The organism is Amycolatopsis sp. lyj-112, assembly GCF_046549055.1.
Taxonomy (GTDB): Bacteria; Actinomycetota; Actinomycetes; order Mycobacteriales; family Pseudonocardiaceae; genus Amycolatopsis.
On record NZ_JAJPWS010000021.1, the window covers coordinates 57672 to 110878 of the forward strand.

Annotated in this window: 47 protein-coding genes and 1 pseudogene; 25 read left to right on the plus strand and 23 right to left on the minus strand. The window is 68.7% G+C overall.

Features of this window, described 5'->3' with window-relative positions:
• The first annotated feature begins 295 nt into the window (after positions 1–295).
• From ACLJRL_RS38730 to ACLJRL_RS38745, 4 genes are all read left to right on the plus strand, one after another.
• Complete coding sequence (locus ACLJRL_RS38730; protein ID WP_410661375.1) at positions 296–727, plus strand: Fur family transcriptional regulator; 432 nt, start codon at positions 296–298, stop codon at positions 725–727.
• A gap of 32 nt (positions 728–759) precedes the next feature.
• The gene (gene katG / locus ACLJRL_RS38735; RefSeq protein WP_410661376.1) at positions 760–2991 is read left to right on the plus strand and encodes a catalase/peroxidase HPI; all 2232 of its coding nucleotides are present in this window, start codon (positions 760–762) and stop codon (positions 2989–2991) included.
• A 144-nt stretch (positions 2992–3135) separates the two neighbouring features.
• The gene (locus ACLJRL_RS38740) at positions 3136–3891 is read left to right on the plus strand and encodes a ZIP family metal transporter (RefSeq protein ID WP_410661377.1); all 756 of its coding nucleotides are present in this window, start codon (positions 3136–3138) and stop codon (positions 3889–3891) included.
• A 154-nt stretch (positions 3892–4045) separates the two neighbouring features.
• A complete protein-coding gene (locus ACLJRL_RS38745) occupies positions 4046–4237 on the plus strand; it encodes a hypothetical protein (RefSeq protein WP_410661378.1) in 192 nt (63 codons plus the stop codon).
• A 28-nt stretch (positions 4238–4265) separates the two neighbouring features.
• Here ACLJRL_RS38745 and ACLJRL_RS38750 read toward each other — a convergent pair whose 3' ends face one another.
• The 6 genes from ACLJRL_RS38750 to ACLJRL_RS38775 all read right to left on the minus strand — a co-directional run bounded on the left by ACLJRL_RS38750 (position 4266) and on the right by ACLJRL_RS38775 (position 11233).
• Positions 4266–5750: an alpha/beta fold hydrolase gene (locus tag ACLJRL_RS38750; protein ID WP_410661379.1), complete on the minus strand. Its 1485-nt coding sequence runs from the start codon at positions 5748–5750 to the stop codon at positions 4266–4268.
• Between the two features lie 101 nt (positions 5751–5851).
• Positions 5852–6349 carry an ester cyclase gene (locus tag ACLJRL_RS38755; RefSeq protein WP_410661380.1) on the minus strand — a complete coding sequence of 166 codons (498 nt, stop codon included), beginning with the start codon at positions 6347–6349 and terminating at the stop codon, positions 5852–5854.
• Between the two features lie 9 nt (positions 6350–6358).
• Positions 6359–7381 carry a TolB family protein gene (locus ACLJRL_RS38760; RefSeq protein ID WP_410661381.1) on the minus strand — a complete coding sequence of 341 codons (1023 nt, stop codon included), beginning with the start codon at positions 7379–7381 and terminating at the stop codon, positions 6359–6361.
• A gap of 77 nt (positions 7382–7458) precedes the next feature.
• The gene (locus ACLJRL_RS38765; RefSeq protein WP_410661382.1) at positions 7459–9033 is read right to left on the minus strand and encodes a discoidin domain-containing protein; all 1575 of its coding nucleotides are present in this window, start codon (positions 9031–9033) and stop codon (positions 7459–7461) included.
• A gap of 149 nt (positions 9034–9182) precedes the next feature.
• Positions 9183–10055 carry a hypothetical protein gene (locus ACLJRL_RS38770; RefSeq protein WP_410661383.1) on the minus strand — a complete coding sequence of 291 codons (873 nt, stop codon included), beginning with the start codon at positions 10053–10055 and terminating at the stop codon, positions 9183–9185.
• A gap of 149 nt (positions 10056–10204) precedes the next feature.
• Complete coding sequence (locus ACLJRL_RS38775; RefSeq protein WP_410661384.1) at positions 10205–11233, minus strand: hypothetical protein; 1029 nt, start codon at positions 11231–11233, stop codon at positions 10205–10207.
• Positions 11234–11424: 191 nt separating this feature from the next.
• Here ACLJRL_RS38775 and ACLJRL_RS38780 point away from each other — a divergent pair, with 191 nt between their 5' ends.
• From ACLJRL_RS38780 to ACLJRL_RS38800, 5 genes are all read left to right on the plus strand, one after another.
• The gene (locus ACLJRL_RS38780) at positions 11425–12825 is read left to right on the plus strand and encodes a fatty acid desaturase (RefSeq protein ID WP_410661385.1); all 1401 of its coding nucleotides are present in this window, start codon (positions 11425–11427) and stop codon (positions 12823–12825) included.
• Positions 12822–13016, plus strand: a complete 195-nt coding sequence (locus tag ACLJRL_RS38785) for a ferredoxin (RefSeq protein ID WP_410661386.1) — start codon at positions 12822–12824, stop codon at positions 13014–13016. The genes ACLJRL_RS38780 and ACLJRL_RS38785 overlap by 4 nt, the downstream gene beginning before the upstream one ends.
• 2 nt (positions 13017–13018) lie before the next feature.
• Positions 13019–14227 carry an NAD(P)/FAD-dependent oxidoreductase gene (locus ACLJRL_RS38790; RefSeq protein WP_410661387.1) on the plus strand — a complete coding sequence of 403 codons (1209 nt, stop codon included), beginning with the start codon at positions 13019–13021 and terminating at the stop codon, positions 14225–14227.
• 1 nt (position 14228) lies between these two features.
• Positions 14229–14864: a TetR family transcriptional regulator gene (locus ACLJRL_RS38795; protein WP_410661388.1), complete on the plus strand. Its 636-nt coding sequence runs from the start codon at positions 14229–14231 to the stop codon at positions 14862–14864.
• A gap of 88 nt (positions 14865–14952) precedes the next feature.
• Positions 14953–15255, plus strand: a complete 303-nt coding sequence (locus ACLJRL_RS38800) for a DUF1905 domain-containing protein (protein WP_410661389.1) — start codon at positions 14953–14955, stop codon at positions 15253–15255.
• A gap of 1 nt (position 15256) precedes the next feature.
• Here ACLJRL_RS38800 and ACLJRL_RS38805 read toward each other — a convergent pair whose 3' ends face one another.
• On the minus strand, positions 15257–16231 hold the full coding sequence (locus tag ACLJRL_RS38805) for an ArsR/SmtB family transcription factor (protein ID WP_410661423.1): 975 nt from the start codon (positions 16229–16231) through the stop codon (positions 15257–15259).
• Between the two features lie 72 nt (positions 16232–16303).
• On the opposite strand from ACLJRL_RS38805, the gene ACLJRL_RS38810 reads away from it, so the two are divergent.
• Positions 16304–17506, plus strand: coding sequence for an MFS transporter (locus tag ACLJRL_RS38810; protein ID WP_410661390.1), 1203 nt, complete (start codon positions 16304–16306; stop codon positions 17504–17506).
• Here the strand turns inward: ACLJRL_RS38810 and ACLJRL_RS38815 are convergent.
• The 6 genes and pseudogenes from ACLJRL_RS38815 to ACLJRL_RS38840 form a co-directional block, all read right to left on the minus strand.
• Entirely contained in the window at positions 17493–17753 is a 261-nt protein-coding gene (locus ACLJRL_RS38815; RefSeq protein WP_410661391.1) for a hypothetical protein, read from the minus strand. The two genes, ACLJRL_RS38810 and ACLJRL_RS38815, sit on opposite strands and share 14 nt — an antisense overlap.
• Before the next feature lie 2 nt (positions 17754–17755).
• Positions 17756–18698 (minus strand): annotated as a pseudogene (locus tag ACLJRL_RS38820) (cytochrome P450); the annotation flags it as partial.
• An 84-nt stretch (positions 18699–18782) separates the two neighbouring features.
• Positions 18783–19964, minus strand: a complete 1182-nt coding sequence (locus ACLJRL_RS38825) for an NAD(P)/FAD-dependent oxidoreductase (protein ID WP_410661392.1) — start codon at positions 19962–19964, stop codon at positions 18783–18785.
• Positions 19961–20161 carry a ferredoxin gene (locus tag ACLJRL_RS38830; RefSeq protein ID WP_410661393.1) on the minus strand — a complete coding sequence of 67 codons (201 nt, stop codon included), beginning with the start codon at positions 20159–20161 and terminating at the stop codon, positions 19961–19963. The genes ACLJRL_RS38825 and ACLJRL_RS38830 overlap by 4 nt, the downstream gene beginning before the upstream one ends.
• The gene (locus tag ACLJRL_RS38835) at positions 20145–20837 is read right to left on the minus strand and encodes a TetR/AcrR family transcriptional regulator (protein WP_410661394.1); all 693 of its coding nucleotides are present in this window, start codon (positions 20835–20837) and stop codon (positions 20145–20147) included. Before ACLJRL_RS38835 ends, ACLJRL_RS38830 begins: the two co-directional genes overlap by 17 nt.
• A 5-nt stretch (positions 20838–20842) precedes the next feature.
• On the minus strand, positions 20843–22063 hold the full coding sequence (locus tag ACLJRL_RS38840) for a cytochrome P450 (protein ID WP_410661395.1): 1221 nt from the start codon (positions 22061–22063) through the stop codon (positions 20843–20845).
• A gap of 120 nt (positions 22064–22183) precedes the next feature.
• On the opposite strand from ACLJRL_RS38840, the gene ACLJRL_RS38845 reads away from it, so the two are divergent.
• Positions 22184–23656 carry an MFS transporter gene (locus ACLJRL_RS38845; protein ID WP_410661396.1) on the plus strand — a complete coding sequence of 491 codons (1473 nt, stop codon included), beginning with the start codon at positions 22184–22186 and terminating at the stop codon, positions 23654–23656.
• Between the two features lie 126 nt (positions 23657–23782).
• Here ACLJRL_RS38845 and ACLJRL_RS38850 read toward each other — a convergent pair whose 3' ends face one another.
• Positions 23783–25822 (minus strand): MMPL family transporter, encoded by a 2040-nt coding sequence (locus ACLJRL_RS38850; protein WP_410661397.1) that lies wholly within the window; start codon positions 25820–25822, stop codon positions 23783–23785.
• A gap of 104 nt (positions 25823–25926) precedes the next feature.
• Between ACLJRL_RS38850 and ACLJRL_RS38855 the strand changes: the two genes are divergently transcribed.
• Both ACLJRL_RS38855 and ACLJRL_RS38860 read left to right on the plus strand, forming a co-directional pair.
• Complete coding sequence (locus tag ACLJRL_RS38855) at positions 25927–26409, plus strand: MarR family winged helix-turn-helix transcriptional regulator (RefSeq protein WP_410661398.1); 483 nt, start codon at positions 25927–25929, stop codon at positions 26407–26409.
• Positions 26410–26459: 50 nt separating this feature from the next.
• On the plus strand, positions 26460–27917 hold the full coding sequence (locus ACLJRL_RS38860) for an SDR family oxidoreductase (RefSeq protein ID WP_410661399.1): 1458 nt from the start codon (positions 26460–26462) through the stop codon (positions 27915–27917).
• Here the strand turns inward: ACLJRL_RS38860 and ACLJRL_RS38865 are convergent.
• Positions 27902–28891: a LacI family DNA-binding transcriptional regulator gene (locus ACLJRL_RS38865; protein WP_410661424.1), complete on the minus strand. Its 990-nt coding sequence runs from the start codon at positions 28889–28891 to the stop codon at positions 27902–27904. The two genes, ACLJRL_RS38860 and ACLJRL_RS38865, sit on opposite strands and share 16 nt — an antisense overlap.
• Positions 28892–29072: 181 nt before the next feature.
• Between ACLJRL_RS38865 and ACLJRL_RS38870 the strand changes: the two genes are divergently transcribed.
• The 6 genes from ACLJRL_RS38870 to ACLJRL_RS38895 are packed head-to-tail and all read left to right on the plus strand — an operon-like array spanning position 29073 to position 37600.
• Complete coding sequence (locus tag ACLJRL_RS38870) at positions 29073–30002, plus strand: carbohydrate ABC transporter permease (RefSeq protein ID WP_410661400.1); 930 nt, start codon at positions 29073–29075, stop codon at positions 30000–30002.
• Positions 30002–30874 (plus strand): carbohydrate ABC transporter permease, encoded by an 873-nt coding sequence (locus tag ACLJRL_RS38875; protein ID WP_410661401.1) that lies wholly within the window; start codon positions 30002–30004, stop codon positions 30872–30874. The genes ACLJRL_RS38870 and ACLJRL_RS38875 overlap by 1 nt, the downstream gene beginning before the upstream one ends.
• Positions 30875–30923: 49 nt before the next feature.
• The gene (locus tag ACLJRL_RS38880) at positions 30924–32258 is read left to right on the plus strand and encodes an ABC transporter substrate-binding protein (protein ID WP_410661402.1); all 1335 of its coding nucleotides are present in this window, start codon (positions 30924–30926) and stop codon (positions 32256–32258) included.
• 3 nt (positions 32259–32261) lie between these two features.
• The gene (locus tag ACLJRL_RS38885) at positions 32262–33806 is read left to right on the plus strand and encodes an alpha-N-arabinofuranosidase (RefSeq protein ID WP_410661403.1); all 1545 of its coding nucleotides are present in this window, start codon (positions 32262–32264) and stop codon (positions 33804–33806) included.
• Positions 33799–35562: a glycoside hydrolase family 35 protein gene (locus tag ACLJRL_RS38890; RefSeq protein ID WP_410661404.1), complete on the plus strand. Its 1764-nt coding sequence runs from the start codon at positions 33799–33801 to the stop codon at positions 35560–35562. Before ACLJRL_RS38885 ends, ACLJRL_RS38890 begins: the two co-directional genes overlap by 8 nt.
• A 40-nt stretch (positions 35563–35602) precedes the next feature.
• Positions 35603–37600, plus strand: a complete 1998-nt coding sequence (locus ACLJRL_RS38895; RefSeq protein WP_410661405.1) for an RICIN domain-containing protein — start codon at positions 35603–35605, stop codon at positions 37598–37600.
• 106 nt (positions 37601–37706) lie between these two features.
• Here ACLJRL_RS38895 and ACLJRL_RS38900 read toward each other — a convergent pair whose 3' ends face one another.
• Positions 37707–39446, minus strand: coding sequence for a glycoside hydrolase family 6 protein (locus ACLJRL_RS38900; RefSeq protein ID WP_410661406.1), 1740 nt, complete (start codon positions 39444–39446; stop codon positions 37707–37709).
• A gap of 196 nt (positions 39447–39642) precedes the next feature.
• Positions 39643–40245, minus strand: a complete 603-nt coding sequence (locus ACLJRL_RS38905) for a hypothetical protein (RefSeq protein WP_410661407.1) — start codon at positions 40243–40245, stop codon at positions 39643–39645.
• A 71-nt stretch (positions 40246–40316) separates the two neighbouring features.
• On the opposite strand from ACLJRL_RS38905, the gene ACLJRL_RS38910 reads away from it, so the two are divergent.
• Genes ACLJRL_RS38910 through ACLJRL_RS38920 form a run of 3 tightly spaced genes read left to right on the plus strand, consistent with a single transcriptional unit; the run spans position 40317 to position 43578 of the window.
• On the plus strand, positions 40317–40994 hold the full coding sequence (locus tag ACLJRL_RS38910) for a response regulator transcription factor (protein ID WP_410661408.1): 678 nt from the start codon (positions 40317–40319) through the stop codon (positions 40992–40994).
• Between the two features lies 1 nt (position 40995).
• Positions 40996–42390 carry an ATP-binding protein gene (locus ACLJRL_RS38915; RefSeq protein ID WP_410661409.1) on the plus strand — a complete coding sequence of 465 codons (1395 nt, stop codon included), beginning with the start codon at positions 40996–40998 and terminating at the stop codon, positions 42388–42390.
• A gap of 57 nt (positions 42391–42447) precedes the next feature.
• The gene (locus ACLJRL_RS38920) at positions 42448–43578 is read left to right on the plus strand and encodes an acyltransferase family protein (RefSeq protein ID WP_410661410.1); all 1131 of its coding nucleotides are present in this window, start codon (positions 42448–42450) and stop codon (positions 43576–43578) included.
• On the opposite strand, the gene ACLJRL_RS38925 is transcribed toward ACLJRL_RS38920, so the two are convergent.
• Positions 43575–45020, minus strand: coding sequence for a DHA2 family efflux MFS transporter permease subunit (locus ACLJRL_RS38925; RefSeq protein ID WP_410661411.1), 1446 nt, complete (start codon positions 45018–45020; stop codon positions 43575–43577). The genes ACLJRL_RS38920 and ACLJRL_RS38925 overlap by 4 nt on opposite strands.
• Positions 45021–45368: 348 nt before the next feature.
• Here ACLJRL_RS38925 and ACLJRL_RS38930 point away from each other — a divergent pair, with 348 nt between their 5' ends.
• Complete coding sequence (locus ACLJRL_RS38930; protein WP_410661425.1) at positions 45369–46106, plus strand: maleylpyruvate isomerase N-terminal domain-containing protein; 738 nt, start codon at positions 45369–45371, stop codon at positions 46104–46106.
• Between the two features lie 395 nt (positions 46107–46501).
• Here the strand turns inward: ACLJRL_RS38930 and ACLJRL_RS38935 are convergent, their stop codons facing one another.
• The 3 genes from ACLJRL_RS38935 to ACLJRL_RS38945 form a co-directional block, all read right to left on the minus strand.
• Complete coding sequence (locus ACLJRL_RS38935; RefSeq protein WP_410661412.1) at positions 46502–48331, minus strand: proprotein convertase P-domain-containing protein; 1830 nt, start codon at positions 48329–48331, stop codon at positions 46502–46504.
• 82 nt (positions 48332–48413) lie between these two features.
• Complete coding sequence (locus ACLJRL_RS38940) at positions 48414–49346, minus strand: helix-turn-helix domain-containing protein (RefSeq protein WP_410661413.1); 933 nt, start codon at positions 49344–49346, stop codon at positions 48414–48416.
• Positions 49347–49425: 79 nt separating this feature from the next.
• A complete protein-coding gene (locus ACLJRL_RS38945) occupies positions 49426–49818 on the minus strand; it encodes a winged helix-turn-helix transcriptional regulator (protein ID WP_410661414.1) in 393 nt (130 codons plus the stop codon).
• Positions 49819–49918: 100 nt separating this feature from the next.
• Between ACLJRL_RS38945 and ACLJRL_RS38950 the strand changes: the two genes are divergently transcribed.
• Positions 49919–50326, plus strand: coding sequence for a RidA family protein (locus tag ACLJRL_RS38950; protein ID WP_410661415.1), 408 nt, complete (start codon positions 49919–49921; stop codon positions 50324–50326).
• Positions 50327–50329: 3 nt separating this feature from the next.
• Here ACLJRL_RS38950 and ACLJRL_RS38955 read toward each other — a convergent pair whose 3' ends face one another.
• Positions 50330–50809 (minus strand): cupin domain-containing protein, encoded by a 480-nt coding sequence (locus ACLJRL_RS38955; protein WP_410661416.1) that lies wholly within the window; start codon positions 50807–50809, stop codon positions 50330–50332.
• Positions 50810–50940: 131 nt separating this feature from the next.
• Entirely contained in the window at positions 50941–52752 is a 1812-nt protein-coding gene (locus ACLJRL_RS38960; protein WP_410661417.1) for a BTAD domain-containing putative transcriptional regulator, read from the minus strand.
• 209 nt (positions 52753–52961) lie between these two features.
• On the opposite strand from ACLJRL_RS38960, the gene ACLJRL_RS38965 reads away from it, so the two are divergent.
• Positions 52962–53168, plus strand: coding sequence for a hypothetical protein (locus ACLJRL_RS38965; protein ID WP_410661418.1), 207 nt, complete (start codon positions 52962–52964; stop codon positions 53166–53168).
• Positions 53169–53207: the final 39 nt, after the last annotated feature.

The following is a 53207-nucleotide window of genomic DNA, read 5'->3' on the forward strand; positions in this document are numbered from 1 at the left end:
CCGTTCAAGTTCTCGGCACGCTCGGAGCAGGGGTCTTCATGGGTCCACACTTCACACGATCTTCACGGAATCACTCATCTAGGGCTGGTGGCCGCCGCGTTGCCGCGGCCGAAACCCCGTGACTGTGTGGATTTTGGGACGTCAGATGTCCCAAAATCCACACAGTCTCTCGTCACGACCCTGTGACCCTGGCCTCTCGCGGCCGGCCGGACCAGGCCTCTCGTCCCCAGTGGCCAGGACACGCCCGGGTGACCCTTGACTTGATTCATTCCAGAAAATGGTCCAGACTGCGGTCGTGCCCACGACTCCGGACTTCGAGCGAATGCTGCGCGGGGCGTCCCTCCGCGTGACGCGTCCTCGGCTGGCCGTGCTGACCGCGGTACGCGACCACCCGCACGCCGACACCGACTCGATCATCGGTGCCGTGCGTACGGTGCTCGGAGAGGTTTCCCACCAAGCCATCTACGACGTGTTGCGGGCACTGACCACCGCGGGCCTCGTCCGGCGAATCCAGCCGGCCGGGTCCGTAGCACGCTATGAGTCCCGGGTCGGGGACAACCACCACCACGTTGTGTGTCGATCATGTGGTGTCATCGCCGACGTCGACTGCGCCGTCGGTCCCGCCCCCTGTTTGAGCGCGTCGGAAGACCACGGTTTCGTGATCGAAGAGGCCGAAGTCATCTACTGGGGCCTGTGCCCCGACTGCGCGACCGAACCCCGTTCCTGAGCACTGCCGAAGTTTCTCCCGGAAGGATTCCCGTGTCTGACAGCCCTGACGCCGTCGTTGGCGAAATGAACGAAGAGAGCGCGGGCGGGTGCCCTGTCTCGGCCGGGCGCCTCAACCACCCCACCGAAGGCGCGGACAACCGTGACTGGTGGCCGAACCAGCTCAACCTGAAGATTCTCCGGAAGCACCCCGCCGTGGCCGACCCCATGGGCGAGGGCTTCGACTACTCCGCCGAGTTCAAGACCGTCGACCTCGACGCGCTCGCCGCGGACGTCGACGCCGTCCTGACGACCTCGCAGGAGTGGTGGCCGGCGGACTTCGGCCACTACGGCGGCCTCATGATCCGCATGGCGTGGCACAGCGCGGGCACCTATCGCATCGAGGACGGCCGCGGTGGCGCGGGCGCCGGCATGCAGCGTTTCGCCCCGCTCAACAGCTGGCCGGACAACGGCAACCTGGACAAGGCCCGCCGCCTGCTGTGGCCGGTCAAGCAGAAGTACGGCCGCAAGATCTCGTGGGCCGACCTGATGATCTTCACCGGCAACCGCGCGCTGGAGACCATGGGCTTCAAGACCTTCGGCTTCGCCGGTGGCCGCGCCGACGTCTGGGAGCCGGACGAGGACGTGTACTGGGGTCCCGAGCGCACCTGGCTCGGCGACGAGCGCTACACCGGTGACCGCGAGCTCGAAGGCCCGCTGGCCGCCGTGCAGATGGGTCTCATCTACGTGAACCCGGAAGGCCCGAACGGCAACCCGGACCCGCTGGCCGCCGCCCGCGACATCCGCGAGACCTTCCGCCGTATGGCGATGAACGACGAGGAGACCGTCGCGCTGATCGCCGGCGGCCACACCTTCGGCAAGACCCACGGTGCGGCCGACCCCGACGAGTACGTCGGTGCCGAGCCCGAAGGCGCCTCGATCGAGGAGCAGTCCCTGGGCTGGAAGAACTCCTTCGGCAGCGGCAAGGGCCGGGACGCGATCACCAGTGGCCTCGAGGTCACCTGGACCGCCACGCCGACCCAGTGGAGCCACGGTTTCTTCCAGAACCTGTTCGGCTTCGAGTGGGAGCTGACCAAGAGCCCGGCGGGTGCCCACCAGTGGCAGCCCAAGGACGGCGCCGGCGCGAACACCGTGCCCGACCCCGAATCCGGTGAGCTCAAGCGCCCGCCGACGATGCTCACCACGGACCTCGCGCTGCGGTTCGACCCGGTGTACGAGCAGATCTCGCGCCGGTTCCTGGACAACCCGGACCAGTTCGCGGACGCCTTCGCCCGCGCCTGGTACAAGCTGACCCACCGCGACATGGGCCCGATCCAGCGTTACCTCGGACCGCTGGTCCCGCAGGAGACGCTGATCTGGCAGGACCCGGTTCCGGCCGTCGACCACGAACTGATCGACGACGCGGACATCGCCTCCCTCAAGGAGAAGCTGCTCGCTTCGGGCCTTTCGGTCTCCCAGCTGGTCTCGACCGCGTGGGCGTCGGCCTCGACGTTCCGCGGCAGTGACAAGCGCGGTGGCGCGAACGGTGCCCGCATCCGCCTCGAGCCGCAGCGCGACTGGGAGGTCAACGACCCGCAGACGCTGGCTCAGGTGCTGCGGACCCTGGAAAATGTCCAGGAGTCGTTCAACAGCGCCCAGACCGGCGGCAAGAAGGTCTCGCTGGCCGACCTGATCGTGCTGGGCGGCGTCGCGGCCGTCGAGCGGGCGGCCAAGGACGGCGGCCACGAGGTCACCGTGCCGTTCACGCCGGGCCGCACTGACGCTTCGCAGGAGCAGACCGACGTCGAGTCGTTCGCCGCGCTGGAGCCGGCCATCGACGGCTTCCGCAACCACCGCGGCAAGGGCCACCGTCTTCCGGCCGAGTACCTGCTCATCGACCGCGCGAACCTGCTGAACCTGAGCGCGCCCGAGCTGACCGTGCTCATCGGCGGTCTGCGTGTCCTGGGCGCCAACACCCAGGGGTCGAAGCTGGGCGTGTTCACCGACAAGCCGGGGTCCCTGACCAACGACTTCTTCGTGAACCTGCTCGACATGGGCGTGAAGTGGACCGCGACGGCCGCCGACGCGGAGACGTTCGAGGGCCGCGACTCGACCGGTGCGGTCAAGTGGACCGGCAGCCGGAACGACCTGGTGTTCGGTTCGAACTCCGAGCTTCGCGCGGTGGCGGAGGTCTACGCCAGCGACGACGCGAAGGAGAAGTTCGTCCGTGACTTCGTCGCCGCGTTCGACAAGGTGATGAACCTCGACCGGTACGACGTCGTCTGACCCGTTCCAGCCTGTTCGACCTGAACGTCCGGGCCTGTCGCTTTTCGCGGCGGGCCCGGACGTTTTCGTCGTGCGGCCGGCGGGCGACCGGGGCCGCTGTCGGACAGACTGAGGGTCGGAAAGACTGAGGAGGCGACAGGACGCGTGTGGGAACTGCTCGCGGCCGGAGGCTGGGGCCTGGTGGGCGGCTCCGCGTTGCTGCTCGGCGCGTCGATCGGCTATCTGGTCCGGATCCGGACCAAGGTCGTGGCCAGTGTGATGGCCTTCGGCAGCGGCGTGCTGATCTCGGCCGTCTCGTTCGAACTGATCGGCGAGGCCCACGAACGGGGCGGTTTCCTCCCGACCGCTCTGGGGGCACTGGGCGGCGCCCTGATCTACACCCTCGCCAACATCGCGCTGGCCCGCCGCGGCGCCCGGCATCGCAAACGTTCGGGCGGTCAGCAGCCTTCCGAAGCGGACCAGGCCGGTTCCGGTACGGCGATCGCCCTCGGCGCGCTCCTGGACGGAATCCCCGAATCCATCGTGATCGGCACCAGCCTGCTCGGCGGGGGAGGCGTCAGTGTCGTGACCGTGGCGGCTGTCTTCATCAGCAACGTCCCCGAAGGCCTGTCCAGCGCCTCGGGAATGAAGCGAGCGGGCCGCGGCCCTCGCTACGTGTTCACGCTGTGGAGTGGGATCGCCGCGCTCAGTGGTCTGGCTGCCCTGCTCGGCTACGGTCTGCTCGGCGACGCCTCGGGCGTGGTCCTCGCCGCGATCACCGCGCTGGCCGGCGGGGCGATCCTCGCCATGATCGCCGACACGATGATCCCGGAGGCGTTCGACGACGCGCATCTGTGGACCGGCCTGATCACCGTCGCCGGCTTCCTCACGGCGTTCGGCCTTTCGCGTCTCGGCGGCTGACCCGAGGGTGAGCCCGAACGGATGAACGCCGGCCGCGCCGATGGCGTAGTCGAAAAGCACGAGCCCGGAATGACGGATAGCACTGGAGGAAGACGCTCCGGTGACGGACTATTTCGCTGCCGAGGAAACACTGAACGTCCCGGGAGTGAGTCGCATGAAGACCGAAATCACCGACACCGTCCGTCTGCTCTTCACCGGCCGCGGAATCGACACCGCCAAGGCCGGCAGCGAGATCGATCTCGTGATCGACCGGTTCGACAACTGGACGAACAGAGCCAGGGGAGACGCGTTCGGATGCTTCACCGGCGCCTGCTGCGTCGGCCCGCCCCTGGCCGAAGCCCGCTGAGTTCACCGAGCCGGCCGGCCTCGGTTCCTCACCCGGCGACTCCCGGCGACGGAATCGGCTTGCCCGCGCAGGAATCGTCGCTCGTCTTGCCGGTGGAGAAGAACTCGACCGCCTTGCTCGCGCAGGGCAGCGACGACAGCGAACCGTGATGATCGTCTTCGATGGTGAGCAGGGCCCCGCCGATCCGTTCGCGCATGGCCAGTGCCCAGCCGATCGGCGTCACCGGCTCGTACACGTGCCCGGCCAGTTGCAGCGGGCTCGTTCCCTTGGTGAATTTCCACGGCTGGACCGGTAGGTCCCAGCCCGCGCACCGGCCGTCCCAGAACCCGGGGGAGGCGACGGCCGGGTACGCGCGGATACGTTCGGTGCGGCGCTTCCAGATGGTCTCGAAGTCACGGGGACCCTCGGAGGCGTTGCACAGGACCGCCGTCTGCTGGAAGGTGTTCTGCCCCTGTGGGGTCACGTCCCAGCCGAAGCCGGCCCGCGATCCCTTGGCAGGCGCGGCGGCGGGTGTTCCGCCGTCTCGCAGGGCCGCGAGCGCCTTGGCGGAGTTCGCCCCTTCGCGCCGCGGTCCGGCGAAGTAGCCCTTCACCGTCTCGCCGTCGACTTTCACGCCGTTCACGGTCCGGGGATGCGCGGTCAGTTCGTCGCGGAGTTTCAGCAGCGCTTCGAGGACCGCGGGCTGGGTGACGCCGAAGTGGTAGACGCCGTCGTAGCGGGCGATCCAGGCGGCGAACTCGTGGGCGGTGACCTCGCCCGCCGCGATCATCGCGTCGTCCATGGCACCCATGTCGAAGGTCGGTGACATGACCGAGTCCAGCAGCATCCGGTCGACGCGGCCGTCGAACAGGGTGCGGTAGGCGGTGCCGAGCGCGGTTCCCCAGGAGACGCCGTAGAAGCCGATCTTCTCCTCGCCGAGTGCCTCCCGGATCCGGTCCATGTCCCTGGCGACGTTGTCCGTGGTCAGGTTGCGGACGAACTCGGGGTCGGCCGCGACGCAGCGCCGGTTGACTTTCGCGTCCCGTTCGAACACGAACCGCGCTTTTTCCTTGTCCGGCAAGGAAGACGGCGGTTCGGCGTCGTCGCCCGGCCGCGGCGGGCAGGCGACGTCGGCGCTGTAGTCGACCCCGCGGGGATCGAACCCGATCAGGTCGTGGTCGACGCCGATCCCGGCGGCCTGGCTGTCCGTGAGCCACCGCGGCTCGTGGATACCGGCCTGCCCAGGGCCGCCGGGGTTCAGCAACACCACGCCCTTCCGCTTGGCCGGGTCGGTCGCCTTCTGCCGCGAGATCGCGATGTCGATCTTGCGCCCGTCGGGGTGCGCGTAGTCGACCGGAACGGTCACCATGGCGCATTCGGTGCGCTGATCGTCCGCGGGGAGCCAGCCCTTGGCGACGTCCTTGCAGAGTTTCCAGTCCAGCGGCGGGGCTGCGGACGCCGAGGCGAGCACCGGGGTTCCCAGTGCGGCCATCGTCGTCACGAGCAGCACGGTCGCCACCCGGTTGCGGGGCATGGGCGTTTCTCCAAGGCTCGTCGGCGGAGGTCCCCGTCAGCCTCTCCGTCAGCCCCGGCCGGTCACATCGGCCGATCGGCCGATGATCACCGGCCGTTGGTTCAGGCTTCGCCCGCCGCGAGCATGCTCAGCAGTTCGGCGTGCCCGGCCTGGGTGATCAGGCTGGCGGCGTCGAAGTAGATGCGCTCGTTGGTGATCCGGTCGTCGTCGAAGAAGAACACCGCGATGATCGGCACGCGGAACGCCTTGCCGGTGGGCGGGCGGCCGTAGAACTCGCCGAGGTTGGTGCCGAGCAGGTCGAACTCGACGATCACCGCGTCGTCGGCGACGTGGTGACGGACGTTGTCGTGGCGCTGGTCGGGGAAGGCCGTACGGGTCATGCGGTAGTAGCCCATGACCTCCTCGTCGCCGTCGAAGATCTGCCCGGTGGCCATGATCTCGTAGTGCGGATGGCCGTTGAAGGTGCCCAGCGTGCGGTCGAACTCCTGGGTCACCTCGGTGTCCATATGCTCTTCGATGATCTTGAGGCGGCGCTCGCGCAGGTCTTCGCTGATCACGGTGACTCCGGTTTTCGTGGTGGTGGGAACGGTCTCGACCATCCTTACCACCTACGAGACCCGGGTGACCGACGGGGACGAGGCTTGGGCGACGAGCAACCGCGGCGCGCCGGAACCGTCGGCGGGCACGGCCCAGATGTCACCCGGGCCGCCGTTCTCGCCGGGCAGGCCGTACGCGATAGTCCGGTCGTCGAGCCACACCACCTGATCGTCCACACTCCGCGTCTCCGCGAGCGGGGTCTCCTTCATCGTCGCCAGATCGAGGACGTGCTCGCGCCACGGCGCCGCGTCGTCGTCCGAGACGCGTTTCTTGAACGCGAGTTTCGTGCCGTCGGGGGACAACGAGGGGCATTCCGCGTTCTCCCGCAGCGTGTGGGCGCGCCATTCCTGGTTGTCGCCCCGCATGAGGTAGGTGCGTCCGCCGGTCGACACCGTGGCGTAGAAGGTCCGGTTGTCGGCCGCGAAGGTGACACCCCAGTAGTTGACGTCCTCGCCGTGGTGGCGTTCTTCGCCGACGAGCAGCGGGATGTCCTCGATATTGCTGGACAGCTGGTCCTCCCGACGGTCCAAAATGGCCGTCCGGGTCGAGAAGCTGCCTGGCTGCGAATACGAGTCGCCGGTGACGAAGGTGGTCCAGCTGGCCATCCGGCCGTCGGCGGAAAGCTTGGCACGGTTGGGGATTCCCGCGATGTCGACGCGGCTCTTCTCGGTGAGCGAGGCATCGACGGACAGGGCGACGGCGCTCGGCAGCGGGCTCGGCACGCCGGCGAGACAGAGCCCGCCGTCGGCGGCCGCGTAGAACCGGTCGCAGCTCAGCGGGCCGACGCGCCGCGGGCCGTCGGGTGCGGCGAGCGGGACGGAGGCGACCTTCCCATGGTCGGGCCCGGCGGAAATGTTGCGGAACACCAGGCGGCCCGGCTCCCGCAGGTCGACGGTCTTGTCGCGGTCGATGGCGACGTCGGCGGCCTGCCGTCCCGGGTTTTTCTCTTGCGCCTGCACGATGTAGACCGCCGAGGCGGCGACCAGGGCAACCGTCCCGGAAAGCACCACGGCGAGTTTCGTCTTGAGTTTCAACGTGTTTCCTTCCGGACCGGACCTTGGGGGCCGTGCCCGGTGCCGCACCCCGAACGCGCGGCACCGGACGACGGCGGTCAGCGGCAGGTGTAGGGCCCTGCCTTGTCGAGCACCTTTCCGTCGGTGCCGATGATCTCCCAGGAGTAGGACTTCCCGTTGAGCGTCAGCTTCATCACCCCGTGCTTGGCGAAGGACTTCTCGACGCCTTCACGCGGCTTGATCTGGGTGTAGAGGCTGTCACCGCCGATACCGACCACGGCCGAGCGGACGCCGTTGGCTTCGTCGACGCGGCCTGCCGAGTTGAGCGGCTTGAGCCGCTCGTAGTGGTGGTCGTGACCGGAGAAGACCACGTCCGCCTTGGCCTTGACCATCTCGTCCCAGAGCGGGGCGATGCTCTTCAGGTCGCCGTACTGGCCGGAGTTGAAGCGAGGGTGGTGCCAGTAGCCGCCGACACAGGACTTGGTGTTCTTCGCCAGGTCCTGCTTCAGCCACGCCACCTGCTCGCTGCTGATCCCGTCGGTCACCGGGTCCGAATCCAGTGCGACGAAGTGGAAGTCGCCGACGTCGAAGCTGTAGTACGGCTTGCCCTGCGGGGTCGCGATCGCCGCACCGAAGTACTGCTTGTACCCGTTGAGCTTGTCGTACCACTCGTGGTTGCCCGGTGTGGGTTTGGTGATGTTCTTGAACTTGCCCCACGTCTTGTCGTAGAAGTTCCGGAACTCGGTGATGGTGCCGTTGTCGTACTGGTTGTCACCGACGGTCAGGATGTACTGCGGGTTGATCCCGGTGACCAGCGCCGCCGTCTTCTGGTGCTCCGACGGGAACTCGGCCTTGGCGATGTCGCCGGCGACGACGACGGTGATGCCACCGGGTCCGCCTCCAGGCTGGGTGGACGCCTTGATCGCCGTGCTCGCCGCGGACAGGTTGCCCGCGGCGTCCCTGGCCCGCACCGCGTAGCTGAACTCGGTGCCTGACGCCAGAGAGGTGTCGGCGAAGCTCGTCGTCGCGGACTTGCCGACGACGTTCCCGTTGCGCAGTATCTCGTACTCGGTCACGCCGACGTTGTCCGTCGCCGCGTTCCAGCCGAGGGTGACGCTGTCCGAAGTGGACGCCGTCGCCTTGAGCCCGGCGGGCGTCGACGGCGGTTCGATGTCGCCGCCGCCGGTGCGGGAGCCGTGGACCTCCAGCTCCCACAACGAGTATCCGTAGGCGGTGCCGCGGGCGGTGCCGTTGATCCGGACGTGCCGGGCGGAGGCGTTCAGCCCGGTGATCTCGTCCGTGCCGCCGTCGCCGCCGGTGACGGATTTGACGTTCTTCCAGGTCTTTCCGTCGTCGGAGGTCTGTACCTGGTAGGTCTTGGCGTAGGCGGCTTCCCAGAGCAGTTTGACCCTGGTGATCGTCGCGGGGCCGCCGAGGTCGACGGCGATCCACTGTGGATCGGCGGCTTCCGCGCTCGCCCAGCGGGTGGCGGTGTCGCCGTCGACGGCGAGGTTGCCGGAGAACGTGGCGTTCTCCACCGACGACGTGGTGGTGGGTTTGTTGGCGGACAAGAGGGTTTCGGCCTGTGACTCGCTGCCCGAGGCGATCAGGGGCTGGGTCAGCAGGGCGATCGCCGCCACGGCGGCGACCCCCAGGGGGATTCTCCGGTGCATACGCACTCCTCGGCGTGCCTGTATCGACGAAGACCGGCGCTGGGCGGCGTCGTTATGGCCGGGCATCGACTGAAGAGCGATCATTAGTTAAGTAGGTTTCTTAACGAACTGAGCGTATCCGGTGGTAAAGAACCCGTCAAACGTGCAGGTCAGGCGATCCTGAGCCGTCCGCCCGCGGCCTCGTCGTCGGTCCCGTAGAGCAGGCGGTCACACGAGTTCGAGAGGCAGGTCATGGCCTCGATCTTGTGGCCGGGGAAGTCGCCGATCTTCGCTGGAACGGGGGAGAGCTTGATCGAACCGTCGGACTGGAGAACTCCGGCCGCGTAGACCGCCGAGTCGAACGGCCCTTCGTCGCCGGGGTCGGACGCGGACGAGATCAGGACCCGGTTGTCGGCGGTGATCTCGACGTCGGAGGCGTGCCGCACGTCCGTGGCGGGGTACGAGACCCGGAACGGGACCGACTTCGTTTTCTTGAAGGACAATTTCGGCACCGAGAACTCCGCCGAGTACAGCGTCGCCGGCCGCGTGTCCTGACCCCGATCGGCCCAGATCGCGAACAATCGGCCATGCACCTTTTTCAGTGCGAAACCCTCATAATTGTCCTCGGAATCGCCCTTCGGGACCTGGAACCCGCCCAGTACCTTCAAGCGCTTGTCGGTCAGCTTGAGATGGAAGCCTTTTCCGTCGCTGGCCAGTGCGATGTATTCGTTCGCCTTACCCGGGACCCCTTCGACGGCTTCCAGATCGACCGGTAGCTCGCCGGGCCAGGAGATCGGGTCGGACGCGGTGACCTCGCCGTCGTCGAGGCGGACCCGCAGTGCGCGATTCTCGCCGGTCTTCTTGTTGTCCCGGACGACGAGTGCGTCGATCCGGTCGTCGCTCCGGCTCAGCACGGCGACACCGCTGGCGCCCGAGGTCATCCCGGTGCCGATCGATTCCCAGCCGTCGTCGGCCAGTGCGGCGGACGGCTGGAGAAGAGTGGCGGCGAGCGCGGGAAGAATGGCGAGGTAGGTGAATTTCATGCCGACAAGCTAACCGATGAACCGAAGGTGAACAATTGTTGAAGGTGGCTCGATTTGATGCCATGGTCGTCGGCGCGCGACAGCGCTTCCGGCGCGGACCACAAAGAGATCCGCGCCGGAAGCGATGAGGTTATGGCGTCAATCCCGGATCATTTCCCGGATGTCCCGCAGGGAAGGGTTCCGGCGCGCAGGGCGTGGCCGCCTTCGCTCCCGTCATCGGCCCAGATCACCTGTTTGCCGCCTGTCGCGCAGGTCGATTCCGGGGCGATGGCGAAACCTTCGTTGTTGTAGTCCGGCATCCCGCCCGGACGGTCGAACGTGGCGGTCACCGCGAACTTGCCCTGCGCGGAGACGGCGAGGGTGGCCGAGGCACCGCCGCAGTTGTCGTCGCAGACCGCCCACAGCTTACCGGTCGAGGCCTCGAATTCGAGCTCCATGAGGGAGTCGAGCCCGCTCGCGAAGCTCGCCACACGGGTGTATTTCCCGCCCGCCTGGTCCAGCGCGTAGGCATAGATCATGCCGTTGCTCTCGAGACCGGCGAAGTAGAGCCCGCTGCCGTGGCCGGGATAGGTGCCGGGGGAGTACGGCGCCTTGGTGCGCTCGTCGACGAACCCCTTCGCCGTGAGAACACTGTCCGGAATCCACGAGATGGCCTCGAGGCCGTCGTTGGCCGAAACCTTCGGCAGATCCGGGGTCAGATCCCATTCCGCCTTGGCGGTCAGGGATTTCGCCGATCCGGACACGTCGTACCGGAGCACCTTGAGCGCGCTCACCTTGTTCTTGTCGCCGTCGCGTTCGGTGGCCGCGAACACGCCGTCCGGGGTGGCGACCACGGCTTCGGCGTCGGGATCGCCCTTGCCGGTGCGGTAGCGCAGCGCTTTGCCGGAGGACCAGCCGTTCGCGGTGTCGGGCTGCCACTTCGTGCCGTTGCGCACGAGGCGGTAGAGCGTGCCCGGGCCGTTCTTCACCGCCCACAGCACGCTGGGGCTTTCGAAGGACAGGCCGCTGAGGTTGCCGCCGAAGACGTTCGAGCCGTCGGCGTCGGCGATCCCGGAACTGCCCGGCCACGTGGTGCTCACCTCGGTGCTCGCGGTGGCCGTCGTCGTGGGGAGAAGTAGCAGGGCCGCGGCGAGGGTGATCGCTGAGGCGGGGCGGATTCGACGGGTGGATCGGGGCATTCGCGCTCCTTCGGGGCGGACGAAGGTGAACCGCGGCGTGGTCACTCGTTAAGTAAGTTTCCTAACAAAGACACGTTATCGCCAATTTCTCACCAGGGGAAGCAATGGTGAGTGTACAAAATGTGACGTCTTGTCAAGTCGGGTGTACATCGACTACAGTTTTGTAAACCCAGCCAATGGAGGAGGGTGCGATGAGCGAGATGACGGGCACGATCCCGGCGGGCTCGACCGAACGGTGGACCGACCGGAAGCGATACCTGTGGCTGATCGGCCTGGTGGTCCCCTCGCTCGCGTTCCTGGCGATCGGGCTGCACGCGGCCAGCGGATGGAGCGTGTGGTTCTGGGTCGGGCCCATCGTGATCCTGGTGATCGTCCCGCTGATCGACCTGCTGGCAGGGCTGGACCGCGGCAATCCGCCGGACGACGTGATCGAACGGCTGGAGCAGGACCGCTACTACCGGTGGATCACCTTCGCGTTCCTGCCGATTCAGTACGCGGGTTTCGTGGCCGCGTTCTGGCTGATCTCCCGCGGCGATCTGTCCGTTGTGGACAAGGTGGGCCTGGCGATCTCGATCGGCTGCATCGGCGGCATCGGCATCAACACCGCGCACGAACTGGGGCACAAGAAGGAAAGCCACGAACGCTGGCTCTCGAAGATCGCGCTGGCGCAAAGCTTCTACGGCCACTTCTACATCGAGCACAACCGCGGCCACCACGTGCGGGTGGCGACCCCGGAAGACCCGGCGAGCAGCCGGATCGGGGAGAGCTTCTACCGGTTCTGGCCGCGTACCGTGTTCGGCTCGCTGAAATCGGCCTGGGGACTGGAGCGCAAGCGCTACGCCCGGCGTGACCGGCACCCGTACCGGATCGGCAACGACGTGCTCAACGCCTGGCTGATGTCGGCGGTGCTGTGGGTGGCGATGATCGCGTGGCTGGGCATCGGAATCCTGCCGTACCTGGTGATCCAGGCGGTGATCGGGTTCTCGCTGCTGGAAGTCGTGAACTACATGGAGCACTACGGGATGCGGCGGCAGAAGGTCGGGCCGACGGCGCGGCGCAGGTACGAGCGGGTGGATCCGAGCCACAGCTGGAACTCCAACAACATCGCCACCAACGTCCTGCTGTATCACCTGCAGCGGCACAGCGACCACCACGCGAACCCGACCCGCCGCTACCAGACGTTGCGTGACTTCGCGGAGTCGCCGGTGCTGCCGACGGGGTACGCCGGGATGATCGTGCTGGCGCTGTTCCCGCCGGTCTGGCGCCGAGTGATGGACCCGCGCGTGCTCGCGCACTTCGATGGCGACATCTCCCGCGCCAACATCCAGCCCGCGAAGAGGGCGAAGATCCTGGCCCGCTACGGCACCCGCGTCACCGCGCGGTCGCGAGTCGCCGCCGACACCCGGGGCGACGCGACCGAGGGCGGGATGTGCCCGGGCTGCGGCTACGTCTACGACGAGAACCTCGGCGACCCGCGTGAGGGTTTCCCGGCGGGCACACCGTGGTCGTCGATCCCGGATTCGTGGTGCTGCCCGGACTGCGGGGTACGGGAGAAGGTCGATTTCGTGGCACCGGGAAGGGTCGAAGCATGATGAAGATCGAGGCGGACCGCGACAAATGCGACGGTCTGGGCATGTGTGAAGCGATGGCGCCCGACTTCTTCGAAGTGGGCGACGACGGCACCGTGGTGGTGCTCGACGAGCGTCCCGAAGAGGCGTACCGGCAGGACCTTTCGGCGGCCGTCGACGCCTGCCCGGTACTGGCGCTGCGGCTGCGGGACTGATCATGACCCTCGTCGTCGTGGGTGCCTCGCTGGCCGGGTTGCGCGCGGTGGAGGCCGCGCGCCGGGACGGGTACGCCGGGCGGATCGTGCTGATCGGCGCGGAGGAACACCCGCCGTACGACCGGTTGCCGCTCTCGAAGTCGTTCCTCGATGAGGAAGGCACCGGCCAGGTCGAACCGTTCCACACCGAAGCCGGGCTCCGCGACAAATTCGGCGTCGAACTGCTGCTCGGCGCGCCGGCGGACGGGCTCGACGCCACCGCGAGGGAGGTGTCGGTGGCGGGCAGGACGGTTCCGTACGACGCGCTGGTGATCGCCACCGGAGCCACCGCGCGGCGCCTGCCCGGAAGCGACGGGATCGCCGGGGTGCACACGCTGCGCACCGCCGAAGACGCCCGGGCCGTGCGCGCGGCACTCGATCGTGGTGCGCGCACGGTCGTCATCGGCGCCGGTTTCATCGGCTCGGAAGTCGCCGCCGCGGCACGCAAACGCGGCCTGCCGGTGACGATCGTGGAAGCGCTGGACGTGCCGCTCGCCAGGTCCGTCGGGGCCGAGGCGGGTGCTGTGTGCGCTTCGCTGCACCGCGATGCGGGGACGGAACTCAGGCTGTCCACCGAGGTCACCGGCCTGGAGGCCGTCGGCGGCGTGGTCACCGGAGTCCGGCTTTCCACCGGAGAGGTACTGCCCGCCGATCTGGTGGTGGCGGGTATCGGCGTCGTCCCGGCCACCGGCTGGCTGGCCGGGAGCGGGGTCCCGCTGCACGAACGCGACGGGGGAGTGGTCTGCGACGCGACCCTCGCGACCGGGGTCCCCGGCGTCTACGCGGCCGGCGACGTCGCGCACGCCGGGAACTCGCTGTTCGACGGCGACCTGATGCGGCTGGAACACTGGACGAACGCCGCGGAGCAGGGTGCCGCGGCCGCCCGGCACGCGCTCGCCCCGGAGTCGGCGCGCGCCCTGGCACCGGTGCCATACTTCTGGTCGGACTGGTACGCCCACCGGATCCAGTTCGTCGGCACCCCGCGCGCGGACGAGGTCGTGGTCGCCGTGCCCGCGTCCGACGGGTTCACCGCGCTGTACCGGCGCGGGGACCGGATCGTCGGCGCGCTGACCGTCGACCGGCCGCGCGAGATCATGAAGTACCGCCGTCACATCGCCGGACGTGCTCCGTGGCCCGAGGCGCTGGCGTTCGCCGCGGGGACCGCGGCCTAGAATGACGATCATGAGTGAAGCACCGTCAGCCGGGGTCACGGGTGGTCCGTACCGGCAACCGATCGTCGCCGCGGCGATCGAGCTGACCGTGCGTTCCGGGTGGTCCACGGTCACCATGAGCAGGCTGGCGGAGATCGTCGGCGTCAGCCGTCAGACCGTCTACAACGAACTCGGCTCGAAGAGCATGCTGGCCGAGGCGATGATCGCGCACGAACTCGCCCGGTTCCTGTCGGTCGTCCGTGAAGCGTTCGAGCGGCACCCCGACGACCTCGTCGAAGCGATCCACGACGCCGTCCGCGGTGTCCTCGAACTGGCCGACGACAATCTCCTGCTGCGCGCCATCGTCTCGGCGACCCACGGCGCGGACACGGAACTGCTGCCGCTGCTTACAGTCCGGGCGGCCAGCCTGCTGACCGAGGCGCGGGTGATGCTGCGCGGACGCGTGCGGTCTTATGGTCCTCCGCTGGACGCCGAGCAGCTCGATGTGGCCATCGACGTCGTGGTCCGGACCGTGCTGAGCCACATCATGCAGCCGTCCGACAGCCCGGTTCGCACGGCCGACGCCTTGGCGTGGATGGCCTCGCGAGTGCTCGGCACCTCGACGACACGCTCACTCCGGCACCCTTCGCAGGATTAGGGGTCGTGGCTTTCGCGGCAACCGCAACGGGACGGGGGACGGGCTCACGACTGCCGAAGTTGTCGGTGTCGTGTGTGATGCTCCGGGGATGATCGTCGTGTTCGATGCCGAGCTCTGGGTGTGGGACGCCCGGCGCGGGGAGACCTGGACCTTTGTCAGCCTTCCCATCGACGTGTCCGAGGAGATCCGAGAAATCACCGCCGGACCGCGCCGCGGTTTCGGTGCGGTGCGTGTCCAGGTGACCATCGGCCTCAGTAAGTGGAGGACGTCGATCTTCCCGGACTCCAAGCGTGGCGCCTATGTGCTGCCCGTGAAGAAGACGGTCCGAAAGGCCGAAGGGCTCGACGAGAGTGATGTCGCGAAGGTGACCGTCGAGCTCATCGAGCTCTGAATCAGAGCAGGCTTTCGCCGAGCGGGGTCGTCAGATAGAGCACGCTGCGGCCGGTGCGCTCACGCTCCACAAGTCCGCTCTCGCGAAGGACTCTGAGGTGCTGGGAGACCGCGCTGGGAGTCACGCGCAGAGCCCGGGCCAGGTCGGTCGTGGTCGCGGGGGACGACAGCGCCTGCAGCAGTTCGGCCCGCACGCGGCCGAGCAGCCGCACTGTGCCGGCCCCGGGTGATCGGGCGCCGGTCGTCCACAGGGCGCCGGTACCCCGTGCCGGATAGCGCACCGTGGTCTGGGTCGAGGTGCTCCTCTTGATCAGGACATAGGGCGAGCCGAGGACGACCGGGATGAGGACCAGACCGCCGGGCCCCCGGTCGACGACACAGTGAGGACGTCGCCATCGGTCGCCTTCGAGCAGCACGCGGTCGGTGCGCCAGCGCAGGTCCGGATGCAGGTCCGCGAACAACTTCTCGGCACCGCCCGCGGCCAGTCGCCGGGCGCGATACCCGACGTCGGCGTCCAGCACCGCCCGGATCCGCGTCCAGTGCGGCGCGACAAGGCGGTCATGCGCCTCACGAAGTTCTTCGCCGATCGCCCGCAGCCCGGACGCCGGATGCTCGGCGAGCCTGGCGGCGGCGTGCGGAAGCTTCTCGCCGAAGACCCGGTGGAGGCTGGCCCGTACCTGGTGCTCGGTGGTTCGCCCCAGCGCGGCGAGGTCGTTTTCGATGGACGCCCCCGAGTCCTGGGGAGCGGGCACGAGGAACTCCGGCCAGCTGAGGTGACCGTTCACGAGCAGCGGCCAGGTCCAGGTGAGGTCGAGGGGCTCACGATCAAGCTCCTCCTGCGCCCAGCGCAGCCAGGGGAGATTGACCGCGTTCTGGTCGAGGCCGGCGATCTGCAGCAGACAGGCCACGGTCTCGGACAGCGGCGAGATCGCGAAACGCGTCGCCGCCAGCTCGGCGACGCCGAGTTCGATGGTCATGGCCACCGCCCGAGTATGTAGCCCAGGCCTAAAGGGTGTCCTGAAAACGCGAGACGTCGCCACGATGCGCCCATGACACGGATCGCGGCGCGCCTGCCCCGGGCCTATCGGCGTTTGTGGTGGGCCACCGGGATCGATTGCCTGGGCAATGGCGTCTTCACGGCGGCGCTGCCCTTGCTGGCCGTGACGCTCAGCCGTGATCCGCGGGAGATCGCGCTGGTCTCCGTCGCGACGTATCTGCCCTGGCTCTTGCTGTCCCTGACGGCGGGATCCGTCGTCGACCGGTGCGACCGGATCACCCTCATGTGGCGGACGCAGGCATCCCAGGCCTTGATCGTCGGCGTGCTCGCGGCGCTCGTCGCTGCGGACGCGATGGGTATACCCGCCCTCGTCATGCTCGCGTTCGCTCTCGGCACCTGCGACGTCTTCTATGACAACGCGGCACAAGCGGTGCTACCGGACCTCGTGCCGAAACACCTTCTGCACCAGGCGAACGGGAGCCAGCAGGTGGCGGCGACCGTCGGCAGGCAATTTCTGGGGCCACCCCTCGGAGGTCTCCTCTTCGCGCTCGCCTGGACTCTCCCGTTCGCCCTCGACGCCGTTTCGTTCGTTGTCGCGGCCGCGCTTCTGGCCAGGATGCCGGGACGAGGGCGCGGCCGGGGAGGAAACGCGAAGGTTCTCGACGGGCTGCGCTGGCTGAGGAAACACCGTCTGCTGCGTACGCTCGCCTTGCTGCTCGGCGTCAACACCTTCAGCGGCCAGCTCGCCTTCGCGACTCTCGTGCTGCTCGTGACCGATGAGCTGCATCTGGACGCCGGCGCTTATGGCGTGGTGCTCGCCGGTGCCGCGCTCGGCAGCGTCGCCGGTGGGCTGGTGACCACTCGGCTGGTCGCCCGGCTCGGTGACCTCTGCGCCTTGCTCGTTTCCCTGGCCGTGAACGCCGTCGTCTTCGTCGGTATCGGCTTCAGCGTGAATGTGCCCATGCTCGGTGCGCTTCTGGCCGTCAGCGGTTTCGTGACCACGGTCTGGAACGTCGTGACCGTCAGCGTCCGGCAGCAGCACGTGCCGTCGTCCTTGCTCGGCCGCGTCAACGGCGTCTACCGGCTGCTCGGCTGGGGTTTGATGCCGCTGGGTGCGTTGGCCGGTGGCCTGCTCGCGCACAGGTTCGGGCTTCGCGTTCCTTATCCGGTCGCCGGAATCCTGCGCGCCGCTGCCCTCCTGGCCGCACTTCCCGTGCTGATCCCGGCGCTTCGCGGCGGAGCTACTCCTCGGTGAGCTCGGCCAGCTGCTCCGCCGCTGTCCGATTCCCTCGCTCGGCCAGTCGCCGCAGCTCGTCGAGCGCACCCAGCTCGGTCGCCGTCTCGATCAGCTGGTCGGCCGCGTCACTGCTGCCGCCGTCGGCCAGCCGCCGGAGTTCGTCCAGATCGCCCCGTTCACCGGCGAGCTCGATCAGCTCGTCGATCGCGTCCCGGTGGCCCTTGGCGGCTCGCTCGCGCAGCGCGGAGAGGTCAGGCTCGCTCATGGTCACCAGGCTACGGGCAGTTCGTACACCCCGTAGACCGAGCCGTCGTGCTTGAACTTGACTTCGCCGAGGTCCGCGGCGAGCCGCAGGGTCGGGATGCGGCGGTACAGCGTGCCGTAGACGACCTGCAGTTCCATCCGCGCCAGCGGCTGGCCGAGGCACTGATGCACGCCGAAGCCGAAGGCCACGTGACGTCGCGAGTCGCGCCGGAGGTCCAGCTGATCGGGTTCGGTGAAGACGTCGGGATCACGGTTGGCGATGTCGTTGGCGAGGATGATCCCTTCGCCCGCCCGGATGACCTGGCCGGCGATCTCGATGTCCTCGAGCGCCACGCGGCGACGGCCGTTATGCGTGATGTGCAGGTAGCGCAGCAGTTCCTCGACCGCCGAGGCGACCAGTTTCGGGTCGTCCGTCTCGCGGAGCAGGGTGAGCTGATCCGGGTGTTCCAGCAGCGCGAGCGTGCCGAGCGCGATCATGTTGGCGGTGGTCTCGTGCCCGGCGATCAGCATGAGCACGCCCATCTGGGCCGCTTCCTGCCCGGTCAGTTCGCCGGCGCGGATCCGCTCGGTGAGGCCGGACAGCAGGTCGTCGCCGGGTTCGGCCAGTTTGTCGCCGATCAGCGAGTCCAGGTATTCGCCCAGCGCGGCGCCGGCGGCGGCCTTGGCCTCCGGGGTGGTCTCGCGATTGATCAGGACATTGCTGTTCTTTCTGGAAGAAGTCGTGCTCGGTGTACGGGACGCCGAGCAGGCGGCAGATCACCAGCGAGGGCATGGGAAGCGCGAACGCCGACACGAGATCGGCCGGGTTCGGTCCGGCCAGCATCTCGTCGATCAGGTCGTCGACGATCTTCTGCACGCCGGGCCGCATGGCCTCCACGCGTTTGATGGTGAACGGCGCCGTCACCATCCGGCGCAGCCGGGCGTGCTCGGGGTCGTCCATCAGGATGGATCGCGGGTGGCGGGTCGAACGGGCAGCCCGCGGCCCTGGCCGCCGGGAACGACGGGGTGTCCGCGGGATCGAGTGTGCTGGTCAAGGCTTACCTCCGACGAGCGCGCCGCCGAGAGCCGGACGGCGAAGGCGGGCTTGTTTGGGCATGTTCCAGCCGAGGACACCGGTCACCACGCCGTGCCGCCGGTACTCCGCGACGAAGCGGCGCCCGGCCGGATCACCTTCCACAAGGGACACCTCGGCGTCCGCGAAAAGCGTTCCGTGGACCTGGATCTTGGCGTCGAACTGGTCGGTCCAGAAGTAGGGGACGGGTGTGTAGGGCCGGTCGTCGCCGAGGATGACCTCGGCGACATGGCTCGCCTGCTCGGTGGCGTTGGTCCGGTTTTCCAGGCGCAGGGCCACATCGAGCGTCTCGTGGTGCCACCGGGCGACATCGCCCGCGGCGTAGATCCCTTCCGCGGCGCGGCAGCGGGAGTCGCAGACCAGGCCGTTCGCCAGCGCCAGTCCGCTGCCCTCCAGCCATTCGGTCGCCGGTGTGGCACCGAACGCCACGACGACGACGTCCGCCGGGAGCACTTCGCCGGATTCCAGCCGCACGCCGGTGACCCGGCCGTCGCGTGAGTCCAGGCCGGTGACGCCGGAGCCGAGTCGAAGGGTGACGCCGCGCTCGGTGTGCAGGCCGGCGATCAGATCCGAGACGAGCGGGCCGAACTGGTAGGCCAGCGGCGCCTTCTGCGGTCCGGTGAGGGTGACCGCCACGCCCATCCCGGCGGCGCTCGCGGCGATCTCGGTGCCGAGGACGCCGTCGCCGACGACCACCGCCCGGGAACACGTCAGCAGATCCGCGCGCAGTGCCGATGCCTCGTCGAGAGTACGCAGCACGTGGACTCCGGCCAGGCCGTTCTGGCCGGGGAGGGTGCGGGGCCGCAGGCCGGTCGCCACCACGATCGCGTCCGCGCTCAAAGCTCGACCAGCCGACGTGTGCACGGTTCGTTCCCGGACGTTCAGGGACGTGGCCGCGTCTCCGAGCACGAATTCCGCGTCCAAAGTGGACAATTTATCGGCGGGCCGTAACTGGGCGCGAGCGGGCTCCCAGAGCCCACACAGGACTTGCTTGGACAGCGGCGGCCGGTCATAGGGGAGATGCGGTTCGGCGCCGAGCAGCGTCACCCGGCCCGGATAGCCCTTGCGACGCAAGGCTTCCACGGTCGCCAGACCGGCGGCCGAGGCGCCGACCACGAGCACCTCGTCCGGCACGGTCACGCGTTCTCGCTCACAGCGATCGCGGCGCCGGGGCAGACGTCGGCGGCTTCGCGGACGATGTCGTGCAGATCGGCGGCGGGCTGCTCCTCGAGCAGGAGCACGATGCCGTCTTCGTCGCGCTGGTCGAACACGTCGGGGGCGAGCAGCACGCAGGTTCCGGCGCCGCAGCACTTGTCCTGGTCAACGGTGATCTTCATGGTCCTCTTCCTTCATCGAGCCGGAGGTGACCGGTGCCAGCCACATCGCGACGAGCGCGTCGATCAGGCCGGTCGCGGCTTCGGGCCAGGTCGGCCGGGGAGTGGGGGTGCCCTCGGCGAGGGCGCGTTCGCGTTCGGCGACCATGTGGACCAGCAACTGCCGGGCCATGTCGCCGCGTTCGGCCCGCACCTCGGAGGGCAGGTCGGGCAGGCATCGGTGCAGGCCCTCGACGATCCGTACCAGCGACGGCGAGGTCAGCGACTCCTCGACCATGATCGGGCGGAGCGTGGGATCGGTCATCACCTGTGCGCCGAACCGGGCGAACCAGGTGGGGCTTCCCAGCTCGGACAGGTGCCCGGCGACGGGGGTGACCAGGCAGGCGACCCAGTCCCGCACGTCGGTGCTGTCACCGATCTCGGCGAGCACGCGGCCGCGGATCGCCTCGATCGGCCCGGAGTGCCGCCGGGCGATCGCCCGGACGAGGTCGGCCTTGGTGCCGAAGTGGTAGCCGACGGCGGTGTTGTTGCCCTGTCCCGCCGCTTCGCTGATCTGGCGGTTGGACACCGCGAACACGCCGTGGACGGCGAACAGTTCCTCCGCCACGGTCAGGATCAGTTCCCGCGTCGCGTGCGCCCGTTCGGCCCGGACCGGCTTACCGGTGATCTCGCTCGTCATGGGCATCACCATCGCACGGGCAGTTCCCGTAGTCCGCCGACGGCGAGCCCTTCGACCTTGCGCAGGTCATCGGCCGGAACGGCGAGTTCCAGTGACGGCAGCCTGCGCAGCAGGACACCGAGCACCACCTGCAGTTCGGTGCGGGCGAGCGGCTGGCCGAGGCATGCGTGCGCACCGGCGCCGAAGGCCAAGTGAGCGTTCGGGCTGCGGTCGAGATTCATGGCGTCGGCGGCGTCGAACGCGCGGTCGTCGCGATTGGCGGAAGCCATGCTGCACATCGCCGTGGTGCCCGCCGGCAGGGTCGTGCCGCCGACCTCGAAGTCCTCGGTGAGGTAGCGCGACATGCCGATACCGGCGTTGGCGTCCATCCGCAGGGACTCTTCGACGGCGGTGCGGATCAGCGACCGGTCCGCCAGCAACGCCTCCCAGCGGCCGCGGTCTTCCAGCAGCATCGCCACCATCTTGGCGATCATGTTCGCGGTGGTCTCGTGCCCGGCGATCAGCAGGCCGATCCCGCTGGCGACCAGGAGCGCGTCGGACCAGCGCTCGCCATCCGCGTCGGTGTCGGTGATGAGCGCGCTGAGGATGTCCTCGCCCGGCTCCGCCCGCTTGGCGGCGATGTGCCCGCCCATGTACCGGCCGAACTCCGCCTGGGCGACGTCGAATTCCGCCTGGGTGTAGCGGGTCATGCTGAGCATGACGTCGGACCAGTGGGCGAACCGGTCCCGGTCGGTGTCCGGGACGCCGAGCATGTCGCAGATGACCCAGACCGGCAGCGGAAAAGCCACGCCCGCCTTGAGATCCGCGGGCGTTCCCTTGGCGACCATCTCGTCGACGAGCTGCTCGGCCATCGCCTCCATCCCCGGCCGCAGCGCGTTCATCCGCTTGGCGGTGAACCACTTGCCGAGCATGCGGCGCCATTTGAGGTGCGCCTCGCCGTGCTGGGGGATCACACCCGCCATCTCGCTGTTGAACACGCCGCCCGATTCGGTGTCCGCGACCCTGGCGGCGTTGTCCTCCGGGGTCGGCCGGGTGAACCGCGGATCGGAGAGGACGCGTTTGACGTCTTCGTAGCGGGTGATCAGGGAAGCCTCGTCCCCGCTGGCCAACGCGACCTTGGCGACCGGGCACTTCGCCCGGAACTCGGCCCATTCGGCAGGCGGCGCCAGTGCGGCATCGGTCGCGAAGGGGAAGTCCGGCAACCGGTCCACGTCACTTTGCGTCATCGAGGGCTCCTTCTGCGTGGCTGTTCCTTGATTCACACAGTGCCTGGACGGTTAGCATAAGTCAATCAACTGACTTAAATTGATCCCGGCACACTCGCACCCCAGTTTCGGAGGCCTCGTATGTACCCACCCTCAGCCGCACCGCCGAGGACGGTCGCCCGTCCGCAGCTCGTCGTGGTGGTGCTCGCGCTGGGCGGGATCGTGGTCTCGCTGATGCAGACCCTGGTCATCCCGCTGATCCCGAAGCTTCCGGAACTCCTCGGCACGTCGGCGGCCGACGCCACCTGGGTGATCACCGCGACCCTGCTCGCGAGCGCGGTCGCGACGCCGGTGGTCGGGCGGCTGGGCGACATGTACGGCAAGCGACGGCTGCTGCTGATCAGCCTCGCGATGCTCATCGCGGGCTCGGTCGTGGCCGCGCTCAGCGACACGCTGGTGCCGATGGTCGCCGGCCGGGCCTTGCAGGGCTTCGCCGCGGGCGTGATCCCGCTCGGGATCAGCATCATGCGCGACGAACTCCCGGCCGAACGTCTCGCCGCGGCGACCGCGACGATGAGCGCCTCACTGGGGGTCGGCGGCGCCCTCGGCCTGCCCGCGGCCGCGTTGCTGGCCGAGAACGCCGACTGGCACCTGCTGTTCTGGATCGCGGCCGGCCTCGGTGCCGTGGTCGTCGCGCTCGTGGTCGCCTTCGTTCCCGAATCGAACGTGCGCACCGGCGGCCGGTTCGATTTCGTCGGTGCCGCGGGACTTTCGGTGGTGCTCGTCTGTCTTCTGCTGGCGATCTCGAAGGGCGCGCAGTGGGGCTGGGCGAGCGGGCGGACCCTGGGCCTGTTCGGTGTCGCGCTGGTCGTCCTGCTGCTGTGGGGCCGATGGGAACTGCGCGCGGCCAGGCCGCTGGTGGACCTGCGCACCACCGCCCGGCGGCAGGTGCTGCTGACCAACCTGACGTCGATCGTGTTCGCCTTCGCGATGTTCGCGCAGTCGCTCGTGCTGCCGCAGATCCTCCAGCTCCCCGCCGGGACCGGCTACGGCCTCGGGCAGACCATGCTCGTCACCGGTCTGGTGCTGGTGCCCTCCGGCGTCGTGATGATGCTGACGGCGCCGCTGTCCGCGCGGATCACGAAGGCGCGCGGGCCCAAGGTGACGCTGATGCTCGGGGCTCTCGTGGTCGGCGCGGGTTACGGCCTCGGCACCGTGCTGATGTCCAGCGTCTGGCAACTGGTCCTGGTCTCCGGCACGATCGGCGCCGGGATCGGCCTCGCCTACGGCGCCATGCCCGCGCTGATCATGGGCGCCGTCCCGGTGTCGGAAACGGCCGCGGCCAACAGCCTCAACACCTTGATGCGCGCGATCGGCACGTCGATCTCCAGCGCGGTGGCCGGAGTGATCCTCGCCCGGCTGACCGTCCCCTTCGGACCGGTACAGGTCCCGTCCGAGGGCGGTTTCCGCCTGATCATGGCGATCGGCTGCGCGACCGCTCTCACCGCGCTGGCGATCGCCGCGTTCATTCCCGGGATGCGGCGGCCCTCCGCGGACGTCGAGGACGGCCGGCGCGACGAGGTGGTCGCGGCGGGGTCCACCAAACTCGCGTGATCAGGAACGGAACTCACGTGTCTGGATGCCGCACTCGTGTGTACGCCGTCTGATCACGCGAGATCCGTCTCTGATCACGTGAGTGCGGTGCCTGATCACGCGAGTCACGCCTGAGCCGCCTTGGCCCTACTTCGCCAGTTTCGAGGGCCACCAGATCTTGCGGCCGACGTCCACCGCCAGCGCGGGCACCAGCAGCGACCGCACCAGAAGGGTGTCGAGCAGCACGCCGAACGCGACGATGAACGCCAGTTGCGCCAGGAAGAGAATGGGCAGAACGGCCAGGGCGGCGAAGGTCGCGGCGAGCACGACACCGGCGGAGGTGATCACGCCGCCGGTGACACGCAGACCGCGCAGCGTCCCATCCCGCGTGCCGATCCTGCCAGCCTCTTCGCGGACCCGGGTCATCAGGAAGATGTTGTAGTCGATTCCCAGCGCGACAAGGAAAACGAAGCCGAACAGCGGGACGACGGGGTCGGCGCCGGGGAAGTCGAAGAGGTGGTTGAACACCAGCGCCGAGACACCCATGGTCGCGGCGAAGGACAGGACCACCGTGCCGATCAGCAGCAGCGGCGCGAGCAGCGACCGCAGCAGCAACGCGAGCACCAGGAAGATGACGGCCAGGACGATCGGGATGATCAGCATCCGATCGTGTTCGGACGTCGTCCGGGTGTCGAGCAGGGCCGCGGTCGGGCCGCCCACCTTGGCGCCGTCGACGGTGTGCACGGCTTCGCGGATCCGTTCGACGGTCGCGACGGCCGCGTCGGAGTCCGGTGCGGCGGCCAGGACCGCTTCGATCTTCGCGAGCCCGCCGGCTTCGAGCGGGACGCCGTCCGGCCCGGTGGCCTGTTTGACGTCGGAGACTCCGGGGACACGCGCCAGCGCGGTCACCGCCTGCACCTGCTCGGCCGGGGCGATGATCACCGTGGGGGAGCCGGCGCCGCCGGGGAAGTAGCGGGAGAGGACTTCCTGTCCCGCGACGGAGTCGACAGGGGTGAGGAAGACGTCGGACTGCGCGGTGCCGGAAGCCTTGAGCTGGGGGAGGAAGGCGCCGCCCGCGAGCAGGACGACGGTCGTCACGATCCAGATCACGCGCGGTGCGCGCGAGACCCAGCCCGCGACGCGAGCCCAGATCCCGCCGACCTCTTCCGGGGTCTCGGCGACCGCGGGCCGGAACGGCCAGAAGGCGTTGCGCCCGCACAAGGCCAGGACGGCCGGAAGGAAGGTGATGGTCGTCAGGAAGGAGGCGGCGATGCCGATCGCGGCGACCGGGCCCAGACCCTTGTTGGAGTTCAGATCGCTGAACAGCAGGCAGAGGACGCCGAGGATCACTGTCCCGGCGGAGGCGGCGATCGGTTCGATGGTCGAGCGCCAGGCCGTGCGCAGCGCGGTGCGGACGTCGTCGGTCGATCGCAGTTCTTCGCGGTAGCGCGAGATCATCAGGAGCGCGTAGTCGGTGGCGGCGCCGAACACGAGGATGAACAGGATCCCTTGACTCTGCCCGTTCAGCGCCAGCACGTCGTTGTCCGCGAGCAGGTACACCGCGAGGCTCGCCGCACCCAAGGCGAACACGGCCGACAGGAGTACCAGCAGGGGGAGCAGCGGACTGCGGTAGACGATGATCAGGATGACCGCGACCACCGCGCCCGCGACCAGGAGCAGCAGCCCGTCGATCCCGCCGAACGCCTCGCGGAGGTCGGCGGCCTGAGCGGCGGGGCCGGTCACGAGCACGTTCAGGCCGTCGGGTGTGTCGCGGGCGAGTGCCTCCCGGAGCGCGTCGACGCCTTCACCGGGATCGCTCCTGGCGTCGAGCGGCACGACGATCCGTCCCGCGGCGGTGCTTTCCGGCGCGGGGACGAGCCGCGCGTCCGACGTTCGTTCGGCGAGGAATCGCTTGTCCGCGTTGGTCAGCCCCGAAGGCCGTTCGGCCACGACGATCGCCGGGATGACGGCCGCGCTGGAGAACTGCCGCTGGAGTTCGCCGACCTCGGTCGCCTCGGCCGAGGCGGGCAGGAAACTGCTGCTGTCGTTCTCGGTGACCTGGCTCAGTTTTCCGGCGTACGAGCCGCTGAAGCCGCCGAAGATCAGCCAGGCCACGGCCACCAGCGCGGGGAGCAGCCACCGCATTCGCGACCGCGTGCGGGGAGGGTGTTCGACTTCCGAGATCATGGACCGATGGCTCCCGCATTTGCTACTTCGACGAACGAATATTTCGACGATCGAAATAGTAGACTGGTCCGCGCCGGGCAGCAACGCGAGGGGAGGAATCGGGCATGACGGACGCCGTCGACCAGGGCGAACAGGTCACGGACGAGCTGCTCGTCCTGCTGCTTCGCCAGCTGACCGTCGAATCGGACCGGTTCGCCGAAATGTTCGGTGAGGCGCACGGCCTGCACCGGACCGACCTCAACGCGCTCGCGGTGATCATGGACGCCGCCAAGATGGGCGCGCCGATGAGCCCGAGCAGGCTCGCCGACGCCCTGCACCTGAGCGCGTCGGCGACGACGTCGGTACTCGACCGGCTGGAGCGCGCGGGTCACCTCTTCCGCGACCGGAGCGCGACCGACCGGCGCAAGGTCGAGTTGCGGATGCACGACCAGGCGCGGCGGATCGGCGCCGAGTTCTTCCTGCCGCTCGGCGCGAGCCTGTCCGCCGCGTGGGGCGATCTGGGCGACGACGAGCGCCGGACGATCGTGCGTTTCCTTCGCGGCAGCATTGCCGCGACCGTGGAGGTGCGCGGGCGCTTGGCACCCTGAACGGGCTATTCGGGCTGCGCCGGGTGGCTTCGCGGGGAACACTCGGGTGAATGCGATGCGTGGTGCTCGGTGCGACGGGATATGTCGGCGGACGGCTGGTGCCGCAGTTGCTCGAAGCGGGCCATGAGGTCCGGGTGGTGGCCAGGTCCCCGGAGAAGGTCGCCGAAGAGCCGTGGCGTGACCAGGTCGAGGTGGAACGCGGAGACGTCACCGACCCGGCCTCGATCGAGGCCGCGCTGAGCGACGGCGAGGTCGTCTACTACCTCGTGCATTCTTTGGCGCGCAAGGACTTCGTCGAGGTCGACCGGAAGGCCGCGCAGACTGTCGCCGATGCCGCGAAAATCGCGGGTGTACAGCGGATGGTGTACCTGGGCGGCATCGTCCCGGACGACGAGGAGTTGTCGCCGCATCTGGCGTCCCGGGCGGAAGTGGGGCGGGTGCTGCTGGAGTCCGGCGTGCCCACCGCGGCCCTGCAGGCCGCGGTGATCATCGGTTCGGGCTCGGCGAGCTTCGAGATGCTGCGCTACCTCACCGAGCGGCTCCCGGCGATGATCACGCCGAAGTGGGTGCACAACCGCATCCAGCCGATCGCGATCCGCGATGTGCTGCACTACCTCGTGCACGCCGCGGAGCTACCGTCCGGAGTGCACGGTGCTTTCGACATCGGCGGCCCCGACGTCCTGACCTACCTGCACATGATGCGCCGCTACGCCGTCGTCGCCGGCCTTCCCCGGCGCGCGGTCGTCCCGGTTCCGGTGCTGACGCCCTGGCTTTCCGCGCAGTGGGTCAACCTGGTCACGCCCGTGCCGCGGTCGATCGCGATGCCACTGATCGAATCGCTGGTGCACGAGGTGGTCTGCCACGATCGGGCGATCGCCGCGCACATCCCGGATCCGGAAGCCGGGCTGACCCACTACGAACACGCGGTGGAACTGGCGCTGACCCGGATCCGCAACGCCGACGTGCCGACCCGCTGGTCGGATGCTTCGACGTCGTCCGCGCCGTCGGATCCGTTGCCCAGCGACCCGGACTGGGCGGGCGGAACGGTCTACGAGGACAAACGCGAGCAGCGGACCGACGCCTCCCCGGAGGCTTTGTGGGACGTGATCGAGTCCATCGGCGGGGAACACGGCTGGTACTCGTTCCCGCTCGCGTGGTCGATCCGCGGCTGGGCCGACCGGCTCGTCGGCGGCGTGGGCCTGCGGCGCGGCCGCCGGGATCCGCGACGGCTGCACCTCGGCGAGGCGCTGGACTGGTGGCGCGTCGAATACCTCGACCGGCCGAAACTGCTGCGGTTGCGGGCGGAGATGAAGCTCCCGGGGCGGGCCTGGCTCGAACTCGGCGTCGAGTCCGACGGGAACGGCGGGACGATCTACCGGCAGCGGGCGGTGTTCGAACCGCACGGCCTGGCCGGGCACGTGTACTGGAAGGGGATCGCGCCGTTCCACGGCGTCGTCTTCGGCGGGATGGTCCGCAACATCACCGGTGCGGCTCAGGGCCGTGAGTGACGCGGCGCGGTGCTGGCCCGCACGATGAGTTCGGTCGGCACACTGATCGCCACCGCCTCGTCGCCGTTCGCGATCTCGGCGAGCAACGTGGCCACGGCCCGTTTTCCGACCTCGTCGAAGGACTGCCGGACGGTGGTGAGCGGCGGCCAGAAGTGGGCGGCCTCGTCCATGTCGTCGAACCCGACCACGCTCACCTCCTTCGGGACGGCCCGGGCCTTTTCGTGCAGTGCCCGCAGCAGGCCGAGTGCCATCTGGTCGTTGGCGGCGAACACCGCGGTGACCGCCGGATCGCCCGCGAGGCGGACGCCGTGTTCGTAGCCGGAGCGCGGTGACCAGTCCCCGGTGAGCGGCGGGGGCACCTCGCGACCGGCTTCTTCGAGCGTCGCGCGCCACGAGTTCCGCCGCCGTTCGGCCGCGTAGGACTCGGGCGGTCCGGCGATATGCCAGACGGTCTCGTGGCCGAGGTCGAGCAGGTGCCGGGTGGCGGCGATGGCGCCCGCGGCCTGGTCGAAGTCGACGCTCGCGTGGTCGCGGCGGCCGCCCGCGTCGATGACGACGACGGGAAGTCCGTGGGGCAGCTCGATTTCACTCTGATCGAGCTGATGCTGCTCGATCAGGATGATGACGCCGTCGACGGCCTGTTCGTTGAGCCTGCTGAAGGCGCCGGAGACCTCGCCCTGGGACGGCCTGCTCACCGGCATCAGGATAATCGAGAAGCCCTCCTCGGCGACGGCTGACGAAACGGCGTCGAGGGTGCGGCTGTTGCCGAAGGTCGAGAGCGCCGAGATGATCACGCCGATACTGCGGAACCGGCCGTTACGCAAGGCGCGGGCGGCGCTGTTGGGGCGGTAGCCCACCCGGCGCATCGCCGCGAGCACCCGTTCCCGCGTCGCCTCGTCGACGTTCGACTTGCCGTTGGCGACCCGGGAGACGGTCTGGCCCGAGACTCCGGCCTCCCGCGCCACGTCGGCCATCGACGGGCCGCGGCCGCCGGTTCGGCGGGCCGGTTCGTCAGGCGGCGGGAGCTGGCTGGCCACTTGCTGTCTCCTCGAAGCGTCTGGACATGTTTACGTCAACACGATAGCCTCCGGCCGTCAAATGTTGACGTAAACATTTCGCTGAGTCGCCGATTCGCTCAGGGAACCCGGAGGGACGATGACGTCCACAGCGGTCGCGCCCGCACCAGCGCCGCCCCGCCGTGCGGCCACGGTGCGCCGCGCACGCCGCAACTGGCGGGGCTGGCTCTTCGTCGCCCCGTTCATGCTGGTCTTCGCGCTGACCTTCCTGGCGCCGATCGTCTACGCGTTCGTCCTGAGCCTCTTCCGGGACCAGGCGTTCTTCGGCGGCACGACCTTCGTCGGCGTGGACAACTACGCGCAGGTGCTGGCGGACCCGAAGTTCTGGGAGTCCTTCCAGCGGGTGCTGGCGTTCCTCGCCGTGCAGGTGCCGATCATGCTGGTGCTCGCGCTCATCGCGGCGCTGGCGATCGACAGCGCCCGGTTGCACGCGTCCGGGTTCTTCCGGGTCGTGATCTTCCTGCCCTACGCCGTTCCCGCCGTGGTCGCCGCGCTGATGTGGGGCTTCATCTACGGCGACCACTTCGGACTGGCCGCGGACCTCAACCACCTGCTCGGCCGCGACGTGGTGAAACCGTTGTCGGACAACTGGATGCTCGCCTCCATCGGCAACGTCGTCACCTGGGAGTTCGTGGGCTACAACATGCTGATCTTCTACTCCGCGCTCAAGGTGATCCCCAAGGAACAGTTCGAGGCGGCGGCGATCGACGGCGCGGGCGCGTTCCGCACCATCCTGAGCGTGAAACTGCCCGCGCTGCGCGGGGCGATCGTGGTCGCCACGATCTTCTCGATCATCGGCAGCTTCCAGCTGTTCAACGAGCCGAACATCATGCGCACCCTGGCGCCCAACGTGATCGGCACCTACTACACGCCGAACATGTACGCCTACAACCTTTCCTTCGGCGGGCAGCAGTACAACTACTCCGCCACCGTCGCGATCGTGATGGGCGTGATCACCGCGGTCATCGCCTACGTCGTGCAGCTGCGCGGCTCCCGGAAGGAGATGTGATGGCCGCGCGCACGTCGATTTCGGTTCTGCGGCCACGGAAGTCGCGGGTCCTCACCGCGGTGATGGCGCTGTACCTGATCTACACGCTCGTGCCGCTGGTCTGGCTGCTGATCAACGCCACCAAGACCCAGTCCGCGCTGTTCACCACGTCGGGCCTGGCGTTCGGCGGACCGTTCGCGCTGTTCGAGAACATCGGCGAGACCTTCACCTACGACGACGGCATCTTCCTGCGCTGGCTGGGGAACACACTGCTCTACGTCGTGGTCGGCGCGGGTGGCGCGACGATCCTCGCCACCGCCGCGGGCTACGGTCTGGCGAAGTACCGCTTTCCCGGCCGCCGCGCGGTGTTCGCGGTCGTGCTCGGCGCGGTGGCGGTCCCCGGTACGGCGCTCGCGGTGCCGACCTTCCTGATGTTCAGCAAGCTCGGCCTCACCAACACCCCGCTGGCCATCATCATCCCGTCGCTGATCAGCCCGTTCGGGCTCTACCTGATCTGGGTGTACGCCTCCGACGCGATCCCCGACGAACTGCTGGAGGCAGCACGGATCGACGGCGCGGGGGAGATCCGGATCTTCCTCACGGTGACCCTGCGCCAGCTGGTGCCCGGGATCGTGACGGTCGGGCTGTTCACCGTGGTGTCCACTTGGAACAACTACTTCCTCCCGTTGATCATGCTCAGCGAGCCGAAGTGGTATCCGCTCACGGTCGGGCTGAACCAGTGGAGCGCGCAGGCCTCCGGCGCCGGCGCCCAGCCGGTGTACCACCTGGTGCTCACCGGATCGTTGCTGACCATCGTCCCGCTCGTCATCGCTTTCCTGCTGATGCAACGGTTCTGGCAATCGGGCCTGAGCGCCGGCAGCGTCAAACAATGACCATGCCGCACAACCACCGTCCCACCCGTCCGTCGTGAAAGGACACTCGATGTCACGCATCCGTAGAAGCGTCAAGGCGGCCGCCGCCGTGACGCTGGCCGCCGCACTGGCCGTCGGCTGTTCTTCCGGGGCGAGCGGCCCGGCGGCCGTCACCGGGACACAGGACTCGGTCGACGCGGCGCTCAAGGCCGGCGGGACGATCACCTACTGGAGCTGGACGCCGTCGGCCAAGGACCAGGTCGCCGCGTTCGAGAAGGAATACCCGAACGTCAAGGTCAACTACGTCAACGCGGGCACCAACAAGGAGCAGTACACCAAGCTGCAGAACGCGATCAAGGCCGGCTCCGGGGCACCGGACGTCGCCCAGGTCGAGTACTACGCGCTGCCGCAGTTCGCCCTGACCGACTCGCTGGTCAACCTCGACCAGTTCGGGTTCGGTTCGTTCGAGAAGGACTACTCGCCGTCGACCTGGTCGAGTGTCCGGGTGAATAACGGCCTATACGGCCTCCCGCAGGACTCCGGTCCCATGGCGCTGTTCTACAACAAAGAGGTCTTCGACAAGAACGGCATCGCCGTGCCGAAGACCTGGGAGGAGTACGTCGCCGCGGCCAAGAAGCTGCACACGGCCGATCCCGCGAAGTACATCACCTCCGACACCGGCGACCCCGGGTTCGCCAGCAGCATGATCTGGCAGGCGGGCGGCAAGCCGTTCACTGCCGACGGCCGGAACGTGAAGATCAACCTGGCCGACGCCGGCACCAAGAAGTGGACCGCGACCTGGAACCAGCTGGTCGAAGGCAAATTGCTCGCACCCATCAAGGAGTGGTCCGACGACTGGTTCCGCGCCCTCGGCGACGGCACCATCGCCTCGCTGGTCACCGGGGCCTGGATGCCGGGCAACTTCAAGTCGTCGGTTCCCGGCGGCGCCGGGAAGTGGGCGGTGGCCCCGATGCCGACCTACGACGGGCAGCCGGTCACCGCGGAGAACGGCGGCAGCACTCAGTCGGTACTGAAGCAGAGCGGGAACCCGGCGCTGGCCGCGGCGTTCGTGCGCTGGCTCAACCACGGCAACGGCGTCAAGCCGTTCATCGCCAGCGGCGGTTTCCCGGCGACCACCGCCGACCTGAACTCGCCCGCCTTCCTGGACGAGGCCAATCCCTACTTCGGCGGGCAGAAGATCAACCAGGTGCTCAACGACGCGTCGAAGACCGTCGCGAAGGGCTGGACCTACCTGCCGTACCAGACCTATGCCAACAGCGTCTTCAGTGACACCGTGGGCAAGGCCTACCTCAACGGCACCTCGCTCGACGCCGGACTGAACGCCTGGCAGCAGGCGCTCGTGGACTACGGCAACCAGCAGGGCTTCACGGTCAGCGCGGGCTGAGGCATGGGCGTTCAGATCGAAGCCGACGTCTCGGAGGTGGTGGGACCGGTCCCGAGACGGCTGTTCGGCTCCTTCGTCGAGCACATGGGCCGGGCCGTGTACACCGGGATCCACGAACCGGGACACTCCACATCGGACGATCGCGGTTTCCGGGGCGACGTCCTCGGCCTGGTCCGTGAACTCGGGCCGACCGTCGTCCGCTATCCCGGCGGGAACTTCGTTTCCGCGCACCGCTGGGAGGACGGCGTCGGCCCGGTGGAGCGGCGTCCCGCGCGGCTTGATCCGGCTTGGCACAGTGTCGAGCCGAACCGCTTCGGCCTGCACGAATTCGCCGCGTGGGCCGAAGCCGCGGGTACCGAGGTGATGTACGCCGTCAACCTCGGTACCCGCGGCATCCAAGAGGCCGCGGACGTCCTCGAGTACTGCAACCACCCCGGTGGCACGGAGCTGAGCGAGCGGCGGCGGAGCAACGGCGCCGACCGCCCGTTCGGGTTCCGGTTGTGGTGCCTGGGCAACGAAATGGACGGTCCGTGGCAGGTCGGCCACAAGACGGCCGACGAGTACGGCCGTCTCGCCGCCGAGACCGCGCGGGTCATGCGGATGATCGACCCCGGTGTCGAACTGATCGTCGCGGGCAGTTCGAACAGCGAGATGCCGACGTTCGGTTACTGGGAACGCGTCGTCCTGGAACACACCGCGGCCTTGGCCGACCACATCTCCCTGCACGCCTACTACCAGGAGCACGACGGCGACGTCGCGAGCTACCTCGCCAGTGCCACCGGGCTGGACGCCTATATCCGCACGACCGCCGGGATCATCGACGAGGTCCTGGCGAAAGCCGGGCTGGACAAGAAGATCGGCATCAGCGTCGACGAGTGGAACGTCTGGGACCAGCGCCGCTGGAACGACGTCGAACAGCACGAACTGATCGCGGGCGGCTGGCGGGAACACCCGCCGATCATCGAGGACGACTACACCGTCACCGATGCCGTCGTCGTCGGCTCGCTGCTCGGCTCCCTGCTGCGCAACGTCGACCGCGTCACCATGGCGAACCAGGCGCAACTGGTGAACGTGATCGCGCCGATCCGGACCGAGCCCGGCGGCCCGGCCTGGCGGCAGACGACGTTCTACCCGTTCAGCCTGGCCGCCGCGCTGGCGAACGGGAACAGCCTGCGCCTCGAAGTCACCGGCGACACCGTCCACACCGGACTGCACGGCCGCGTGGACGTCGTCGACGCCGCCGCGACCCTGGACGAGGACGGCCGCGGCGCGCTCTTCCTCACCAACCGCGCCACCGAGTCGGCGACCGAGGTGCGGGTGCGCGTACGAGGCGCCCGGCTGGCCCCGGACGGGACCTGGACCGTCTCGGTCCCGGACGGGCATACCCGCCACAGCACGAATTCCGCCCACGCAGAGCCAGTTCGGCCCGTCCCGCTGCACGAGGTGACGGCCGAGCACGACCCGGAAGGAACCATCATCACCGCGATCCTGCCACCCCTGTCCTGGACCGCGCTCCGGCTGGCCACGGTGGTGGTCCGGGATGCCTGAGTTCGCTATCGGGGAGAACGACTTCCTGCTCGACGGGAGCCCGTTCCAGATCATTTCGGGGGCCCTGCACTACTTCCGCGTGCATCCGGACCTCTGGGCGGACCGGATCGACAAGGCCCGCCGGATGGGGCTCAACACCATCGAGACCTACGTCGCGTGGAACGCCCACTCGCCGGAGCCCGGCGAGTTCGACGTCTCCGGCGGCCTCGACCTCGACCGGTTCCTCCGGCTGATCGCCGAGGCCGGGATGTACGCCATCGTCCGTCCGGGGCCCTACATCTGTGCGGAATGGGACAACGGCGGCTTGCCGACGTGGCTGCTGCGCGATCCGGAACTGCGTGTCCGTCACTTCGAACCGAAGTATCTCGCCGCCGTCCGCGGCTACCTGGACGACGTGTTCCGCGTGGTCGCGCCGCACCAGATCGACCGGGGCGGGCCGGTGGTGCTCGTCCAGGTGGAGAACGAGTACGGCGCTTTCGGTGCCGACAAGCGGTATCTGGCGGCCTTGACGCACTACACCCGCGCCGCCGGGATCACCGTTCCGCTGACCACAGTGGACCAGCCGACGCACGAGATGCTGGCGAACGGCGGCCTCGACGGGGTGCTCCACCGGACCGCGTCGTTCGGTTCGCAGAGCACGGCGCGACTGAAGACCCTGCGCGAACACCAGCCGACGGGACCGCTGATGTGCAGCGAGTTCTGGAACGGCTGGTTCGACCACTGGGGCGCGCACCACCACACCACACCGGTCGCCGAATCGGCGGCCGATCTCGACGCGCTGCTCGCTGCCGGTGCCTCGGTCAACCTCTACATGTTCCACGGTGGCACCAACTTCGGCCTCACCAACGGCGCCAACGACAAGGGTGTCTACCAGCCGCTGGTCACGTCCTACGACTACGACGCCCCGCTCGACGAGGCCGGCGACCCGACGCCGAAGTACCACGCCTTCCGCGACGTGATCGCCCGCTACCACAAGGTTCCCGACAGCGTTCCACCTCCGGCCCGGCCCGCTCCGACGCCGGTCGCGTCGCTGCGCGATCCCGCTTGGTTGCTTGAATCGCCGCGAAGGTGGGGGACCGCGCAGGTCCACGAAAGCCTGCCCACCTTCGACGAACTGACCCCGACACCGCGTCTCGCCTTCTTGAGGACGACGATCGACGCCGAACAGCCTGGTGTGCTGACGTTCTGCGAGGTCCGCGACCGCGCGACGGTGTTCTTCGACGGCGACCGCCTCGGCACTCTTCTGCGCGAGCACCAGGACCGGGCGGTGCGGTTGCCCCGCGCCCAGGGGGAACTCCTGGTGCTGGTGGAAGACCAGGGGAGGGTCAACTACGGGGAGCGGATCGGTGAGCCCAAGGGGATCATCGGCGGCGCGCGGCTGCACGGCGAACCGCTGAAGGACTGGGAGGTCATCCCTCTCGATCTCGACGCGCTGCCCGACCTCCTGCCGGAAGTTTCCGCCGACGGTGTTCCGCCGGGACCGTTGCCCGGGCCGGTGGTGGTGAGGGGAGGGTTCGAGCTCGACGAACCCGCCGATCTCTTCCTCGACACGGCGCTCTGGGGCAAGGGCATGGTCTGGATCAACGGGTTCCTGCTCGGCCGCTACTGGCGCCGAGGTCCACAAAGGACCCTGTACGTGCCGCGCCCGGTGGTGAGGGCCGGGACCAACGACGTCGTCGTGCTGGAACTCGACACGATGCTCGAACCCGAGGCACGGTTCGTGCCCCGGCCGCTGTTGGGACACACCGAAGCCTGACCGATCGATCACACGGATCCGAACGAAGGGCAGTTCACCGATGAACTCCAGAACCACGTTCCGCCGTCTGTTCACCGTCCTTTGTGTACCATTGGCCGCGGCCGGGCTGGTCGTCGCGACGGCTTCGGCCGCCGAGGCGGTCACCGTCCGGCCCGATCCCACCTACCGCCACCAGACCTTCGACGGCTGGGGTGCGAGCCTGGCGTGGATGGCCGAGGCCACCGGCCGCTACCCCGACCCCATCCGCACGAAGCTCGCCGACATGGTGTTCGGGAAGGACGGGCTGAACTTCACCATCGCGCGGTTCAACATCGGCGGCGGGAACGCGCCCGACGTCCCGTCGTACCTGCGTCCGGGCGGCGCCGTCCCAGGCTGGTGGAAGGCGCCGGCCGGAACGACCCGTACCGACAAGGAGTGGTGGACCCCAGGGGATCCGGCGGAGTTCGATCCCGCCGCCGACCCGAGCCAGCGGTGGTGGGTCGACCGGATCAAGAACCGCGTCACGCGCTGGGAGGCGTTCAGCAACTCGCCGCCGTACTTCCACACGGTTTCGGGTTACGTCTCCGGTGGTTTCAACGCCACCGACGAGCAACTGCGTACGGAGAAGATCGGCGACTTCACCGCCTACCTGGCGACCGCCGCCAAGACGCTGGAACGCGCGCACGGCATCAAGTTCGCTTCGGTGAACCCGGTGAACGAGCCCAACACGAACTACTGGAAGACGACGCTCGGCGCCGACGGGAACCCGACCGGGGGCAGGCAGGAAGGCGCGCACGTCGGACCGCCGGTCCAGTCACTGCTGATCCCCGAGATGGCCAAGGCGCTGGCGGCGACCGGTTCGCGGGCGATCGTCTCCGCTCCGGACGAGACCAACCCGGACATCTTCGCCGCCGACTGGCACGGCTGGTCGCCCGAGGCGCGGGCGGCCGCCGGACGGCTCAACGTGCACACCTACGGCACCGGCAACCGGCCGATCCCGCGCGATCTGGCCAAGGGGGCGGCGAAACCGCTGTGGATGAGCGAGGTCGGCGGGAGCTGGCTGGATCGCCAGGACTTCACCAGCATGGACCCGGGCCTCGGCATGGCCAAGCAGATCACCGGCGACCTGCGCGAGCTGGAGCCGAACGCCTGGATCGGCTGGCAGCCGATCGAGGACTACAACAACATGAAGCCGGGCGGCGAGACCCCGGCGGGGATGAACTGGGGCGAGATCCAGGTCCCGTTCGACTGCCCCGCGAACGCCACCCTGGCGAACTGTCCGATCAGGACGAACACGAAGTACCACACGATGCGGAACTTCACCCACTACATCAAGCCGGGTGACCGCATGATCGGCGTGAACGACTCGTCCAGCACTGCGGCCATGCGCGGGGAGAACCTGGCGACGGTGGTCCACGTCAACTCGGGGACCGCCGACCGGGACGTCACCCTGGATTTGGCCGGCTTCGGCAAGATCCGGCCGGGTGCGACCGTGACGCCGGTCGTGACCGACGTCGGCGGTGCGCTCAAGACCGGCAAGGCGGTGAAGGTTTCGAACCAGCGAGCCACGCTCCGGGTACCGGCCCGGTCGGTGACCAGCTTCGTGGTCGAGGGCGTCGGCTCGGTCGCCGCGGGTACGGGACTCGGTTCCGGTAAGGCGTTCTCGTTCTCCGGAGTCCAAAGTGGAAAGTCGCTGAGCGCGGAAAACGGTTCGCTGGTGCAGCGGACGACGGACGCGTCGGCTGCTTCTCAGCGCTGGACGCTCGCGGATCGCACCGGGCGGTATGGGAACCGGGACCAGTTCACGGTCACCCATGCCGGGACCGGTCAGGTGCTGAGCGCGGCCGGTGGCGCGGTGACGCTCGCTCCGGCGGGTACGGACAACGCGGCGTCGCGGTGGATGCTGTCGAGTACCGGTGACGGGACTTGGGCGTTCGTGAACGCCGGGACCGGGCAGTTGCTCGACGTCATCGGCGAGTCCCGTGAGGACGGTGCGCCGATCGGGACGTATCGGCCCACCAACGGGGCGAACCAGCGGTGGCAGGCCGTCGGGCGTTAGCGGCCCCGGGTGTGTCATGAAAGGGTCTTTCAGGACAGACAGCGCTGATTCAAAGCGTGTCCTGAAAGACCCTTTCATGACATGCGGAGCGGTCGGGCGAAGGAACTCAGAGCGCCGGGTAGGCGTTCTTCAGCAACTCCTGGAACTGGGCCGAGAACCAGTGCCCGGAAAGCGGCGCGTCGGCGAGCGCCCCGGACAGGTTGTTCTGGTTACGCGGGTTACCGGTGTAGGTCGGGTCGCACATCCGGTCGAAACCCTTGCCCTCGGTGTTCGGGATCTCCTTGCTGGCACCGTCGGATTCGCCCGGCGGCTTGATCCAGACGTAGGCGTCGATACCCGCTTCCGGCGCCGCCTTGGGGCGTTCGCCGATGCCCGCGCCCGCCTGGTTGCACCAGTTGCCGAGGTGGATGCGGCGGTCGGTCTTGCCGCCGTTCACGTAGGCGTCGACGGTCGTGGACGGGCCCGGGCCGGCCGGCCGGGCGGTCCCGCCCCAGCCGTTGCGGGAGGTGTCGATGAGCATGCCGACGTCCGACGGGAATCCGGCGCGGATCGCTTCCTGCCGGAACGCCTGGGCGTAGGACAGTTCGTCGACGTAGCGGTTCCAGTCGATCCACTTCGACGTCCGCACCGAAGTGCCGCCCACCGAGTCGTTCACGGTGAAGTACGGCTCCTTGAGCGCGCCGTAGTTCGCGGTGTTCGCGATGAAACCGTGCACGTTGGACACTGTGCTGCCGGACGTCTTCGCGGCCTGGGCGAAGAGCGCGGCGGAGGGAGCGAGGTTGTCGTCCCAGCCGAGCCAGCCGTGGTGTCCGGCGTCGATGTAGTTGTAGACGTTCGAGAGCGCGCCGAACTTCGCCAGCGCGTAGCCGACACCGCTGACGTAGTTGCCGTTGGCCTTCATGACGTCGCACTGGGGGGTGGCCGTCGCGCGGGGCGTGACGTTGGTGACCAGGTTCGGCAGCGAGTCGATCTCGATCACCGTCACCACGCGCAGCGTCGAGTACTTCGGGTCGGCGAGGATCGCGGCGATCGGGTCGATGTACTCGGTCTTGTACCGCGGCAGTTCGTCCGCCTTCAGTTCGCCGTTGGAGGCGAGTGCGGCGCAGTCACGGCCGGGCAGGTTGTAGATGACCAGCTGGATGACCGTCGGTTTGCCGGCGGCCTGCTGGAGGGCTGTGTCGAGGTGTCCGCGCAGCCCGCGGCTGGTGCTCGTCCCGGCGATCGCGGCGATCCGGTCGAGCCAGACCCCGGTCGGCTGGTTCGCGATCCGGCTGCCGCCCGGTTCGGCGGCGGCCTTCGCCGACCATTCGGGATTCACGTAGACCCCGGCACCCGCGTAGGGGTTGTCCGCCTTGGGGCCGCCCGGTCCGGGGGTGGTCGTCGTGGTGGTGGGAGAGCTCGTCGTCGTCGTCGTGGTGGGGGTGGTGGACCCCGTGCAGGTGGTGCCGTTCAAGGTGAACACCGTCGGCTTGGCGTTGGTGCCCGAGTAGCTGCCGTTGAAGCCGGGGGAGACCGTCCCGCCGGTGCTCAGCGAACCGTTCCAGCTCGTATTGCTTACCGTCACCCGCCCGCCCTGCTGGCCGAAGGTCCCGTTCCAGCCCTGCTGCACCTGCTGGTTCCCGGGGAAGTCCCATCCCAGCGTCCAGCCGCCGCTGATCGGGTCGCCGAGGTTGGTGACGGTCACGGTGGCGCCGAAACCGGTGTCCCATTGATTGGTGATGGTGTAGTCGACCTTGCAGCCTGGCGCCGCTTCGGCGCTCGAGCCCAGCACGACCGGCACGGCCATCATCGTGAGTACCGCGCTGACGGCCAAGGGCACCGATACGACTTTTCTGCGGAATCTCATACGTCGCCTCCTTGCGACCGGAATCCGATGTCTGGGAGCGCTCCCATGGGGACCGTAAACGGACGAGTCGGTCATGACAAGGGCAGTGGCATCAGCATGTGGGATCGCTCCCAGAAAGCGACCAAAGAACTGGGCCGCCCGGGGGAAGACTCCGCCTGACGGCGGCGGTGCCTTCCCCCGGACGGCCGCGCGGTGATCAGCCCTTGAGCGTCCTCATGGTGTCTTCGACGCTCTTCCTGACCTTGGCCTTCATGTCCTCCTCCGCGGCCGGCCACCCCTCGGTCTCCTCGGCGAAGCCGCTTCCACTGACTGTGAGGACCAGCGACCCGTGCCGGACGCCGTACTTGTAGAGCCAGAAGGTGTCCACGGCCCACGGCTTCCTGTCGTCGTGCTGCCGGTACAGGTGCGCAGCGGTGCCGAGGCCTTCGACGTCGGACACGGTGATGTCGGTGCCGGGGCCCGACCGCTCGCCGTCATGCTTCCGGAAGTCGTCGTACATGGTCTTGGCGGCGGCCTCCCCTGACGGGTGGAGCGCGATGAACGTCGCCAGCTTGGCGTAGCCGCCGGAACCGTCGAACTCCATCTCGCAGTTCCCGCCGTCGAGCCCTGTGATGAGCTTGCTCGGGGTCTTCTTCGGGATACCGCGGGTGAGTGCTTCGAAGTCCGCCGCGTTCACCGCTTCGCAGACGTCTCCTTGGAGACGGTAGATCGGCGGGGGCTCGGGTTCGGAGGAGCAGCCGGCGATGGTGGTGAAGACGAGCGCCACGAGAAGCGCTCCGCGGAGGCGGTTGGCGGGCATGACCGGATGGTGGCAGTGGGTTCACCCGGCCAAGAGGGCATTTGTGCCGGGGGGTATGGGATCGTGAGCCGATGAGGATCTTGCTCGTCGAGGACGAGCGGCGGCTGGCCGAATCGCTGCGGGCCGGGCTGAGTGCCGAGGGCTATGCCGTGGACGTCGCGCACAACGGCCGCGACGCGCTCTGGTACGCCGCCGAGCATCCGTACTCCGCGATGATCCTCGACATCATGCTGCCGGGACTCAACGGCTACCGCGTCTGCCGCAAGCTGCGCGAGCGCGGCGACGCCACCCCGATCCTCATGCTGACCGCGAAAGACGGCGAGGACGACGAAATCGAAGCGCTGGACACCGGCGCCGACGATTTCCTGCCGAAGCCCTTCTCCTACGGCGTCCTGCTTTCCCGGCTGCGGGCGCTGATCCGCCGGGGCGGCGCCACCCGGCCGGGCACCCTGCGGCTCGGCGACCTCGAACTCGACCAGGCCGGCCACCGCTGCCGTCGCGGGGAAGCCGAGATTTCGTTGACGACCAAGGAGTTCGCGTTGCTCGCCTATCTGATGCGCAGGCCGGGCGAGGTGGTGACCAAGGCCGAGCTGCTGGAGAACCTCTGGGATTTCGCGGCGTCGGCGACCGCGAACCTGGTGGAGGTCCACATGAGCGCGCTGCGCCGCAAGATCGACGTGCCGTTCGGTGCCGAGACGTTCCGGACCGTCCGCGGCGCCGGGTATCACGTGGTGACCTCCGGTGCCTAGGGTGCTGCGGTCGACCCGCTTCCGGGTCGCGCTGACCTCGTTCGTGACGTCGGCGCTCGCGCTCGGCGTCGTGTCGGCGTGGCTCGTGCTCGATGCCCAGAACCGGCTGGAGGACGGCGCGGCGCAGGTGGCGAGGGAACGCGCGGCCGCGATCGTGCAAGTACTGAACACCGGCGCCGCGCCCGGCGACCTGCGGCTGCTCATCCGGGACTCGATCTACGAAGTGATCGACCAGAAGAGCGGCGGGCGGGTGGCGTCCTGTCCCGGCTTTCGTTCCAGCGGTTCGATCGTCCCGGGCGGCGGTTTCCAGCGCGGAGATCACGTGGCGACCCTCCATCCGGGCGAGATCGATCTCTCGATGGACGAGTCCGTCGGGTGCGCTCGGGTACTCGGTGACGACGCCGACTACGTGGACATCCGGTTGCACGTGATGGCGGATACGAGCGGGGACAGCAAGTACGCGGTCTACGCCGCCGCCAGGGTCGACGACTCCGGGCAGGCGGCGCTCGATTCGGTGCGCATGACGTTGCTGGCGGGTGTCCCGGTGATCGCCCTGCTGATCGGGGTGATCGCCTGGTTCGCGGTGCGCCGGTCACTGCGCCCGGTCGAGGCAATTCGTTCCGAGGTCGCCGAAATCGGCGCGCACGACCTCTCCCGCCGGGTCCCGGCCCCCGACAGCGGTGACGAGATCGCGAGGCTCGCCGGGACGATGAACACCATGCTCGCCCGCCTCGACACCGCGGTGACCCGTCAGAGCCGGTTCACCGCGGACGCGTCGCACGAGCTGCGCACACCGCTGGCCTCGTTGCGGACGCAGCTGGAAGTGCTGCTCGCGCATCCGGACCGGCTCGATTGGCGCGACGCCTGCGAGAACGCGCTGCTCGACATCACCCGGCTGCAGGACCTGGTCGCCGACCTCGTGCTGCTCGGCAAGCTGGACAACGCCGGCCCGGAACGGCCGAGCTCGGTCCGACTGTCCGAAGTGGTCGAATCGTGTCTCTCCGGGCGCCAGGGTGTCCACGCGGAGATCGAAGGTTCCCCGGTGGTGGCCGGAAACCGGGGACGGCTGGAACGCCTGCTCCGCAATCTGGTGGACAACGCGCAACGCCACACCCGCACCGGTGTCGTCGTCTCGGTGTCCACAGTGGACGGATTCTGCGTGCTGACGGTCACCGACGACGGGCCCGGGATCCCCGCCGAGGATCGCGAGCGGGTGTTCGACCGGTTCGTGCGGCTGGACGACGGACGTGCGCGGGACGACGGCGGCGCCGGGCTCGGGCTCGCGATCGTCGCCGACATCGCCCGCGCCCATGGCGGCTCCGTCGAGGTCGCCGAGCACGAGGGCGGCGCGCGCCTCGTCGTCCGCCTGCCGTCGGCGGGGGAGCCGCGAAGCTGAAGACGTCTTCAGCTTCCTTCAGCTTGAGTTCAGCGTCCGGACCCGAACCTATGGGCCATGTCCGTCCTCTCGCGCCGCTCCTGGTGGCAGCCGCTCAGCCACACCGACTACCTGGCGTCGTCCTGGTTCCCCGGCCTCACCGGCGTGCGCGCGCTCGCCGCCGTGGCCGTGGTGTTCTTCCACTACGGGGGGCCCATCGTGGACCGCCTGCAGGGCTGGATCGCCGTCCAGCTGTTCTTCGTGCTGTCCGGGTTCCTGATCACCACGCTGGCGCTGCGCGAAGAGGGCCGCACCGGCCGGATCTCCCTGCGCGATTTCTACCTCCGGCGGGTCTTCCGGATCCTGCCGGTGTACTTCCTGCTGCTCGCGCTCACCACGCTCGCGGTGACGCTCGCCGGCAGTTACGAGAGCAGCAGGCTCGCCGACGCCATGCCGTACTACCTCGTCTTCGGCAACGAACTCGTCGACTTCAACACGCCCTACCCGACGTCATGGTCGCTGGGGGTGGAGGAGAAGTTCTATCTCGTCTGGCCCGCGCTGCTGGTGCTCACGTCGTTCGCGCGGAGCGGGAAGACCGCGTTGCGCCTGCTGTTCGGCGCTTCGGCGGTGCTCGGCGTGGTGCTGTTCGCGCTGCCGCTGGCGCCGTCGCACACCTGGGCGAGCCTCTCGGTGCACTACTGCTCGCTGGTCATCGGCTGCCTGCTCGGGCTGGCCCTGCACCATCGCCGGGGGTTCGCGCTGATCCGGCCGCTGACCAGCCCCGCCGTCGCGACAGTGCTCGGCTGCGGGTTCGTCGTGCTCCAGTTTTCGGTCGGGCCGCTGGCCAAGGCGCTCGGCGGGCACTGGCAGTTCGTGGTCCCGGTCTACGCGGCGGGATCCGCGCTGCTGCTCGTGGCCGTCGTTTCGCCGGGCCCTGTCCGGTGGCTGCTTTCGAGCCGTCCGATGACCTTCGTCGGTGACCGCTCGTACGCGCTCTACCTCGCCCAGACCGCGGCCGCCGGAGTTTCGGGCTGGCTGCTGCCGAGCGGTCTGGCGAAGGCGGCGGTGACCACGGCCGTCGCGCTGATCTTCGCCTGCGCGTTACGCCGGTGGGTCGAGCAGCCCGCCATCGCCTACGGCCGCAAGCTCGTCGATCGGTCGCGGCCCGCCGCGGCCCCGGTGGAGGCCACAGCGGGCGCGGCGACCTAGTGCGCCTTCGCGGCCGCGGAACCGGTGCTCTTGCGGACGAAAAGCGACCCGACGAACGCGGCCAGCCCGACGCAGCCGGCGACCATGAACGTGGCGCGGATCCCCGCCGCGTCGGGGCTGGTCGCCCCGGCGGTCGTCGTGCTGGACGTCGCCACCGCGATGAAGACGGCGGTGCCGAGCGCGCCGGCGACCTGCTGCAGGGTGGAGAGGATCGCGCTGCCGTGCGAGTAGAGGTGATCCGGCAGCGAGCCGAGGGACTCGGTCATCAGCGGCGTCATCATCAGGCCGAGCCCGGCCATCAGCAGGACGTGGATGAGGATGACCGCGAACAGCGGCGACTCCGGGCCGAGCAGGGCGAACAGCCACAGCGAAACGGCCATCGCGGCGGCGCCGGGGATGACCAGTGGCCGGGCGCCGTAGCGGTCGAACAGCGCGCCGACCGGACGGCCGAGCAGGCCGAGGACCAGGCCGCCCGGCAGCACGGCGAGCCCGCTGACGAACGTGCTGGTGTGCAGGACCGTCTGCAGGTACAGCGGCAGCAGGATGGCCGCGGCGCCGATCAGGCACATGAACAGCAGCGCCGTCAGGATCAGCGAGACGACGAAACTGCGGTGGGTGAACGGGCGCAGGTCCAGCAGCGCGCGGTCCTGCCGCTGAAGGCGCAACTGGCGCCAGGTGAACACCACGAGCGAGACGGCCCCGACGACGATCGGCGCCCACGGCGGCACCGGCTGGTGGCCGCCCGCCGATTCACCGGACACCGACAGGCCGTACAGCACGCCGCCGAAGCCGATGGCGGACAGGAAGACCGACAGCACGTCGAGCGGCACCTTGCGGGTGTCGCTGTGCAGCCGCAACTGCAGCATGCCGACCACCAGTGCGGCGATCGAGAGCGGCAACACGATCCAGAACATCCAGCGCCAGCCCAGTGAGGACAGCACGGCGCCGCCGATGGTCGGGCCGATGGCGGGGGCGACCGCGATGACGATGGTGATCGTGCCCATCGTCGCGCCGCGCTTCTCCACCGGGACCAGGCGCATCACCGTCGTCATCAGCAGCGGCAGCATGACCGCGGTACCGCACGCCTGGATGACCCGGCCGATCAGCAGCACGGTGAAGCCCGGGGCGACCGCGCTCACCAGGGTGCCGAGGCTGAACAGCGTCAGCGAGGCGAGGAAGACCTGGCGCGGGGTGAAGCGTTCGAGCAGGAAGCCGGTGGTCGGGATGACCACGGCCATCGTGAGCAGGAAGCCGCTGGTCAGCCACTGCACGGTGGTGGTCGGGACCTTGAGGTCGACGGTCAGGTCACGCAGCGCGACGCTCAGGATGGTCTCGTTGAGGATCATCACGAACGCGGAAAGGACCAGGACCCCGATCAGGAGCCCGGGGCGTTCCGGGGCCCTTTCCTGGTCGGAAGTGGTTTTGGGCATGGTCTCGGTCATCTGTGTCTGGCTCCTGGCAGGCCGCGCTCGGGGTGGGCCGCCCTCGGCGCCGGCAGTGGTCGCGGCGAAGGCGTGGCTGATCTCCGTTCAGTCTGCCTGGGCCGGTCGGTGCATGTCACGTCGATTTCCGTAGTGAGTACGGTCACTACGCTCTCGGCGGAATCGCGGTCAGCACGGGAGAGGAACGATTTTCCCGCCGTATCAAGGCAAAATCGCACTGGCGGGGACGAGGAGGTCGAGGTGGCCGGAGAGATCGCAGACGACCAGTGGCGTTCGGTGCGACGCGCCTATCGGGTGACGGCCACACGCTTCGCCGACCTGGTGTCCGGAATCGCCGATCCGAACGCGATGGTGACCGCGGACTGGACGGTGGCCGACACCGTCGCGCACGTCGGCCTGATCGCGAAGATGTACACGACGCTGGTGCGCTCCGACACAGGCTCTGTGCTCGCTCCGCGGGAGCAGGTCGGAAAGACCACAGTGGACACCGTGTCCGTGTTGAACGCCTTGGTACTGCGGGACTTCCCCGAACGCGATATCGGAGTCCTGGTGAAGGGGTTGCTCACCGACATCGACGATGTGCTGCGAGTGACCGAGGAAGCCGACCCGGCCACGCCGTTGCCCTGGCTCGGAGGAGCGAAGGTGCCGCTCGCCGGCGTGCTCGCGCACCTGGTCAACGAATTCCAGATCCACGGCTGGGACATCGCCCGCGCGCTGAAACTGCCGTGGGCGATGCCGCCGGGAGACGCGGCGCTGTTCTTCGACCTCTTCCTGGTGGGCATGCTGCGCAACGACGTCGGCCACCTGCTCGACACCGACGAACCGCCGCGCGACCGGCGCATCGCCGTGGCTTTCCGGTCGCCGTACACCGCTCCGGTCGTGCTGGTGCTGCACCGCGGGCGAGTGACGGCCGAGGACCCCGGCGGCCCGGTCGACGTACGGATCTCGTTCGACCCGGCGGCGATGAACCTGATGCTGTTCCACCGCGTCGGGAACCTGCGCTCGGCGGTGACGCGCAAGATCGTCGTCAGCGGGCCGCGACCTTGGCTGCTGCCCGCTTTCCTCCGCGTCGTCCGGTTGCCGTAGTCGTGCAGGCGGGGTCGGTGGCGTGACCCCCGCGTTTAGTCCTCTACTTGCGGGCGAGGAAAGCCTCTGCTGGCCGGTGCGCAGGTGGCGGTTTCGCGTGATTGGAGAGACGACACGCGTGTCCAGACGGACGGCGAGCGTGTTCAGACGGACGACACGGGCTGGAAGCCCGGCCGCGGGCGTGTCGTCCATCCAGTCACAGGTGTCGTCCGCTCAAGCACACGTGTCGTCCGTCCAGTCACGTCCGGGGAGACTGCGGCATCGCATGGCGGGGTCGGTGGAGTGATGAGCGATGTCGTGAGGGCCACCCTCAGGGACTCTGAGTCCCTGAGGGTGGCCCTCACGACCTTCTGGACCGGCACCCTCCCGCGCCGGCCCGCAGACGCTCTCCCTGCTTAGAGCGTCAGCGACCAGGTGTCGAGAACGCCCGTGTCGCCGGGCCCGTAGTCGGTCACCCGCAGCTGCCACTTGCCGCCGGCCGGGGAGGACGCCGCGCCCGGCGCGCTGAACGTCCGCGCTCCGTTCCAGGCCGTGCAGGCCGAACCGCCGCTGTACTTGAGCGGATAGGCCTTCCCCTTCGGATCGAGCAGGGTCACGCCGAGGTCTTCGGCGCAGGTGTGCCGGATGGTCACCGAAACGCCGAGCGACGTCGCGGCCGGGCCGGTCAGGGTCGAGGTGACCGGGCTGAACAGCTGCTGGTAGTCGCGGATCGGGAAGTCGGTGCCGTTGCTCAGCGTCCGGCTGCCGCCGCTGCCCGGCTGCGTCTTGACGGACACGACACCGCTCGACGGCGAAACGTTGCCCGCCGCGTCACGCGCCTTCACCGTGAACGCGTAAGAGGTGTCCGGGTTGAGACCGGTGACGGTGGTGCTGGTCCCGGTCGCGGACGACGCCAGCGACGAGCCGTTGTAGACGTCGTAGCCGGCGACGCCGACGTTGTCCGTGGCCGCGTCCCAGGCGAGCGAGACGCTGTTCGACGTCGCGCCGGTGGACCGCGGGTTGCCCGGCGCGCTCGGCGCGGTGGTGTCCCCGCCGCCATCGCCGATCACCAGCGTGAGGTTCCACTTGTTCAGCGCTTCGATCACCGGCTGGAAGATCGACATGTCCCCGTCGCTCGGGTTCTCGACGCACTGGGACGGTCCGCCGTCGTGCAGGCCGACGGCCTTGGTCCCGAGCAGCCAGCCGCCGCCCGAGTCGCCGCCGAGGGAGCACGCCGTCGTCCAGGTCAGGTCCTCGATGATCAGCCCGCCGCCGTAGTCGACGGACTTGTGCGTGTACTTCACCTCGCCGCACTTCCACTTCGAGGTGTTGCCCGAGTGACAGACCCGGTCGCCGACCATGGCCTCGGCCGAGCCGGTGATGGTGATGGCGGGCTCGCCCCAGGTGTTGACCGCGGCCGAGAGTTCCCAGCCGGGCTGCGTCACCGCGACGACGCCCATGTCGCCTTCGCGGGCGTTGACGCTGCGCGTCCCGCCGACGTTCGACGTGCCGACCCGGTTCTGCTGGCCGGAAGCGCCGTACGCGGCCTGGTCGCGGTCGTTGGTGCAGTGCCCGGCGGTGAGGAAGTGCTTGCCACCGGACGAATCGGTCGCGCCGAACCCGACCGAACAGTTGCTCTCACTGCCCGGCCACCACGGGCTGCCGGTCTGGATCGTGCCCGCCTGCTGGCGTGGCGACGAGCCGGTCTCGGTGATCCGCACGCCGAGATTCCGTGCCTGGGAAAGGAAACTCTCGGTCGCGGCGGTCGTGCGGGAGCGATCGACCGAAACGCCGACCTCGTTGTTCCGCACGTCGATGCCCCAGCCGAACACACCGGGGACACCTTCGCCGACGAGGGCGCGGACGGCGTCGTCGGTCCGGTCGAGGTCGGCCTGGGATCGGGACACGAGCCGCGCTTCGGCGCCGCTCGCCCGAACCGCGTCGGCGTCCGCGCCGCTCGTGACGGCCAAGGTCAGCTTGCCCGTCGCAGCGTCGAACCACTGCCCGGCCGAGCGGGCCCGTAAGGCGTCCGGAAGCGACTTGGCCAGCCGGTGGGCCTCGTCCTGGGCGGCGAGCTGGGACTGTGCCTCGGACGCGGTGATGCCGAACGCCGCGGCCACGCCGTCCACTTCGGCCTTCGGATGGACCGGGTCCGGTGGCGGTGCGGCCTGGGCCGCCGGGCTGAGTCCCAACGCGGCCAAGGCCATGAGGCTCAGGTAGGAAAGTAATCTGCTGTGCCGGCGCATGCGCACTCCTTGATTCGGAAGCAGGTGCGCCGACGGTAATTCTTCGGACTCAGGTAATTGTAGGTTCGCGAGTCGTTAACAATTAAGAGTGCCAGTCCCAATCGAAGCCGAACCGACCTGGGCCGAAATTGAGTGCGACCCCGTGAACGGAATCGTTTCCCGGCAATACTTCCGTCCACTCCGCGGGTTGTCCGTCCTGTTCGGAATAGCGGCGGCATTCCGCCGGGAGCACTCCGGGGGAGAATCGGACCTCGAGGACGTATTCCCGGACAGGCAGCCGGAATTTGCGTTCGTAGTTGGTCGCCACCGGGAACGGGCTGCGGTTCTCCAGGGTGTGTTCGGTGATGACCGTTTCGCCTTTCGCGAGTGGCCGGTCGAAGAGCAGTTCCACCACCAGGAGACCGTCTTCGGGGCGGTGCACGCTCCGGCCGGGACGGCATCCCCGCAGCGCGGTCAGCAACGGCAGCGGCCGGTCGTGCTCGTCGATGTGCACGATGACCACCCATCGGTCCGGGCCGTCGGCTTCGGCTCGCAGGACCTGCCTCGACCGGAAAGCGAGTTCTTCGTGGCCGGGGCCGACGGAGACGACGTCGTGCTGGCTGATCCGCGTCAGCCGCTCGTCCCATCGGGTGTCGACCTCGCTGACGGCCGCGTCGATCTGCGTCCGGTCCGGCCAGAACCGGCCGATCTCCGTCAGGCCGTCGGCGCGGGCCGGCCAGCGGCCGCGAGCACGCGGCGGGCCGAGTAATGCCGTCAAGGACCCGGGCGGGACTTCGAGCACCCGCTCGAGATGGTGCAGTCCGAGTACCGAGTCCCGGCGCTCCGGACGGCTGCGCCCGGACTGCCAGTAGCTGAGCGTCGCGGGGGTGACCGAGACACCGCGGGCGCGCAGGTGGTCGCGCAGCCGCTCCAGGCTGAGGCCGCGTACTCGGATGGCTTCGCGCAGCGCGTCAGCGAAGGGCCCGTCGCGCAGCAACCGCTCGAACTCGGGCCGGGGTTTCGCTTGGCCGGTCATCACGACTCCCCACTTCGGTGGGCGTGATCATAGATCCGGACCGGCCGGATTTGAACCGGTTGGAGTCCTGGCCAGGCCGTTAACCGTTAAGAGGTGCGTCGAACCGGTGCCGTGAGTCCTCGATGTGGCCGAGGAACCGGTGGGTCCAGTCGCACATCCCGTCGACCGTCGCTCGCAGGCCTTGGCCCGCTTCGGTGAGGTTGTACTCGACCCGCGGCGGAACGGTGGGGTACACGGTCCGCTCGACCAGGCCGTTGCGTTCCAGCATGCGCAGGTTCTGGGTGAGCATCTTGTGGCTGATGCCCTCGATCCCGTTCCGCAGTTCGGTGAACCGCAGCGTGTGCCCGCCGATCGTCTCGATGATCAGGAGCGCCCACTTGTTGGCCACGTCGGTGAAGATCTCGCGGGCCAGCGAGTCCGCCCGGGCGAGGTCGGCGTCTTCGGCCGAGCCGCTGAACTGCTTGGTCACCATCAGGTTCCCCAGTCACGAAAAAGTGCGTTCTTCCAGGTCGACGCACACTCTCCTACAGTTCCTGGGTAACCACAAGTGACCACGAGCAAGGAGTGACGAAATGGCCATCATCCTGGTGAACCCCGCCGGGTTGCCGGAGATCCCCGCGTACCGGCAGGTGTCGATCGCGACGGGGTCGAAGCTGGTCTTCCTCGCGGGGCAGGTCGCCTGGGACGCCGACGGTGTCACAGTCGGCGAAGGCGACCTCGCCGCGCAGGTCGAACAGTGCTACCTCAACATCGCCACCGCGCTGGCCGGGGCCGGTGCCTCTTTCGACGACGTCGCGAAGCTGACCGTCTACGTCGTCGACTGGACCCCGGACAAGCTGGAACTGTTCCTGGACGGGGTGGCCCGGGCCGCCGCGAAACTGGGCGGCACCCCGGTTCCGCCGGGCACGCTGATCGGTGTCGCGGCGTTGGACGTGCCCGAGCATCTGGTGGAGATCGAGGCCACCGCGGTCATCGACTGACGTTCACTGGCCGCGGGCCGCACGCCAGATCGGGCTGTCGACGTAGTGGTTGTCGTACTGCTTCGAGGATGCGGCGATCTCCTTGGGGTCGGCTTCGCCGCGGGCGACCCGGTCGAGGAGCCGGTAGTAGTCGAAGCGGTCCATGCCCGGGGTGAAGGTCACCAGCACGTCGGCGTCCGAGTCGTCGGCCGGGCCGAAGGCGTGCGGCACGCGCGGCGGGACGGCGAGGAAGTCGCCCTTCTCCAGGGTGTGCAGGTCTTCGTCGACGAGCACCTGAAGTTTCCCTTCGAGGACGAAGAAGAACTCGGTGGCGCGGGTGTGGAAGTGCGCGGGGGTACCGAACACGCCCTGCTTCAGGGTGGCGCGGTTGGTGGTGAAGCCGCCGTCGGTCGTGTTCGAGTCGGCCAGCAGGGTGATGTCGCTGCCCGGGGCGTCGCTGACGACCTCGGCATCGGCGGCGCGGAGGAGGATGGTCTCGGACATGGTGGTGATCTCCTGCTTCTTCGGTGTTCAGCGGGCTCGCTGACAGGTCTACTTTCTCCTGGCCGAGACCCTTGATCAACGCGGAACCCCGCACCGATCGATAACCCTGAGATTATCAATCGGTGCGGGGTTCACCAGGCGAGCGCGGCTCGCTGCGCCGGGACGATCGCCGCGAGTTCGGCCGAGAACAGCCGCATCAGCGGCGGCAGCCGGTACGTGTCCTCCTCGCCCCACTCGGCGAGACCGAGGTCGACCAGCCTGTCCAGCGCGGCCTCGGCCTTCAACGTGCAGACGTCGAGGATGGCCGCCGCCTGCGCGGTGCGGCAGACCTCGAAACCCGGCCTGCCGAGCAGACGGAACGCGGCCGCGGCCAACGGATCCTTGCCCGCCGCGATCGGCTGGAAGGCCGACGAGTACAGCGCCCGCACCGATTCCCCGCCGAAGTCGAGTTCGTTCAGCCGCCTCTCCTCGGGGGCGAGCCGGTGGGCCAGCCAGGACAGCGGCCGCGTCGGCCGGTAGGCCAGCAGGGTGCCCGCGATCCGCAACGCGGCCGGGATCCCGTGGCAGTACCGGACTATCTCGGCCGCGGCACCGGGTTCGGCGTCCACTTTGAACCTTCCGGCCAGCCTGCCGAGCACGTCGAGTCCGTCCTCATCGGACAGCGGCGAGAGGGCCACGTGCTCCGCGCCGTCCAGCATCAACGGCGAGCGGCTGGTGATCAGCACCGCACACGAGCCCATCGCCGGGATGAGCGCACCGAGCGCGGCGGACTCGGCCGCCCCGTCGAGCACCAGGAGAACCGCGCGATGGGCGAGGTGCGAGCGCAGCACCGCGGCCGCTTCGTCCGGCGCCCAGGGAATATCCGAGGCGGGAACGCCCAGATGTCGCAACAACCGGGGAGGAACGCGGGACGCCGGACCGTCGACGCTCAGGTCGACGTACAGCTGCCCGCCCGGAAACCGAGCCCCGACCCGGTGTGCGACCTCCAGGACGAGGGCGCTCTTGCCGATGCCGCACGGACCGTGCACGACGGCGACCTTCGGGCCCCGGTCCTCCCCGACGAGGAAAGCGGTCAGCCGGGTGGCGTCCCGCGCCCGGCCGGCGAACGACCGGCACCGCACCGGAAGCTCTTGCGGCGCGGGCGTTTCCGACGTCTTGACCGGAACCGCCGCGGCGACGGCGGCGGGGGAGACGGCGGTGAGCCCCGGATCCCGGTCCAGGACCGCCCGGTGCAGTTCGGCCAGGTCCGGCGACGGTTCCAGGCCGAGCCGGTCCGCGAGCACACGGCGGCAGTCGGTGTAGACCGCGAGTGCGCCGGCGGGATCTCCGGATCGGTACAGAGCGGTCATCAGATGCGCCCAAGGGCGTTCCCGCAACGGATGTTCGGCGACGAACTCCCGGAGCGGGGCGATCACCTCACGGTGTTCGCCGAGCCGGAGCCGGGCGTCGAGATGGTCTTCGGCGACCGAAAGCCGGAGTTCCTCGACCGGTGCGATCGAACCGGCGAGCGCCTCGTTGTCGGCGATATCTTCCAACACCGCGCCACGGCAACCGGAAAGTGCTTCACCGAGATGACGGACGGCGGCGGCGTGATCACCACGAGCGAGTGCCGCACGGCCGGCCCCGGCCCGTTCGGCGAACACGTGTAGGTCCAATTCTCCTTGGCGCAGCAGGATTTCGTAGCCCGCGGTGCGGCCGATGATGCGGTCACCCGGCAGCACGCTGCGGAGCCGGTTGGCGTAGGTGCGCAGGTTGGCGATGGCCGAAAGCGGCGGGTCGTCTCCCCACAACGTCTGGATCAGCCTGCGGATCGGCACGGTGCGGCCCGGATGCAGCAGCAGGGCGGCCAGGAGATTGCGCTGCTTCAGGGAGCCTAGCGCGATCGTCCCGCCTTCGTTGTGTACCTCGAGTCGCCCCAGAACCCTGAACTCGATCGACGACACTCACACCTCTCCCGAGAGTTGGAGACAGAAACGTGAGACCCCTTAAGGCAGTTCTATCACCTCCGACTTTGCCGGACGTTCATCCCGCGTTCGGGGCACAGGCGATACACGCGTGCGTGTATCGCCGCTATCCGCGTTCGTGTACCGGCCTTTCCTACGTTGGGCGCTGCCGACGCCACCCGGCGCGGAGGAAGCGAGGAGCGCGGAACATGCGCAAGACATTGGAAACCCTCAGCGACAAGCTGCTGAGCGTGTTCGTGGCCAAGGCCGACGTGGGCGCGGGCTGCCCGCCCGACCCGTTCACCAAGCACTGCTACTGCCGTGAGCGCAGCGACTTCCGTCAGAACTGTTCGACGAACGGTGCCTGCAAGGTGTACTGCGGTCCCTGTTACGCCTACCGGATCTGCGGAGGCTGATCGACACCGCGGGGCGGCGGCCGGCGCGCAAGCACCGGC

What these genes read in the sequence shown, in the direction of transcription:
- ACLJRL_RS38800 (WP_410661389.1), top strand. Translation starts at nt 14,953, where the DNA reads ATGATCGTCGTGTTCGATGCCGAGCTCTGGGTGTGGGACGCCCGGCGC.
- ACLJRL_RS38815 (WP_410661391.1), bottom strand. Translation starts at nt 17,753, where the DNA reads ATGAGCGAGCCTGACCTCTCCGCGCTGCGCGAGCGAGCCGCCAAGGGC.
- ACLJRL_RS38965 (WP_410661418.1), top strand. Translation starts at nt 52,962, where the DNA reads ATGCGCAAGACATTGGAAACCCTCAGCGACAAGCTGCTGAGCGTGTTC.
- ACLJRL_RS38785 (WP_410661386.1), top strand. Translation starts at nt 12,822, where the DNA reads ATGATGAAGATCGAGGCGGACCGCGACAAATGCGACGGTCTGGGCATG.
- ACLJRL_RS38850 (WP_410661397.1), bottom strand. Translation starts at nt 25,822, where the DNA reads ATGATCTCGGAAGTCGAACACCCTCCCCGCACGCGGTCGCGAATGCGG.
- ACLJRL_RS38745 (WP_410661378.1), top strand. Translation starts at nt 4,046, where the DNA reads ATGAAGACCGAAATCACCGACACCGTCCGTCTGCTCTTCACCGGCCGC.
- ACLJRL_RS38750 (WP_410661379.1), bottom strand. Translation starts at nt 5,750, where the DNA reads ATGCCCCGCAACCGGGTGGCGACCGTGCTGCTCGTGACGACGATGGCC.
- ACLJRL_RS38795 (WP_410661388.1), top strand. Translation starts at nt 14,229, where the DNA reads ATGACGATCATGAGTGAAGCACCGTCAGCCGGGGTCACGGGTGGTCCG.
- ACLJRL_RS38870 (WP_410661400.1), top strand. Translation starts at nt 29,073, where the DNA reads ATGACGTCCACAGCGGTCGCGCCCGCACCAGCGCCGCCCCGCCGTGCG.
- ACLJRL_RS38875 (WP_410661401.1), top strand. Translation starts at nt 30,002, where the DNA reads ATGGCCGCGCGCACGTCGATTTCGGTTCTGCGGCCACGGAAGTCGCGG.
- ACLJRL_RS38895 (WP_410661405.1), top strand. Translation starts at nt 35,603, where the DNA reads ATGAACTCCAGAACCACGTTCCGCCGTCTGTTCACCGTCCTTTGTGTA.
- ACLJRL_RS38790 (WP_410661387.1), top strand. Translation starts at nt 13,019, where the DNA reads ATGACCCTCGTCGTCGTGGGTGCCTCGCTGGCCGGGTTGCGCGCGGTG.
- ACLJRL_RS38840 (WP_410661395.1), bottom strand. Translation starts at nt 22,063, where the DNA reads ATGACGCAAAGTGACGTGGACCGGTTGCCGGACTTCCCCTTCGCGACC.
- ACLJRL_RS38810 (WP_410661390.1), top strand. Translation starts at nt 16,304, where the DNA reads ATGACACGGATCGCGGCGCGCCTGCCCCGGGCCTATCGGCGTTTGTGG.
- ACLJRL_RS38865 (WP_410661424.1), bottom strand. Translation starts at nt 28,891, where the DNA reads ATGGCCGACGTGGCGCGGGAGGCCGGAGTCTCGGGCCAGACCGTCTCC.
- ACLJRL_RS38880 (WP_410661402.1), top strand. Translation starts at nt 30,924, where the DNA reads ATGTCACGCATCCGTAGAAGCGTCAAGGCGGCCGCCGCCGTGACGCTG.
- ACLJRL_RS38910 (WP_410661408.1), top strand. Translation starts at nt 40,317, where the DNA reads ATGAGGATCTTGCTCGTCGAGGACGAGCGGCGGCTGGCCGAATCGCTG.
- ACLJRL_RS38770 (WP_410661383.1), bottom strand. Translation starts at nt 10,055, where the DNA reads ATGAAATTCACCTACCTCGCCATTCTTCCCGCGCTCGCCGCCACTCTT.
- ACLJRL_RS38890 (WP_410661404.1), top strand. Translation starts at nt 33,799, where the DNA reads ATGCCTGAGTTCGCTATCGGGGAGAACGACTTCCTGCTCGACGGGAGC.
- ACLJRL_RS38855 (WP_410661398.1), top strand. Translation starts at nt 25,927, where the DNA reads ATGACGGACGCCGTCGACCAGGGCGAACAGGTCACGGACGAGCTGCTC.
- ACLJRL_RS38935 (WP_410661412.1), bottom strand. Translation starts at nt 48,331, where the DNA reads ATGCGCCGGCACAGCAGATTACTTTCCTACCTGAGCCTCATGGCCTTG.
- ACLJRL_RS38945 (WP_410661414.1), bottom strand. Translation starts at nt 49,818, where the DNA reads ATGGTGACCAAGCAGTTCAGCGGCTCGGCCGAAGACGCCGACCTCGCC.
- ACLJRL_RS38930 (WP_410661425.1), top strand. Translation starts at nt 45,369, where the DNA reads ATGGTGACCGCGGACTGGACGGTGGCCGACACCGTCGCGCACGTCGGC.
- ACLJRL_RS38950 (WP_410661415.1), top strand. Translation starts at nt 49,919, where the DNA reads ATGGCCATCATCCTGGTGAACCCCGCCGGGTTGCCGGAGATCCCCGCG.
- ACLJRL_RS38860 (WP_410661399.1), top strand. Translation starts at nt 26,460, where the DNA reads ATGCGATGCGTGGTGCTCGGTGCGACGGGATATGTCGGCGGACGGCTG.
- ACLJRL_RS38925 (WP_410661411.1), bottom strand. Translation starts at nt 45,020, where the DNA reads ATGACCGAGACCATGCCCAAAACCACTTCCGACCAGGAAAGGGCCCCG.
- ACLJRL_RS38765 (WP_410661382.1), bottom strand. Translation starts at nt 9,033, where the DNA reads ATGCACCGGAGAATCCCCCTGGGGGTCGCCGCCGTGGCGGCGATCGCC.
- ACLJRL_RS38780 (WP_410661385.1), top strand. Translation starts at nt 11,425, where the DNA reads ATGAGCGAGATGACGGGCACGATCCCGGCGGGCTCGACCGAACGGTGG.
- ACLJRL_RS38805 (WP_410661423.1), bottom strand. Translation starts at nt 16,231, where the DNA reads ATGACCATCGAACTCGGCGTCGCCGAGCTGGCGGCGACGCGTTTCGCG.
- ACLJRL_RS38835 (WP_410661394.1), bottom strand. Translation starts at nt 20,837, where the DNA reads ATGACGAGCGAGATCACCGGTAAGCCGGTCCGGGCCGAACGGGCGCAC.
- ACLJRL_RS38940 (WP_410661413.1), bottom strand. Translation starts at nt 49,346, where the DNA reads ATGACCGGCCAAGCGAAACCCCGGCCCGAGTTCGAGCGGTTGCTGCGC.
- ACLJRL_RS38845 (WP_410661396.1), top strand. Translation starts at nt 22,184, where the DNA reads ATGTACCCACCCTCAGCCGCACCGCCGAGGACGGTCGCCCGTCCGCAG.
- ACLJRL_RS38775 (WP_410661384.1), bottom strand. Translation starts at nt 11,233, where the DNA reads ATGCCCCGATCCACCCGTCGAATCCGCCCCGCCTCAGCGATCACCCTC.
- ACLJRL_RS38830 (WP_410661393.1), bottom strand. Translation starts at nt 20,161, where the DNA reads ATGAAGATCACCGTTGACCAGGACAAGTGCTGCGGCGCCGGAACCTGC.
- ACLJRL_RS38920 (WP_410661410.1), top strand. Translation starts at nt 42,448, where the DNA reads ATGTCCGTCCTCTCGCGCCGCTCCTGGTGGCAGCCGCTCAGCCACACC.
- ACLJRL_RS38755 (WP_410661380.1), bottom strand. Translation starts at nt 6,349, where the DNA reads ATGGTCGAGACCGTTCCCACCACCACGAAAACCGGAGTCACCGTGATC.
- ACLJRL_RS38900 (WP_410661406.1), bottom strand. Translation starts at nt 39,446, where the DNA reads ATGAGATTCCGCAGAAAAGTCGTATCGGTGCCCTTGGCCGTCAGCGCG.
- ACLJRL_RS38955 (WP_410661416.1), bottom strand. Translation starts at nt 50,809, where the DNA reads ATGTCCGAGACCATCCTCCTCCGCGCCGCCGATGCCGAGGTCGTCAGC.
- ACLJRL_RS38885 (WP_410661403.1), top strand. Translation starts at nt 32,262, where the DNA reads ATGGGCGTTCAGATCGAAGCCGACGTCTCGGAGGTGGTGGGACCGGTC.
- ACLJRL_RS38905 (WP_410661407.1), bottom strand. Translation starts at nt 40,245, where the DNA reads ATGCCCGCCAACCGCCTCCGCGGAGCGCTTCTCGTGGCGCTCGTCTTC.